The sequence below is a fragment of the Streptomyces sp. NBC_00986 genome, assembly GCF_045162565.1.
Lineage (GTDB): Bacteria > Actinomycetota > Actinomycetes > Streptomycetales > Streptomycetaceae > Streptomyces.
This window is the reverse complement of record NZ_CP108733.1, coordinates 1,603,256-1,659,813: the sequence shown is the minus strand read 5'-3', so window position 1 is coordinate 1,659,813 and position 56,558 is coordinate 1,603,256. Positions and strand designations below refer to the sequence as shown.

The window sequence follows — 56,558 nt, the reverse complement described above, 5'->3', positions numbered from 1 at the left end:
CGCCGCCCGGCACCCGCTTCCAGTTCCATCTCACCGCCGCCGCCTGGCTGATCGCCGAGATCGTCGAACGGCGCACGGGGCTGCCCTTCGCCGACTACCTCCACGAGCGGATCGCCCGGCCGCTGGGCCTCACCTCGATCGAACTCGGTGTCCCGGTCGAGCGCCAACCCGGAACCGTCGCCCCGATGATCGCCACCGACCGCACCGACGACACCCAGGAACCCGACCCCTGGGGACCGTGGTATCTCTCCGACCCCCGCGTTCTGGCGGCCGGCGAACCCAGCCACGCCCTGGTCGCCACCGCCGCCGACGTGGCCCTGTACTTCCAGGCACTGGAGCACTCGGGCCTGTGGAAGCCGGAGGCGGTGGCGGAGGGCACCCGGATCCGGCTGACCCAACTCCCGTACGGGGAGCAGATCTACGGGGGCGGCGGCAGCCGACGTACCAGCATGGGCCTGTTCGTGACCGTGGCGGGCCCCGACGCAGGCAGCCAACTGCCCTCCACCGGCTCGCCGTCACTCTTCGGCAGCGCGGGCGCCGCCTACCAACTCGGCTTCATGGACCCGGAGTCGGGCCTGTCCTTCGCCTGTCTGAGCAACGGTTACCCGCTCTCCGGCTACGACCACTCGCGGCGGGGCACGGCGCTGCTCTCCAACATCGCGAACCTGGCGGCGGACCTGGTCCGATGACCGGGTCCGCCGCCAGGCGGGGGCATTTCGACGCTCAGCGGCTGATCAGCTGCTGAGCGTTGTTGTACATGATGTCGTCCTGGACCGACTCGTCGAGTTCCGCGAGGAGCTTGCGGTAGTCGGCAGGGTTGGCGATGCCCTCCGCGTGCGGGAAGTCCGAGCCCATCACGATCGACTCGTGGTAGCCGAGCCGCTTGACCAGGCTCGGGATGTCGTCCTCCGGATACGGCACCACACGGATGTGCTTGCGGAACACCTGACTGGGGCGCTCCGCCAACTGCCCGCCGATCCAGGGGCCGTTGCGCCCCATGCCGCGGCTCTTGTCCATGTGGCGGACGAAGTGCGGCACCCACTCGGCGCCGAACTCGGAGACCAGGACGTTGATGTCGGGGAAGCGCCCGAAGAGGTTGTCGAAGATCAGCGCGGACAGCGTCTCCTCGATCGGGCGCTGGCCGTAGGTGTTCATCCACTGCCACGCGGACATCCGGAAGTGGATCGGGCTCGCGTCGTGACCCCAGGCCGGGGCGACGTTCGAGTTGTAGTAGAACTCGCTGATGTGGTAACAGACGCTGGCCTTGGCCTCGTTGACCAGTTTCCAGAACGGGTCGAAGTACGGGTCACCCGGTGAGCGGCCGTACTGGGGCCCGGTCGGCAGCATGATGAACCGGGCGCCCTGCTCCAGGACGTATTCCAGCTCCTTGACCGCGCTGTCCAGGTCGCGCAGCGACAGCAGAGCGGGGGCGTAGATGCGGTCCTGGTGGTTGAAGCCCCACACCTCGTTCATGTAGCGGTTGAACGAGTGGTAGTTGGCGTAGAGCGGTTCGACGCCCTGCACGTACTCCTCGGCGACCAGTGCCCAGCCGCCCGGGTAGATGATCGTCTGGTCGAGGCCCTGCTCGTCCATGACGCGCAGCCGGGCCTCGCGGTTCTGGTAGGACTCGTGCATCGGCTCGAACTGGTACGTCTCGTCGGGGTTGCCCGAGGCCATCGCCTTGAGCATCTCCTTGAGCGAGCCGGGCCGGTAGACCTGCCCGAACTCCGGTTCCAGGCAGACCACGATCCGGTCCCCGGCGAGGATGACCTCGCGGCCGTCCGCGAGTGTCACCGGGGCGACCGCCTGGCCGAGGAACTCTTTCGGGAGGTAGCGGGTGAAGGAGTCCCGTTCCTCGTACATGTGCTGGTCGCAGTCGAAGATGCGCTTGCGCTGTTCGGCCATGGCCGTCGCCTCCGGACCCCAGATCTATTCAGTACGCCTCCTATAATTATCTAACTGTTTCGGAGACGCAAGGGGTGGAGTGGGAACGGCTCGGTGATCCTCGGCCCGCCCGGTCAGTCGATGAGTTCGAGCACCGTCTTGGGACCGGCCCCGTTCACCACGTCGTCGGCGCCGCTGATGTGGCGCTGCCACAGCTTCTCGGCCTCGTCCGCCTTGCCGGACTCGATCAGGCCGACCAGCCGCACATGGGCGCGGTGCCCCTTGAGGGCCTGTGCCTTCTGGGTCGCGGCGTCGGTGGCGGCCGCGGTGTACGAGGCGTTGGCCCGGTCGATGATGTTGCGCAGCATGCCGCACAGGAGGATCAGCGTCTGGTTGCCGGTCAGCTCGACCAGCAGGGCGTGGAAGGTGTCCTGGGCCTCGACCAGGCTCAACGGGTCGTCGAGGACCGCCTTCTCGGCCGCCACCGCGTCACGCAGTCGCTTGATGTCGTCAGGCGTGTGCTTGGCGGCCAGTTGACGCACGCACGGCGGCTCGATGACGGCCGCCGCGCGGTAGACGTCGCCCAGGGTGGCGCCGCGGTACTCGAGGATCAGACCGGCGAAGCGGGCCGCGACATCGGAGTCCGGCGCGCTCACCCGGGCACCGCCGTGCGCACCGCGCCGCACTGTGATCAGCGACTCCGACTCCAGGACGCGGAACGCCTCGCGCAGCGTCGGCCGCGAGATGCCGAACTGCTCCATCAGTCCCGACTCGGGCGGCAGGGCGTCACCCGGCTTCAGCTCGCCCCGCACGATCTGGCGGCGCAGCTCCGCGGCGACCAACTCGGCGGTCTTCGGGACGCGCACCTGACGTCCGACGCGGGCACGCGTGGGGACGGGCACGATCGGCGTTTCTGCGCGGGCTGCCTCGGCCACGGCGGGCTCCTCCATATAGCAAAATGAATCGTCTTAGTGCATCGAGGGTACCAGGTCAAGGGTTGAGTGATCTTCTCCTCTCGGGGCCTGATCTGGCGTCCGGGACGCGGTTGGGTATATAGATGATTCGTCTAGCTATAAAGCCAACGTGGGCTCTGGGAGTGACCTCGATGAACGAGCATGCGGCCCCGGTGATCCTCAGCGAGCTGACCGGCGACGGAGTCATGCTGCTCACCCTGAACCGGCCCGAGCGGCACAACGCCTGGACGCTGGAGATGGAGCTGCTCTACAACGAGCTGTTCGACCGCGCCGAGGCGGATCCGGCGGTACGGGCCGTCGTCCTCACCGGCGCGGGACGCAGCTTCTGCCCGGGCATGGACATGAGCGTCCTGGACGACGCGTCCTCCGGGGCGCGCCCGTGGCCGACCGACCGGCTGCCGCCGCGCACCCGGCCCATGTCGTTCCCCAAGCCCCTGGTGGCCGCTGTCAACGGCGCCTGCGCCGGCATCGGCTTCAATCAGGCGCTCATGTGCGACGTGCGGTTCGCCGTGCCGGACGCCAAGTTCGCCGCCGCCTTCAGCGCGCGGGGCCTGGTGGCCGAGGACGGTGTGTCGTGGCTCCTGCCCCGGCTCGTCGGCTACGGCAACGCGAGCGACCTGCTGTTGTCCTCACGCCGGATCACGGGAACGGAGGCGCATGCGATGGGCCTGGTCAACCGTCTCGTCGAGCCGGAGGAGCTGCTCCCTGCGGCGCTCGCGTACGCCACGGAACTGGCCCGCTCGGCCAGCCCGTACGCGATGTCCCTCATCAAACGGCAGCTCGCCGACGACCAGCCGAGAAGCTTCACGGAGAGCCGCGACACCGCCGCCGCGCTGCTGGCCACGGCGAAACGCGCCCCCGACTACCGCGAGGGTGTGCGCAGCTTCATCGAACGCCGACCACCGGAGTTCGCCGGGCTGGGGGAGAACGCGCCGGAGCCGGCGGAGGCCTCGTCGTGAACCGCGCCGAACTCCCGCTGCATCGCCGGAACATCACCGTCACCGCATACGAGGAGCCCGGCGGCGAGGAGATCTCGGTCGAGGCGGAGCTGCGTGACGAGCGGCCGTGGGCCGAGCCGGCGGCGGCCGACATCCACCGGATGGTGCTGGCGGTACGGGTCCGTCTCGCGGACATGACCGTCGTTGCCGCCGACGCGGACATGCTGACGTTTCCGCACGCCGAATGCCCGTTCATCACCCCGGCTTTCGACAGTCTGGTCGGCCTCTGCGTCGCCGCCGGATACAACCGGGCGATCCAGGAGCGGTTCCGCGGTGTCCTGGGCTGCTCCCACCTCTACGAACTGGCTCGGGTGCTCGGCCCCGCCGTGGTGCAGGCGGCGATGTCGGCCAACGCGCGACGCCGTGACGCGGGCGAGCCCGCGAACGGGCCGCGCGCCACGGCCGGGGTGCTGAACAGCTGCCACATCTGGGCGCCGGACGGCGTGGGCCTGCGCAAACTCGACGCGGGCTGGCGTCCGGGGAGCGGGCCGCGTCCGGTCCCCGGACTTGGGACGTTCGAGGCGCGAGAGTGAGTCCGCGGGGCTGAGGGTCGGCTACGCGAAGGCGGGGCCGGGGTGGCTGCGGCCGACCGCGCGGATGTGGAATCGGCTCGGTCGGGCCTACTTGGAGCCCTCCGGCGCGGCGGCAGCCGCTGACTGACCGCGACCTGGGGTGCCGCCGAACCGGCTTCGACCAGCCGCCGCCGAACCTGCTTCAAGCAGCCGTCGCCGGACCGCCCTTCACCAGCCGGCATCGAACCGGCCGGGAGCGGCCCGCCGCCGAACTTGCCACAACCAGCCGTCCCTGAACCGGCCTCGACCACCCGTCGCCGGTCCCGCCTCAACCAGCCGTCGCCCGCGGCTCGCGCGGCAGCCCCAGCACCTTCTCCGCGAGGATGTTCCGCTGCACCTGCGAGGTGCCCGCGTAGATCGTCCCGGAGCGGGCGATCAGATACGTCGTCGACCAGGACGCCGAGGAGTTCGCGGCGCCGGGGTCGTCGGTGCGGTAGGTGCGCAACGGCGGTCGGCCGACCGGCACTTGGCCGTGCAGGCCCATGATGTCCATCGCCAGGTCGGTGACCTTCGTGTGGTACTCGCTCCAGTACAGCTTGGCGATCGACGACTCGGGGCCCGGCTCCGCGCCCTCGAGCCAGCCGGTGAGGATGCGGTAGCCGAGGTAGCGCATGATCTCGACCTTGGACCAGCACCAGGCGATCCGCTGCCGGACGACCGGGTCCTGGTCCCTGCCGTACAGGCGGGCCAGCTGCACCAGACGCTCCACCTCGGCCCGGAACAGGATCGGGTTGGTGGCCGCCTCCTCCCCGCGCTCGACGCCCAACAGGCTCTGGGCGACGGTCCAGCCGTTGTCGACGCCGCCCACGACGAGATCGGCGCGGGTGCGGGCGCCGTCGAAGAAGACCTCGTTGAAGTGGAGTTGGCCGCTCATCATGCGGAACGGCCGCACCTCGACGCCGGGTTGGTCCAGCGGGACGAGGAGGAAGGAGATGCCGCGGTGCTTGGGCGCGTCTCGGTCCGTGCGGGCGAGGACGAAGATCCAGTCGCTGTGGTGAGCGCCGGACGTCCACACCTTCTGGCCGTCGATCACCCACTCCTCGCCCTCGCGGACGGCACGTGTCGTCAACGAGGCCAGGTCCGAGCCCGCGTCGGGCTCCGAGTAGCCCTGGCACCAGGTGTCCTCGCCACTGAGGATGCGCGGCAGGAAGTGGCCGCGCTGCTCGTCCGTGCCCCAGCGCAGCAGCGTGTTCGCCAGCATCTTCACGCCGAAGGTGTCCTGCGGCAGCCCGAACGGCACACCGGCCAGGGCCAGTTCCTCCATCAGGACCACCTGGTGGAGCCTGGACAGGCCCCGGCCGCCGTACTGCTCGGGCCAGGTGAGGGAGAGGTAGCGGCGCTCGGCGAGCAGGCGCCGCCAGTCCCGGGCGAAGGCCCAGGCGGCCTCCTCGTCGAGGGCGCCGATGCCCTTCCAGTCCGGCGGCAGCGCCTCGGCGAGGAACGCCCTGACCTCGGTGCGGAACGTCTCGGTCTCCGCGGGATAGCTGATGTCCACCCGTGTGCTCTCCTCGCCCGGCCCCGCTCGCCCAGCCGATCGCTGTATTGATTGTTTCAGCATAATAGGTTATCTATTTAGAAGGAATAGCGAGGGCGGCGTCGAGCCAAGGGCGGGCTGACATGGGACTGCTGGACGGCCGCAACGCGGTGATCACCGGCGGCGCACAGGGCATCGGCTTCGAGATCGCCGGAGTACTCGGCGCCGCGGGCGCGTCCGTGGTCCTCGGCGACATCAACGAGGACGCCGCGGCGGAAGCCGTTGAACGCCTCGCCAAAAACGGCGTCGCCGCCACCTCGCTGCGCTGCGACGTCACCGACGAGGACGAGGTCGCCTCCCTGGTCGCCCACTGCGCCGACACCTTCGGCCCGGTCGGCGTCATGGTCAACAACGCCGGGATCACCCGCGACGCGACCCTGCGCAAGATGGCCCTGTCCGACTTCCGCGCGGTCGTCGACGTCCACCTGACCGGCGCCTGGAACGGCACCCGGCACGCCGCCGAGGCGATGCGCGCGCACGGACGCGGCGGCAGCATCGTCAACATCTCCTCCATCGCCGGCAAGGTTGGCAACTTCGGCCAGACGAACTACAGCGCCGCCAAGGCCGGACTCGTCGGCCTCACCAAGGCCTCCGCCAAGGAACTCGCCAAGGCCGGCATCCGCGTCAACGCCGTACAGCCCGGACTGATCCGCACCGCGATGACCGAGGCGATGCCGCCGGCCGCCTGGGACGCGAAGCTCGCCGAGATCCCCCTGGGCCGCGCGGGCGAGCCCGCCGAGGTCGCCCAGGTCGTCCTCTTCCTCGCCTCCGACATGGCGAGCTACGTCACCGGAGCCGTGGTCGAGGTGACCGGCGGCCGGTACATGTGACCCCTCATGAAAGGCATGGCCGATGCCCGCCCTCCTGCGTGACGCGGTGATCTGCGAACCCGTGCGTACCCCCGTCGGTGGCTACGGAGGCGTCTTCCGCGACGTGCCGGCGACCGAGCTGGCCGCCGCCGTCGTACGCGCCGTACTGGACCGCACCGGTATCCCGCCCGCCGCCGTCGACGACGTGCTGCTGGGCCAGTGCTACCCCAACGGCGAGGCCCCGGCCATCGGCCGCGTGGCCGCACTGGACGCGGGCCTGCCGGTGGAGGTGCCGGGACTCCAGATCGACCGCCGCTGCGGCTCGGGACTCCAGGCGATCATCACGGCGGCGATGCAGGTGCAGACCGGCGCGAGCGATCTCGTACTGGCCGGCGGCGTCGAGTCGATGAGCCAGGCCGAGTTCTACACCACCGGAGTCCGCTTCGGTGTACGCGGTGCGGGCACCACCCTGCACGACCGGCTGGCCCGCGGCCGGGTCACCTCCGGAGGCGTCAACCACCCCGTTCCCGGCGGCATGTTGGAGACCGCCGAGAACCTGCGACGGGAGTACGCGATCCCCCGAGAGGAGCAGGACCGACTGGCCCTGCGCTCCCACGAGAAGGCGGTGGCAGCCCAGCGCGAGGGCCGGTTCGCCGACGAGATCGTGCCCGTCACCGTACGGACCAGGAAGGGCGACACGCTCGTCGACGCCGACGAACACCCGCGCCCCGACTCGACGTTGGCGAAACTCGCGAGCCTGCGCCCCGTACTGGGACGGCAGGACCCCGAGGCGACCGTCACCGCAGGGAACGCCAGCGGACAGAACGACGGCGCCGCCCTCTGCGTCGTCACCCACCCCGAGCGCGCCGCCGAACTCGGCCTGCGCCCCCTGGCCCGCCTGGTCTCCTGGGCCGTCGTGGGCGTGCCTCCGGAGACGATGGGCATCGGCCCGGTACCCGCCACGGCCAAGGCACTTGAGCGCGCGGGGCTGAAGCTCGCCGACATCGACCTGATCGAACTCAACGAGGCCTTCGCCGCCCAGGTGCTCGCCTGCACCCGCGAATGGGCCCTGACCGAGGCCGACTTCGAGCGGTTCAACGTCAACGGCTCCGGTATCTCGCTGGGTCACCCCGTCGGCGCCACCGGCGGCCGCATCCTCGCCACCCTGCTCCGCGAACTCGACCGCCGCCAGGCCCGGTTCGGCCTGGAGACCATGTGCCTCGGCGGCGGCCAGGGCCTGGCCGCCGTCTTCGAACGGACGCCCGCAACCGACGCCAATGGAGGACGCTGATGGCCGGACTGATCGCATACGGCGCCTACGTGCCGTACCACCGCCTCGCCCGCGCCGACATCGCGGCCACCCTCGGGACGCCCCCGTCCCGGGGCACGCGCGCGGTCGCGGGCTACGACGAGGACACCACCTCGATGGCCGTCGAGGCGGCCCGGTCCGCCCTGGCCAGGGACGGGCTGCGGACCCGCGTCGGCCAGCTCTTCCTCGCCACCGCCGCGCCCGCCTACCTCGACAAGACGAACGCGACCGCCGTCCACGTGGCGCTCGGACTCGACCCGCACGTCCTCGCCGTCGACATGGCGGGCTCCGTCCGCTCCGGCCTCGGCGCCCTGGTCACCGCCGCCCGCTCCCCGGTACCGACGCTCGCGGTCCTGTCCGACCTGCGCACCGGCCTGCCCGGCGGCGCCGAGGAGAGCGCGGGCGGCGACGGCGCGGCGGCCTTCGCCTTCGGCGGCCACCGCAACGGCGCTCCCGTGCTCGCGGAGCTGCTCGCCCACGACACGGTCAGCGACGAGATCCTCGACCGCTGGCGGCTGCCCGGCGCGCCCGCCTCCCGCGTCTGGGAGGAGCGCTTCGCCGAGGAGATCTACGTGTCCCTCGCGGACAAGGCGCTCACCGCCGCCCTCGACCAGGCGGGCCTGGACCGGGGCGCCATCGACCACCTCGTCGTCTCCGGCCTGCACGCGCGCGCGTGCGCGACGGTGCGTCGTACCGCAGGGGTACGTCCCGAGGCGGCGACCGCGGATCTCACCGGGGAGATCGGCAACGCCGGCACCGCCCAGCCCGGCCTGCTCCTCGCCGACGTCCTCGACCGGGCCGAACCCGGCCGGATCATCGCGCTCGTCGTGCTCGGCGACGGTGCCGGAGTCCTGCTGCTGCGCACCACCGACGCCCTCCCCGCACACCGCGCCGCCCGCCCGGTCGCCGCGCAGATCGCCGCGGGCGGCGCCCCCATGCCGTACGCCACCTACCTCTCCTGGCGCGGTCTCCTCGACCGCGAGCCGCCCCGCCGCCCGGACCCGGAGCCGCCCTACGCCCCGCCCGCGCACCGCCGCAACAGCTGGAAGTACGGCTTCGTCGCCTCCCGTTGCGAGAAGTGCGGGACCCGGCATCTGCCGCCGGACCGGGTGTGCGTCTCCTGCCGGAGCGTCGACGCCATGACCGACGAGCCGATGGAACAGGTGCGGGGCACCGTCGCCACGTTCACCGTGGACCGGCTGGCCCACACCCCGAGCCCACCGATGCTCGTCGTGGTCGTCGACTACGACGGAGGCGGCAGGTTCCGCTGCCAGCTCACCGACGCCACCGAGGCCGACGCCGTCATCGGCGCCCGGGTGGAGATGACGTTCCGGCGCACGGTCACCGCCGCCGGCGTCCACAACTACTTCTGGAAGGCCCGGCCGGTACGCACCGGCGAGACCGAGGGGACAGGCGCATGAGCTCGCACGGAATCCGGGACCGGGTCGCGATCGTCGGCATGGGCTGCACGCCCTTCGGTGAACACTGGAACCGCTCGGCGGACGACCTGCTGGTCGACGCGGTGGGCGAGGCGGTCACCTCGGCCGGCATCACGCTCGACGACATCGACGCGTTCTGGCTCGGCACCCAGGCCTCCGGAGTCTCCGGCCTGACCCTGAGCCGCCCGCTGCACCTGCCGTACAAGCCGGTCACCCGCCTGGAGAACATGTGCGCGACCGGCTCCGAGGCGCTGCGCAACGCCTGTTACGCGGTCGCGTCCGGCGCGTACGACGTGGCGATGGCGGTCGGTGTGGAGAAGCTGAAGGACTCCGGCATGTCCGGGCTCTCGGGTACCTCGATGCCCGGCGCGGGCGACGACAGCCGCGGTGAGATCACCGCCCCGGCGAACTTCTCCCTCCTCGCCCCCGCGTATGCCGCCAAGTACGGCCTGGCGGAAGAGGAGTTGAAGGACGTCATCACCCGCATCGCCTGGAAGAACCACGTGAACGGCGCCCGCAACCCCCGCGCCCAGTACCGCAAGGAGGTGCCGCTGGAGCGCATCCGGTCGGCGCCGATCGTCGCGGGCATGCTGGGCGTGTTCGACTGCTCGGGGGTCTCCGACGGTTCGGCGGCGGCGATTGTCGTACGTGCCGAGGACGCCTACAAGTACACGGACAAGCCGATCTTCGTGAAGGCCCTGTCCTTCGTCGCGGGACCGGCGGACGGACTCCTGGACCCCGACTACGACTTCACCACCTTCCCCGAGGTCGTCGTCTCCGCCCAGGAGGCCTACCGGCAGGCGGGCATCACCGACCCGCGCGCCGAACTCGCGCTCGCCGAGGTCCACGACTGCTTCACACCAACGGAGTTGGTGCTCATGGAGGACCTGGGATTCTCGGAGCGCGGGCAGGCCTGGAAGGACGTCACCAGTGGCGCCTTCGACCTCGACGGCTCACTGCCGGTCAACCCGGACGGCGGCCTGAAGGCCTTCGGCCACCCCATCGGCGCCTCCGGGCTGCGCATGATGTTCGAGGCCTGGCTCCAACTGCGCGGCGAGGCACCGCCCGAGCGGACGGTCGGGTCCGTGGCGGAGGGCCGCTCGCTCGCCCTGACCCACAACCTCGGCGGCGGCCCCGGCGAATGCGTCTCCTTCGTCTCCGTCGTCGGCAGCGAACTCACCGACTGAGAAAGGTGGTTGAGTCATGGGACGACTCGACGACAAGATCGCGATCGTGACCGGAGCCGCGTCCGGCATCGGCGCCGCCACCGCCCGCCGCGTGGCGGCCGAGGGCGCCCACACGGTCGTGGCCGATCTGAACCTCGACGGAGCCAAGGCGGTCACGGAGGAGATCCGGGCCGCCGGCGGATCCGCCACGGCCGTTCCGGTCGACCTGGGCGACATCGACTCCGTACGGGCCATGGTAGCCACGGCAGTTGAGACCTACGGCGGCCTCGACGTCCTGCACAACAACGCGGCCGCCACCCATCTGGCGGCCCGGAAGGACCTCGCCGTCCTGGAGGCCGACCCGGCGGTCTGGGACGACACCATGCGGATCAACCTGCGCGGCACCATGGTCGCGATCCAGGCCGCGGTCCCGCACATGGTCGCCCGCGGCGCCGGTTCGATCATCAACACCTCGTCCGGCGCCGGTCTCGCGGGCGACCTGCGCAACCCCGCGTACGGCGCCTCGAAGGCCGCTCTCATCAACCTCACGCAGTACGTCGCCACCCAGTACGGCAAGCAGGGTGTGCGCTGCAACGCCATCGCCCCGGGGTTCATCGTCACACCGGCCAGCGCCGGTTCGGCGCACGGGGCGATCCGGGAGAAGATGCTGCGTCATCACCTCACCCCGCGCCTCGGGCGGCCCGAGGACGTCGCGTCGGCGGTCGTGTTCCTCGCCTCCGACGAGTCCGCCTTCATCACCGGGCACACCCTGCGCGTGGACGGCGGTCTGCTCTCCCACCAGCCGTACGTGGCGGACCTGCGCGACGCCTGAATCCGGCAGTCAGGTCAGGGTCTCCGGCTCCAGGTCGCCCAGGTAGGCCGCCCGGACCGCCGGATCGCGGCGCACCTCGTCCGGGGTGCCGGCGCAGATCCGGCGGCCGAAGTCGAGGACGACGACCTGGTCGCACACGCTCATCACCATGTCGACGTCGTGCTCGACGAGCAGCACCCCCATGCCCCAGTCCTCGGCGAGCCGCCGCACCAGCTGGGCCAACTCCCGTGTCTCGTCGTCGGACAGCCCCGCCGCCGGTTCGTCCAGCAGCAGCACCGACGGCGAGGTCGCCACCGCCCGCGCGATCGCCAGCAACCGCCGCTCGCCGTACGACAGGTCTCCCACCGGTCGGTCCAGGCTGTCCTGCAGCCCGGACTCCCGTACGGCGACGAGCACTTGGGTGGGCAGCGGGCGGCTGCCGGGGCGGACCAGGTCGGTGAGCCAGGTCCAGCGGCCCGGTCGCTCGCAGGCGGCGTAGAGGTTGTCGAGGACCGTCATGTCCTCGAAGAGCTCCAGTGACTGGAAGGACCGGCTCAACCCCGCCCCGGCCCGCCGGTGCACCGGCACCCGGGTCACGTCCCGGTCGCCGAGGCGGACACTGCCGGACGCGGCCCGGGTGAACCCGGTGACGGCGTCGATGGCGGAGGTCTTGCCGGCACCGTTGGGGCCGATGAGACCCACCACCCGGCCCGGTTCGACGTCCAGCGAGAGCCCGTCGACGGCGACGACACCGCCGTAGCGGACGGTGAGGTCGCGTACGTGCAGGGGGAGGGGTGCGGCGCGGGGGACGTCCGGCAGCGGAGCCGTCTCCTCCTCGGGCGTGACGGCGGCGCGCTGCGGGCGCAGCTTTCGCTCAAGTCCCCTCGCCTGCCTGCCGAGTTCCCTCCCGATGCCGTCCTGGTTGCCCACCAGGGTCAGCACCAGGATGATCCCGCCGATCAGCGGCATCCACTCGCTCAAGCCGGGCACCACCAGGTCCCCGAACCGGGCGCCCACCGTACCCGCGGCGAACGTGGCGCCGAACAGCGGGCCGACGAGGAAGCCGACACCGCCGATGACGGCGAGCCCGAGCGCGGTGACGGAGTCGAAGCTCGCGAAGTCGGAGAACACCACCGAGGTCGAGCGGAAGCCGGTGAGCACTCCGGCGAGCGCGGCGATGGCCGAGGACAGACCGAAGGCGTAGAGCTTGGCCGCGCGGACATCGATACCGAGGGCGGCGGCGGCCCGTTCGTTGGCCCGTACCGCGATCAGCCGGCGGCCGGTCCTGCTGCGCCGGACGTTGGCGACCACGAGCGTGGCGGCGACGAACAGGACCAGCACCACGGCGGCGTAGCGCTGGGGATGGTCGACGCCGGAGATGCTGATGCCGAAGAGCGTCTGCTTGCCCACCGCGATGCCGTCGCTGCCGGGTGTCGTCGACAGGTCGGTGTTCTGGAAGACCATCGCCTCCAGGGTGGTGCCGAGCCCGAGCGTGATGATCGCGAGATTGACCCCGCGGGTACGCACGGCCGGCAGAGCGAACAGCAGGCCGATCGGGACGGTGCCCAACACGCCCGCCAGCAGGGCGAGTTCGAAGGGCCAGCCCCAGTCCGCCGCCGCGTGCCCGGCGATGAAGGCACCGGTCCCGGCGAGGGCGTAGGCCGCGAGCGACACCTGTCCCGCGTAACCGGTGACCACGATGATCGACAGAATGATCAGCGAGAGCACCAGGGTGCTGGTGATCGCGTCGGCCCACAGCGGCGTGGACAGGCTCACCAGCACCAGTCCGATCACGACGGCCAGCGCGAGGGGGACGGGACGCACCCTGCCGGTCCCCAGTGCCGGGAGGCGGTCGAGGAACGTGCCGCGCAACGGCAGCGCCCGGCCACGGGCGACCAGCACCAGGGCGATGAAGAGGAACGGCACCGACGACGCGAGGCCGGTGACACCCGAGCCGAAGCGTGTGAGTTCGGACTGTGCGACCCCGATGACCAGACCGCCCGCCAGGGTGATCGGGAACGACGAGAACCTGCCGACCAGGGCGGCGGCCAGCGCGCTCAGCAGCAGCGTGGTCAGCCCGGTCACCGACAGGCCGATCACCGGCACGATCAGGATGGCCGTGAGCCCCGCGAGCGCGGAGCCCAGTGCCCAGTTGCCGGCGGCGATGAGATCGGGGGACCAGCCGAGCGAGGCGGCGATGCTCTCGTTCTCCGCGACCGCTGTGGTGCCCAGCCCGAACAGGGTGCGCTTGTAGAGGAGATGGAGGACCGCGGTGACGGCGATCGCGATGCCGAGCAGCCACACGCGATCCTCGGAGACCGTCGCCCCGGCGATCGTCAGCAGCCGGGTGGGCAGCTTGCCCGGCACCAACTGCAGGCTGTCGCCGTAGCGTTTGACGGCGATCGCGGTGAGCACGATGAACACCGCGAGGGTGCCGACCAGTCGGGCCAGGGTGGACGCCCTGCGCAGCGGACGGATCACCAGCAGGTGGGTGAGCACGCCCAGTGCGGCGGAGGTGAGCACGCCGCACGCGGTGGCGGGCCAGTACGGCACACCGTGGTTGACGGCGAGCTCCCACTGGACGTAGGCGCCGGCCATCCCGATCGCGCCGTGCGCGAAGTTCAGGACGCCGGAGCCCCGGTAGACCAGCACGATGCCGTGCGCGGTGAGCGCGTAGAGGGCGCCGAGCCCCAGGCCGAGCAGGGCGAAACGCAGGACGTCGTCCATCCGAGGAACCTCCCAGACACGGGACGAGACAGTGCATTCATTTAAATAATTGTGCCGAGAGTACTTCACTAACCCAAAAATGCGCCCCATGCTGTTCGGCATCTCGACGTCGCCCACTTTGGGCGCGAGCCCCGGAGGGACCATGAACGACTCACGCCGACGCAGAACAGCCGCAGCGAGCGCTCTCGCGGTGACCGGAGCCCTGCTCGCCGCAGGGTGCGGGGGAGAGGCGGCAAGCAGTTCGGCCGAGACCTCCTCGCTCAAGGGCACCCCGGTCAAGGTGATGGTCTGGGCGCCGGAGAACACCCAGGGCAGCGCCCAGCCGGGTATCCACCTCACCGCCACGGCCTACGAGAAGTGGATCAACGCCAACGGCGGGATCAAGGGAGGGCCCCTGAAGGTCGAGTTCTGCAACGAGAAGGGCGACCCCGACGAGGCCGAGAAGTGCGCCCAGCAGGCCGTCGCCGACAAGGTGGCCGCGGTCGTCGGCTCCTACAGCCTCGCCGGGGACCGCTACATGCCCATCCTCCAGAAGGCCGGCATCCCGTACATCGGCGGCACCGGCGTCTCCGCGGCGGAGTTCTCCAACCCGCTGTCCTTCCCGGTCAACGGCGGCACCCCGGTGGTGTTCGCCGCCCATGGCCGCCAGCTGGTGGAGCAGGGCTGCAAGAAGATCACCGGCGTACGGTACGACGTGGCCGCCGCGGCCGTCGTCTCGCAGTTCCTCACCCTGGGCGTGACCTCCGCCGGAGGGGCGGCGCCCAAGGACCTCAAGGTGCCGCTCACTGCCACCGACCTCGCCCCGCAGGTCGCCGCGACCAAGGGCAGCGACTGCGTGAGCGTCATCCTGGGCACCGCCTCGGACCTGTTCGTGAAGTCGTACGTCCAGTCCGGCGACAAGACCAAGCTCGCCAGCGTCGTCGGCAACCTCACCCCGCAACTGGCCGCGAGCACCGGCGGCAGCGGCAGCCCGCTGGAGGGCGCCGCGATCACCGGCTACTATCCGCCGACCTCCGACGCCGTCTGGAAGGACTTCGTGACGGCGGCCAAGGGCAAGGACATCGACACCACCAACGGAGCCAACGCGACGACCTGGGTGGCCTTCAAGGTCTTCACCGAGGCCGCCAAGAAGCTGCCGACCATCTCCGCCAAGGCGCTGGTGCAGGAGCTGAACACCACCTCCGGCATCGACACCGGAGGCCTGACCCCACCCCTGAACTGGAAGGCGTCGACGGCCCTGCCGATCAAGGGACTCGACCGCATCCACAACACGACCGCCACCGAACTCACCATCCGCGACGGGAAGATCGAGTGGGCCAGGGCCGGGTCGACCTTCGTCGATGTCCGCAAGGTGCTGACGGCCACGTCGCACGGCTGAGCCCGCTTCGGTCCGGCCGGCCGCCGTTTCCGGTCGGCTTCGGTTTCCGGCCGACTCCGGTTGAGGAGAGACCTCGTGCACGACACAGATGTGCCCCTGATAGCGACCCGCGCCCTGTCCGCCGGATACGGCAGCCGACCCGTCGTGAGCGACCTCGACCTGGAGGTCCGGCCGGGCGAGGTCGTCGCCCTGCTCGGCCCCAACGGCGCGGGCAAGACCACCACCCTCAGAGCGCTGTCCGGCGACCTGACCCCGATGAGCGGCGAGATCCGCTGGCTGGGCACCCCCGGCCACGCACCCCTGCACCGCCGCGCCCGCGAGGGCCTCGCCTACGTCGGCGAACGCGCGGTCTTCTCCCGCCTCGACACCACCGACAACCTTCGGGTCGGACGCGTGCCGCCCGACCGGGCCGTCGCGCTCTTCCCCGAACTGGAGAAACGCCTGAAGACCGGCGCGGGCATGCTGTCCGGCGGCGAGCAGCAGATGCTGTCGCTGGCGCGCGCCCTGTGCCGTACGCCCCGGCTCCTCCTGGCCGACGAACTCTCCCTGGGCCTCGCCCCGTTGGTCGTCGACCGACTTCTGCGCGCCGTCCGCGACGCGGCCGACCAGGGCCTGGGCGCACTGCTGGTCGAACAGCACGTGCGCAAGGTGCTCGACATCGCCGACCGCGTCTACGTCCTGCGCCGGGGCCATGTCGTCATGGCCGGCACCCCGAAGGAACTGCGTGGGGACCTCGACGCCATCGAGTCCTCCTATCTCGCCAGGAACCCGTCCTCATGACTGATGGAGGTGGTTGCCGTGCCCAGCGCACGTGAGCAGATCCGGGCCCTCGTCCGGTCCGGTGACACATTCGACCAACCCGCCCGGGAGCTGCGGGAGTTGCAGCTCGACGCGGCGCGCGAGGCCTTCGCCGCGCACCGCGAGCGCATCCCGCTGCTGCGCACCCGTGCGGAGGAGAGCGGCGTCCACGGGATCGAGAGTCCCGACGACCTCGTCCCCCTGCTGTTCTCCCACACCAGCTACAAGTCGTACCCGCTCTCCCTCATCACCGGCGGCCGGTGGGACCGGCTCCTGCGCTGGTACACGACGGTGTCGGTGGTCGAGCCGGGAGACGTCGACGTCGAGGGCGTGACCGACATCGACGAGTGGACCGACCGCGTCACCGCCGCCGGCCACCGCCCGTACATCACCAGCGGCACCTCGGGAAAGGTCTCCTTCCTCAACTGCGACGCCGGCGACCTGAGTTTCCTGCACGACATCCTGGAGAACCTCACCTGCTGGCCCGACCCGCTGCCGCCCGAACAGACCCGCCGCGGCTACCTCCTCGCACCGGCGAGCGGTCCGATGCGCTCCATCGACGGCTACCGCTGGCACGCGGACGTCTTCGCACGCCCCGGCGAGACCCGGCTGCTCACCGAAGACCCCATGCGGGTCTCGGAGTTGATGAGCAGCGCCCTGCTGCGCCGCCGGATGGCGGAGGGCACCGCGACCCCGCAGGAGATCAGCTCCTTCGAGGCCGCGTCCGGTGCCCGCGAGGAGGAACTCGGAGCGGCCGTCGCGCAGATCGTCGACGACATCGCCGGACACCGGACCGAGCCGCTGCTGATCGCCGGGATGAACAACCAGCAGTTCACCTTGATCCAGGCACTGCGGGCCCAGGGCGTACCCGACGGGAGCCTCCATCCGGACACGCTCGTCCTCAGCGGCGGCGGCAACAAGAACGGGGTCCTGCCCGACGACTACCAGCAGCAGTTCGCCGCCTTCTACGACGGCGTACGGCGCGTGCGCAGCTACGGCATGACGGAACTCCAGGGCTCCTGCCTGGCCTGCGAGTCGGGCAACTACCACGTGCCGCCGTGGGTGATCCCGCTGGTCCTGGACGAGCCGGGCGAGAAGCTGCTCAACACCGAACAGGGCGTGGTGGAGGGCCGGTTCGCCTTCCTGGACGTATCGCTGGAGGGCCGCTGGGGCGGGCTGATCAGCGGAGACCGGGTCCTCGTCGACTTCTCGTCCTGCGACTGCGGCCGTACGGGACCGACCGTCCTGCCGGACATCCGGCGCTACGGCGACCTGGGCGGCGAGGACAAGATCACCTGTGCCGCGACACTCGACTCCTATGTGCGGGGGATGATCCACGGATGAGTACCACGACCGACACCGAGGTCGTGCACGTGGTGCGCGGCGAGGTCGACCACGGCTCACCCGTCGCGTACGGCCGCGCCGGTGTCGCCTTCACCGCACCGGCACTCGACCTGGACCGCCTCGTCTGGTCGCGCACCGAACCCGGCCCCGCCTTCCACGTGCCCGTCGCGGAGATCGTCGACCTCCTCGTGGAGACCGGGGAGGCCCTCAAGGCGGACCGCGAGGGCCTGCTCGCCGAGGCCCTCGACCGCATGATCCCGGTCAGCCCGCTGCCCGCGGAGATCCTCGAACGCGCCTACGCCCTTCTGTGGCGCAGCTTCCAACGGCCCGGCCTGTACGCCCAGATCGACCACGAACTCGGCGGAGCGGACGTCCTCGACGGCTGGCGTGAGGTACGCCTGCCCGACAACCGGACCGCGGCCACCCGCGCGTTCCCGCCGCGCCTGGTGCACATCATCGCCGGCAACGCCCCCGGCGTCGCCGCGATGTCCGTCGTGCGCGGCGCCCTCACCAAGGGCGTCAACCTGCTGAAACTGCCCTCGAACGACCTGTTCACCGCGACCGCGATCCTGCGCACGATGGCGGCGGTGGCCCCCGGCCACCCCGTGGTGCGCTCATTCTCCGCGGTGTACTGGCGCGGCGGCGACGAGGCTGTGGAGAGCGTGCTGTTCCGCCCGCAGTTCTTCGACAAACTGGTCGCCTGGGGCGGCGAGTCCACGATCCGCGGCGCACTGCGCTACGTCGGCCCGGGCTTCGAACTGGTCTCCTTCGACCCCAAGACCTCCATCTCGCTGATCGGCCGGGAGGCGTTCGAGTCCCCCGAGTCCCTTGCCCGGGCTGCCGACGCGGGCGCCGCCGACGCCACGTTCTTCAACCAACAGGCCTGCGTGGCCAGCCGCTTCCAGTTCGTCGAGGGCACCTGGGCGGACGCCGACCGCTACGCCGCCTTGCTGTGCGAACGCCTCGGCGTGGCAAGGGAGTTCAGCTCGGCCGACGGCCCGCGGGTCACCGCGGAACTCCGCGAGGAGATCGACGTGCTGCGCTCCATGACGCCCGACTACCGGGTGTGGGGCGGCTACGACGGCCGGGGCCTGGTGATCCGCTCGCCCGAACCGGTCGACTTCCACCCCGACGGAAAGATCGTCGACGTCGTCCCGGTCGCCGAGTTGAGGGAAGCGGTCACGTACGCCGGAGTCGCCACGCAGACGGTCGGCGTATATCCGGACACCCGCAAGGCGGAACTGCGCGATGCCCTCGCCTGCGCCGGCGTACAGCGCGTGGTGTCCCTCGGCAAGGCGGGTGGGATGCCACCGGGCCTGTCCCACGACGGCTTCTATCCGCTGCAACGCCTCATGCGTTGGGTCAACGACGAGTGACAGTGCCTGCGGCGTGAACCGTGGGTTTGGGCTACGACGGCGATCCGCTGCCGGCGCCGGAACTGCCGCCGGTGGGATTGAAGGCGCGGGGGCGCGTGCGCTGACCTACAGGGGAGGCGGACAGCCGGTCCGCCTCAGTGTCTGTCCGATGTGGTGGGCCAGGGCGTGCGGGTCCTGCGCGTGGGCGAGATGGCCCTGGCCCGCCATGGTGACGACGCGGGCGTGGGGCAGGGCCGTCGCGAACTCGGCGAATGCCTCGCCGTAGGGGGCGGTGCCTTCGTTCAGGGCGCCGAGCAGCAGCGTGACCGGCAGGTCGAGGGCGGCGAACGCCCGCAGGTCGGTGACGTGGTCGTCGAGCGCCGTCAGTTCCCGGGCCAGCGGTGCGGCCAGCGGGCGGAGGGTCTGCCAGGCGGGGCTTCGGCGCAGTTGTGCCACGTCTTCCCCGGAGAAGCCGGACACGTCCAGGTTCACGATCTCCACGGCGCGGTCCAGGTCGTCGGCCTCGGCGGCTTCCCGGAGAGCGTCGAGCGCTCCGCGGCCGAAGGGGCGTACGACAGGTTCGTAGAGGGTGAGGGAGCGGACCGTGCCGGTATGCCGCGCCGTCGCCTCCAGTGCGACGAGCCCGCCGAAGCTCCAGCCGAACAGGTCCACCCCCTGCTCGGCGCCCTCGGAGGTGACGATCTCGGTGAGGACGTGGTCCAGGTCGTCGATCTCGGTGTGCATCGAGTAGTCAGCACCGAGCGCACCGCTGGGTGCGCGTCCGCGCCGGTTCAGTACGTAGACCGGTCCGGGAACGTCCAGCGCGGCCACCACCGGCTGCCAGGCGGCGGCGTCCGCCATGACCCCCGGCACGATCAGCAACGGTCTGCCCGAACCGTCGCGCCGGGTGAGAGCGAGCCGGACGCCCTCGCGGTCCACGTTCCTCAGCATGTGTGGGTACCTCTGGCTACGGATAGACGGGTTTGGACTGTGGGTATAGTAGCTGGACGTACAGTCTGACGGGAGGGGTGGGGATGGCGGACGGCAACCCGGCCCCGGACGCCGAACGCGACGCGATCATCGCCGCGTTGGTGCCCGTGGTCGACGGGATCGCGGCGACGTTCGGTCCGGTGTGCGAGGTGGTGCTGCACGACTACCGGCGCCCGGAGCAGTCGGTGGTCGCCGTGACCGGAGCCCTGACCGGGCGGTCGGTGGGCGGGGCGATGAGCGAGATCGGGCTGCGGATGCTGGCGCGCGGCGACGAGGCCGTCGACGAGCTGAACTACCTCACCCGCACCAAGGGCGGCCACCGGCTCAAGTCGTCCACGATGGTTCTACGGGACTCCACGGGCGCGGTGTTCGGCGCGCTCTGCGTCAACGTCGATGTGACCGCCGTACAGCAGGCGCAGGCGTTGCTGGCCGGGATCGGCGGGGGCGGGGCGGCCGAGACGCCGACCACCACCTTCGGCAACGACATCGACTCCGTCGTCGAGGCCATCGTCGACGCCCATCAGCTACGGCGGGGCAGGACCTGGGTCCAGCTCGACCGCGCGCAGCGGCTGGAGCTGTTCCGCAGCCTCGACGAGCACGGGGTGTTCGCCGTGCGCCGGGCCATCGAGCAGCTTGCCGCCCGGCTCGGTATTTCCCGGGCCTCCGCCTACAGCTACCTCTCGCAGGCCCGCGCGGTGACGGGCACACGGCCCGATCCCGCCGCTGATTCCGCTTCCACTGGAGGACACGCGTGACGACCGGCACCCCGCCCATCACCCTCGACGACGTCCTCGGCGCCGCCGCACAGATCAAGGGCGTCGCGCACCGCACCCCGGTGCTGCGTTCGCGCACCCTCGATCAACTCGTCGGCGCCGAGGTGTACTTGAAGTGCGAGAACTTCCAGCGGATCGGCGCCTTCAAGTTCCGCGGCGCCTACAACGCGGCCTCCCGGCTGACGTCCGAGCAACTCGCGTGCGGTATCGCCGCCTACTCGTCCGGCAACCACGCCCAGGCCGTCGCCCTCGCCGCCCGCGAGCTCGGCACCACCGCGGTGATCCTCATGCCCGAGGACGTCCCGGCCTCGAAGCGGGCGGCCACCGAGGGATACGGCGCCGAGGTCGTCACGTACGACCGTTACAGCGGCGACCGGGTCGCCATCGGCGAGGCCCTGGCCGCCGAGCGGGGGCTCTCCCTCATCCCGCCCTACGAGCATCCGCACGTCATGGCGGGGCAGGGCACGGCTGCGCTCGAACTCGTCGAGGAAGTGGGGGAGTTGGATGCCGTGGTGGTGCCCGTGGGCGGCGGCGGGCTGATCGCCGGGACGGCCACCGCCGTCAAGGGGCTGCACCCGCGCACCCGCGTGATCGGCGTCGAACCGGAGGCCGGGGACGACACCAAGCGGTCCCTGGAGGCCGGCCGGCGCGTCTCCATCCCGGTCCCCCGCACCATCGCCGACGGGCAAGCGGCCGATACGCCCGGCGAGTTGACCTTCTCCGTGAACCAACGGCTGGTCGACGAGATCGCGTTGGTCGGCGACGAGGAGATCAAGGACGCGATGCGGTTCGCCTTCGAGCGGCTGAAGATCGTCGTCGAACCCAGCGGTGCCACCCCGCTGGCCGCACTCCTCGCCGGGCGCGAGGGCCAACTGCCGGGCCGGGTGGGGATGATCGTCTCGGGCGGCAACATCGACAGCGAGCGGTTCGCGAGGTTGTGCGCGGGCGGCTCGTCATGACTCCGTCCCGCATCTGAGGGTTCCCCGAATGGCGCTCTCGGGCGGACAGGAAGACGATGGAGTGGTGGGGCGCGGCCCCCGCCGGAGCGCCGGTGCCGTTCAAGGATGCCGGGAGACGGAGACCGGCCCCGGCCGTGCTCTGCGCGGCCGGAATGGAGGCAGCCGTCATGCTGGAAGTGAAGACGGTCGACAAGCCGGACGAGCGGCGTGACTTCCCCCGCGGCCACCTCGAAGCCGTCCACCTCAGCGGACTCGACTTCGCCATCGGTACCTTCGAGCCGGGTTGGCGCTGGTCCGAGTCCGTGGCACCGATCGCGGGAACCGAGAGTTGCCAGATCCACCACAACGGCTACGTGGTCCAGGGACGCATGCACCTCCTCATGGACGACGGCGGCGAGAGCGAAGTGGGTCCCGGCGACGTCTTCGTGTGCTCGCCCGGGCACGACGCATGGGTCGTCGGCGACGAACAGGCGATCGTGCACGACTTCGCGGGTGCCATGGCCACGGACTACGCGAAGGCTCCGTGACCGACCCGTGAGTGCGCGCCCGGCGGCACCGCACCCGCCGGGCTCGTACGTCACGCCTCGTACCGGACGACCTGCCCCTCGGCGTACGCAAGCGCCTCCCCGTGCCCGAACAAGCCGGGCAGCCCGCCCGTGTGGACGAACACGGTCCGCTCGCCCGGCCTGATGTCGCCGTCCCGGACGGCCGCGATCAGGCCGGCCATCGCGCGTCCCGTGTACGTCGGGTCGAGGACGAGCCCGGCGGTGCGGGCGGCGAGGGTGAGGGCCTCGGCGGTGGGGGCGGTGAGCGTCGCGTAGCCGCCGCCGATCTGGTCCCGTCGTACCCGTAGTCCCTCCGGTGAGGGCAGGCCCGCGAACTCGCTTACGGCGGGGGCCGGTTCGGGCAGCGCGCCCACGTCGACCCCGAGGACCGCCTCCGCCCCGAGCGCGACCACGAGCCCCGCCATCGTGCCGCCCGAGCCGAGCGCGACGACGGCGGTACGCAGATCGGGGAGCTGCCGGCGCAACTCCTCGCCGCAGCGCGCATAGCCGCGCGCGCCGAGCGCGCTGGAACCGCCGAACGGGATCAGCGCCGGCCTGGCGCCTGTCGTGCGCAATTGCTCGCAGACCTCGGCCGCCGCCCCGTCCAGTCCCGCCTGGTCCACATCGCCCGCCCAGGCGATCCGGGCGCCGAACAACCCGTCGAGGGCGAGGTTCCCCGAGCGCGACCCACCCGGCGAGCCGCGCAGCACCAGCACCACGTCCAGGCCCAGCCGCGCTCCGGCGGCCGCGGTCAGACGGGCGTGGTTGCTCTGCGGGGCGCCGGTCGTGACCAGGGTGTCCGCGCCCTCGGCGAGCGCGGCGCCCACGGTCCACTCCAGCTTGCGGATCTTGTTGCCGCCGCCTCCGAGGCCGGTCAGGTCGTCGCGCTTGATCCACAGGTCGTCCGGGCCGAGCCCGATCGCGGTGGCGAGTCTCGGCGCCGGTTCGACGGGGGTGGGGAAGGTGGCCAGTTCCACGCGCGGGGCGCTGTGCGGGTCGCTCATGGCGTCCATCATCGCGCGTCTCGGCGGCCGACCCGTTGGTGGGCTTGCCCCTGGAAACCGATCGGTTTACTGTGGTCGACATGAGGAAACCGATCGGTTTCCATCCTGCTTCGTCTCAGCTCAGGAGATCCCCATGACGAACATCGAAGGTTCCGTCGTCCTCGTCACCGGCGGCAGCCGCGGCATCGGCCGGGCACTGGTCGAGGCCCTGTACGAGCGCGGCGCGAAGAAGGTCTACGCCACCGCCCGCGACCCGAAGACCGTCACGCACCCGGACGCGGTACCGCTGGCACTGGAGGTCAGCGACCCCGCCTCCGTCGCGGCGGCGGCAGAGCAGGCGCAGGACGTCACCATCGTGATCAACAACGCCGGCGCGTCCGTGAACGCGAACTTCCTGGACTCGCCCGTCGAGGACGTCCGCCGCGAGTTCGAGACCAACTTCTATGGCCCGCTGCTCGTCACGCGCGCCTTCGTGCCGATCATCGAGCGCAACGGCGGCGGTCACATCCTCAACGTCCACTCGGTGCTGTCGTGGCTCGGCGTCCTGGGCTCCTACAGCGCGTCCAAGGCGGCCCTCTGGTCGCAGACCAACTCCCTGCGCCTGGACCTGAAGCCGCGCGGGATCGACGTCACCGGACTGCATGTCGGCTACGTCGACACGGACATGGCCGCGCATGTCGACGGGCCCAAGTCCACTCCCGAGAGCGTGGCGGCACAGGCCCTCGACGGCATCGAGGCCGGCGCCTTCGAGGTACTCGCCGACGACCTCACCCGCCAGGTCAAGGCCGGGCTCTCCGCCGAAGGAAGCGCGCTGTACCCGCAGTTGGCGGCCTAGCCGGACCGGCGGCCATCACATCGCCGATGCTCAGATCGGCAGCAACCGGCCGACCAACGCGCTCAGTTGCCGCACGTTCCGGCACTCGTGCATCTCGACCAGCTCCGCGTATGCGGGCGCGGCCGAGTCACCGGTGCCCCACTGCGTCCGCTGCTCGGGGTTCAACCAGTAGACACGGCGGGCCCGTTGGGTGATCTGCCGGACGGCCGGGAGATTCGGGTCGCTCATGTTGGTGCGGGCGTCACCGAGCACGAACACGGTCGTACGCGGGCCGACCGCGTCGCCGTACCGCTCCGCGAACTCGCCCAGGGCGACGCCGTAGTCACTGCTCCCGTGCCAGCCGGTGAGGGTGGCCTCGTCGCGGATGCGGGTGCCGAGGCCCTCGGGGTCGGCCGTGCCGTGCACGAGCAGCGGTGTCACCTCGTCGAGCCGGTTGACGAAGGCGAACACGCGCACCTTGCTGAACTGGTCGTGCAGCGCCTGCACCAGCAGCATCGTGAAGTCGGAGAAGCCCGACACCGAGCCCGACACGTCGCACAGCAGCACCAGTTCTGGCCGGACCGGCCGGCGCCGGCGCAGTACCGGCCGCATGGGCACCCCGCCCGTCGAGAGTGAGCCGCGCAGGGTGCGGCGGAGGTCGATCGTGCCCCGGGAGGCGCGGCGCCGGCGCGCGGCGAGGCGGGTGGCCAGCTTGCGGGCCAGGGGCTGAACTGCCCTGCGCAGTTCGGCCAGTTGGGCCCGTCCGGCGAACAGGAAGTCGACGCGGTCGGCAGTCGGCGCGATCGCCCGCCGGGCGATCTCGTCCCGGCCGCGCCGCTCGGCGACCCGCCGCCGCGCCTCCAGGGCGACCTGCCGCCGGAACCCCTCGATACGCTGCCGGATCTCGTCGTCCAGCAGCCGCTCGGTGAACCCGGACCGGCCCCCGCCCTCCGCCCGGATGCTCGTCCGCACGCGGGCCAGCAGCGTCTGCGGACGCAGCCACTCCAGGGTCTGGTGCGACGACCAGCCGTCCGACGTCGGGGAGTTGCCGTATCCGCCGAATCCGTCGACGGCCTCCGCCGCCAACTGCCCCATCAGCGCTCGGTCGTTGGCGGTGAGCGCCGCCGCGAGCCGGTCACGGAGGTCCTCGCGGTTGGTGGGCTCGCCCTGCGGTGCTCCGACACCGCGCGGGAAGTAGAGGTCGAAGACCGGGTCGAACACCGGGCGTTGGCCCGTGCCGTGCAGCAGCGTCGCGGCCAGTCCCTCGCGCAGCAGCTCGCGGTCGGCGAGCCCGAGCGCCTCCATGGCCATCGCCGCGTCCACGGTCTCACCGGTGCCGATGCGCAGACCGTGCGCGCGCAGCGCCCCGACGAGGCCCGTGAGCCGTTCGGTGACACCGGCGGCGGTCACACGGCGTCCAGGTCGAGCTTCGCGGCGGCGCGGAGGATGTCGTCCTGGTGCTTGAGGAGGACGCCGAGGGTGTCCCGTACGACCGTCTCGTCGAGGGTGTCGGCGCCGAGCGCCAGGAGGGTGCGGGCCCAGTCGATGGTCTCGGCCACCGACGGCACCTTCCGCAGCTCCATCTCGCGCAGCGCGCCGACCACCCGGACCACCGACTCGGCCAGCGCCGCACCGAGGCCAGGCACCTTCAGCCGTACGATCCGACGCTCCAACTCCTCGTCGGGGAAGCCGATATGGAGGAACAGGCAGCGGCGGCGCAGGGCCTCGGAGAGTTCGCGGCTCGCGTTCGAGGTGAGGACCACGAAGGGGCGGCGGGTCGCGGTGATCGTGCCCAACTCCGGGACGGTGACCTGGAAGTCGCTGAGGATCTCCAGCAGCAGGCCCTCCACCTCGACGTCGGCCTTGTCGGTCTCGTCGATCAGCAGGACCTTCGGGTCGTCGCCGCGGATCGCCGTGAGCAGCGGGCGGGGGAGCAGGAACTCCTCGCTGAAGATGTCGGTGCGGGTCTCGTCCCAGCTCTCGTCGCGGCCCGCGCTGATGCGCAGCAGCTGCTTGGCGTGGTTCCACTCGTACAGCGCCCGGGACTCGTCGACGCCCTCGTAGCACTGGAGCCGTACCAGCTCGGCGCCGGCGACCTCGGCGACGGCCTTGGCGAGTTCCGTCTTGCCGACACCGGCCGGGCCCTCGACGAGGAGCGGCTTGCCGAGGCGGTCGGCGAGGAAGACGGTCGTGGCGACCGCGGGCGAGGCCAGATAGCCGGTCTCGGCGAGGCGAGCGGCGACTTCGTCGACGGAACGGAACACGGGGCCTCCGGCGGATCGCGGGTGGTGCGGCGGGTGGTGCGTCGGTGTGCGGCAACATATCTAAGCGCTTGTTCACCTTCACTGTCACCCGGGATCAGGTGCCTGCGCAAGCTCGTACACCGATCGGTTTCCTCTTGGGGTGTTGCGCGGTAACCTCGGGGTATGGCCACGACAGACAAGGCGTCCCCTCGAGACCGGCTGCTCGATGCGGCGGCCGAGCTGTTCTACCGCGACGGCGTCTCCATCGGCGTGGAGGCGCTGTGCAAGTCCGCCGGGGTCTCGAAGCGGTCGATGTACCAGCTCTTCGACAGCAAGGACGAGGTCCTCGCCGCGAGCCTGGAGCGGCGCGCGCCCGGGTATGCGGCGCGACTGGCCCCCGGTGCGGACGACGCCGGTACGCCACGCGAGCGCATCCTGTACATCTTCGAGCAGGTGGAGAAGGTGTCGACCGAACCCGGGTTCATGGGGTGCCCCTATCTCGCCGCGCTGGTCGAGCTGAAGGATCCCGAGCATCCGGCGAGTGTGGTGGCCCGGGTGTCCAAGGAGCGGATGCAGGACGCGTTCCGGGTCCAGGCGGAGTTGGGCGGGGCACGTGAACCGGAGCTGCTGGCACGGCAGTTGATGCTGGTCTTCGACGGTGCGAATGCTCGGGCCGGAGCGAAGCTGGAGACGTTGGACGGGTTGACCGTCGAGACCGTGCGGACGTTGCTGGACGCGGCGGGGGTTGCCTGAACGGCGATCACCACCAGCGTGTCCGCGGTGCGCGGCACTACTTGTTCCTCAGTCCGTCGGCCCGCCGACCGGGATGCCGAGCCGGTCGGCGACGGTCGTCAGGGCCGATCCCAGCGGCAGCGCGACCCGGGTGCGGGCGTGCGGGTCGCCCCGGGTGGGGTCCCGGTTGACGATCAGCACCGGCTTGCCCTCCTGCGCCGCCTGACGGACGAACCGCAGCCCGGACATCACCGTCAGCGACGAACCGAGGACCAGCAGCGCGGTCGACTCGCGGACCAGCCGCCGGCAGTCCTCGACGCGCTGCGGCGGAACCGCCTCGCCGAAGAACACCACGTCCGGTTTGAGGACGCCCCCGCAGTCGGCGCACGGCACGACCTGGAAGTCCCCGACCTGCGCGTCGGTGAGGTCGGCGTCACCGTCCGGGTTGATCCCGGCGGCGACCGGGTCGTAGCCCGGGTTCTCGGCCTCCAGGCGCCGGGCGAGTTCGCGGCGCGGGCCGATGGCGCGGCAGGAGAGGCACACGACCCGGTCCAGACTGCCGTGGAGCTCCACGACGCCCTCGCTGCCGGCGGCCTGGTGCAGGCCGTCGACGTTCTGGGTGATCACGCCCGAGACGCGGGCGTCCCGGGCGAAGGCGGCAACCGCCAGGTGTCCCGCGTTGGGGCGGGCCCGCCCGAAGGTGCGCCAGCCGAGGTGACTGCGCGCCCAGTACCGGCGCCGCGCGTGCGCGCTCGCGGTGAAGTCCTGGTAGGTCATCGGGGTGTGCCGGCTCAGGCTCCCGCCCTCGCCCCGGTAGTCGGGGATGCCCGACTCCGTGGAGAGGCCCGCCCCGCTGAGCACCAGGACACCGCCGGCGCTCAGCGCGTCGACGACCGGCTCCAGGTCGGTGGTGCCGGGCAGCAGGTCCGCCGACGCGGGGGTCCAGCTGAGGGTGGGGCGCATGCGCATGCCGCAAGGGTACGGAATCGGCGGTGGCCTTCGGCGGGCGTGGACGCTTGCCGGGGTCCGTCCTCCGTCCGCCGCGGGCAAACCGGCGCCCGGCGCACCGGGCGGGCGCGTGGGCGCACGGGTGCCCGCCGCGGTGAGCGTGAGCGCCGTTGCGGGCCGGCCGGCCGCGGAAAGCATGTCCTCAGCACTGCAGTACTGCGAGCGAGGAGACATGTGATGTCCAGCGAGTTCCAACGGACCAAGCTGCGGGCCATGTTCGAGGCGTTCGACGCGGACGGCAACGGCTATCTGGAGGAGGCGGACTTCGTGGCCCTGGCGGACCGCTGGGGCCGACTGCCGCGAGTCAGGAGAGAGGGATCGGAACTGGCGGCGCGCGTGGACGGTGTGCTGAAGGGCTGGTGGCAGCATCTGTCGGAGACCGTGGACACGGACCGGGACGGCCGGATCGACATGGACGACATCCTCGCCATGGTCGACCACCTGCCGACCATCCCCGAGGCCGTCACCGCGACCGCCGACACCATCTTCGACGCGGTCGACGAGAACGCCGACGGGCGCATCTCGCGCGGCGAGCACCAGCGTCTCGTCGACACCTGGCACGGGCGGCCCGTGGAGACCGGCGGTGTCTTCGACCGGCTCGACCAGGACGCCGACGGCTACCTCAGCCGCCCCGAGTTCGCCGCGCTGTGGACCCAGTTCTGGATCAGCGACGACCCCGCCGAACCCGGCAACCTGATGTGCGGCCCGATCGGCGCCGGGTGAGACACCGGCGGCGGCCGTTCAGAGCCGGCCGCGCCGGGCCGCCCGCCAGGCGAGTCATATACCCCGGACCGCCGCAAGATCACGCCAACTGAAATGACGCCCGAGGGCCCAGCCGGACCGTAGGTCAAGGGGCAGCCGCCGTAGCGGCTGCCCCACTTTCCCGTCCGGCTTGACTCACGCGGCCAGTGCCACCGCCTCCACCGCCGGTGTACGCAGCACACGCCGGGCCGTCAGCAGGCTCGTCCCCAGGGTCACCGTCGCCGCCACCGCGACGACCGTCAGCCAGATCCCCAGCCCCTGGTGAGGGAGCACCGAGTCCGTGCGGACCATGGTGAACGGGATGATTCCCGCCAGCGCGGCCGCCGTGCCTGACAGGACGCCGGTGATGGTGAGGATCGCCGTCTCGGTGCCGACCGTGCGCAGCACCTGCCCCGGAGTCGCGCCCGCCAGGCGCTGCCCGCCGAACTCCCGGGCGCGGTAAGTCGTCGCCGCGTACAGGGAGTTGACCAGCATCACGCAGACGAAGACCACGATGATGCCGACGACCGTGAAGTTGAGGGTCTCCAGGTTCTTCGCGTCCACGGACTTCGTCAGGCCCGAGGCCCTCACCGCGTCGCTCTCCACCGCCTGCATGTACAGCGTCGCCGTGGACACCGCCGTGAACAGGATCAGCGACATCAGGATCCCGGCGAGCCGGTCGGCCCGCTCGCGCAGGTTGCGGACCGCCAACCACCCGCTCGCGCCGGTCAGTTGGAGCCGGTCCAGCAGGCCCTTCAGCAGCCGCGGCGCCAGCAGGGACAGGCCGACCGACAGCAGGATCGCCCCGTACGCCGGCGCCGCCATCAACGCCGCGTCCGTGGCGGAGAAGGCGAAGGTCGCCGTCACCGACACCACACCGGCGACGAGGACGGCGTAGGCGAGGAACGTCCGCGCCCGGCCCCGCCGCCGTTGCCCGCGCGTCGCCCGCCGTACGGCCAGGAACGCGGCGCCCGCGGACGCCAACAGCGTGATGCCCAGGCCCGATTGGAGCGCGAAGGGTCCGAAGGAGTAGTCGACGGAGCGGGCCACCTGACCACTGTCCTTGAACGCCCCGAGCAGAGCCCGGCCGCCGAGCATCGCGGGACCGACGGCGAGGACCGTGCCCAGCAGAGCGACCGCCACCGCCTCACCCACGACCATCCGCTTCAGCTGCGCGGGGGTCGCCCCCGAGCAGCGCAGGGTCTCCAACTCCCTCGACCGCTGACGGACGTTGACGGTCAGCGTCGAAGCGACGGCGAAGAACACCAGCAAGGTGCCGTAACCGCCGACGACACTCGCCGACGTGGACAGCGTGTCGACGCTGACCGAGTCGATGCCGTGCCGATTCGCCGTGTCCTGAAGGGAGTTGAACGTCATGATGATCGCCGCGCCGAGGAACGCGGCCAGCAGGGTGGCCAGGAAGCGGCCCGGCCGTTGCCGGACCGAGCGCATCGCCAGTACGAACATCGGTCACACCCCCGCCGTCATATCGTCGCCCAGGTGCGCGAGCCGCTCGGCGACCGCGTCGACGGTCGGCGCGTGCATCCGGCCGGCGAGCCGACCGTCCGCGAGGAACACCACCGAGTCGGCGTACGAGGCGGCGACCGGGTCGTGGGTCACCATCACCACGGTCCGGCCGTGCACCCGTACCGCCTCCTGCAACAGCAGCAGCACGCCCCGCGCGCTGCGCGTGTCCAGGGCGCCGGTCGGCTCGTCCGCGAAGATCACCCGGGGTTCGGTGACCAGGGCGCGGGCGATGGCGACCCGCTGCCGCTGACCGCCGGACAGCTGGTCGGGACGGTGACCGAGCCGGTCGCCGAGACCGACCGAGGTCAGCACCTCCTGGGCCCGCCGCCGGTCGACGCGCCGCCCCGCGAGCTTCAGCGGAAGGACGGTGTTCTGCGCGACGGTGAGCGTGTCGAGGAGGTTGTACTGCTGGAACACGAACCCGATCCGACTGCGCCGGAACCGCGTCAGCTCGGCCTCGCTCCCGCCCGTCATCTCCGCGCCGTCGACCATCACGATCCCGCTGTCCGGCCGGTCGAGCCCCGCCGCGCACTGCAACAGCGTCGACTTGCCGGACCCCGACGGCCCCATCACCGCCGTGAAAGTGCCGCGCTCCAGGCTCAGCGTGACCCCGTCCAGCGCGGTCACGGCGCTGTCGTCACGGCCGTAGGTCCTGCTCACCTTGACCAGCCGCAGCGCCTCGGCGGCGGGTCCCTTGTCCTGCGTGCGTCGTGCGGTGCGAAACATCGCCATCACCCTCCGTGCGGCACGCCCTGTGCCTCGCCAACGACGCTACGGAGAACGCCGGTTACGCACATTGGGCGCAGAACCCGTATCCCGGGGTGTACTCAGCGACACCCCCCGGCCGGGCCCGGTCCGTCCTACTGCGTCGAGGCATCGCGTCCCTCTCCACCTACGGGAACCCCTGACCGAAACCCCTGACCGACGCCCGTACGGGTCACCAGAACGCGCCGCCCCCGGCCCCGCCCGATGCAATGGACCTGTGACCGCGCCCCCGGACGACTGCCTCGCCCGCAACGAGTGGATCTGCGGCGAGTACCTGAGCACCCGCCGCCACATCCTCGTCGACGCGGTCGTCCAACATCTGCAACTGACCTCGGTCTCCGTGCTCATCGGCCTGGCGATCGCCCTCCCGCTCGCGGTGGTGGCCCGCCGCTGGGGCTGGGCCGCGGGACCGGTGCTCGCGGTGACGACGATCCTCTACACGATCCCGTCCCTGGCGATGTTCTCGCTGCTCCTGCCGGTCTACGGCCTCTCGGCCACCCTCGTCGTCGCCGGACTCGTCCTCTACTCACTCACCCTGCTGGTCCGCAACATCCTCGCGGGCCTGCGCGCCGTACCCGAAGAGACCCGACAGGCCGCACGCGGCATGGGCTACGGCCCGATCCGCCTCCTTCTCACCGTGGAACTGCCCCTCGCGCTCCCCGCCGCGATGGCAGGCCTCCGCATCGCCACCGTCTCGGCGGTCTCGCTGGTCACGGTCGGCGCGATCGTCGGCTTCGGGGGACTCGGCAACCTCATCTACGCGGGCATGAACACCTACTTCAAGGCACAGGTGCTCACCGCGTCCGTGCTGTGCGTGGTGATCGCGATCGTGGCCGACCTGCTCCTCCTGCTCGTGCAACGGCTCATCACCCCCTGGACGAGGGCGGTCCGCGGATGAACACCCTTACCGACGCCTGGCACTGGCTCACCGACTCCGCCCACTGGAGCGGTGACGACGGCATCTGGCACCGGCTCGCGCAGCACCTCGTCCTCACGGTCGTCTGCCTGGTCATCAGTTGCGTGATCGCGCTGCCGATCGCCCTCGTCCTCGGTCACCTCGGCAAGGGCGGCGCACTCGCCGTGAACATCTCCAACATCGGCCGCGCGGTGCCCACCTTCGCCGTCCTGGTCCTGCTGCTCCTGACCCCGATCGGCAAATGGGGCGAGGGACCCACCGTCGTCGCCCTCGTCCTGTTCGCCGTACCGCCCCTGCTCACCAACGCCTACGTCGGCATGCGCGAGGTCGACCGCGATGTGGTGCGGGCCGCGCGCGGAATGGGAATGACGGGCCGTCAGATGCTCTTCCGCGTCGAACTGCCGCTCTCCCTGCCGCTGTTGATGAACGGCGTACGGATCGCGGCCGTCCAACTCGTCGCCACCGCCACGATCGCCGCACTCGCGGGCGGCGGCGGACTCGGCCGCATCATCACCGCCGGCTTCAACCTCGCCAACACCGCGCAGGTGGTGGCCGGGGCGGTGCTCGTCGCCGTGTTCGCGTTGCTCGTCGAGGGCGTCTTCGAGGTCGCCGAACGGCTGGCGCCCCGGTGGGCGGGGAGAGCGCGATGAAGCGACGTGCGGCCGCGGCCGGTCTCCTCCTCCTGGTCACCGGTTGCTCGACCGGGCCGTCCCTGGAGAACAAGGGCGCTGTCACCGCGCCACCCGGCGACAGCCATCACCTGACCATCGGCTCGGCCGGATTCACCGAGAGCGACCTGCTCGCACAGATGTACGCGCTGCTGCTGAAGCAGGCCGGCTACAAGACCTCCCTGCTCACCGTCGCCAACCGCGAACTCTACGAACCGGCCCTGGAATCAGGGCAGATCGACGTCGTACCCGAGTACGCGGCCACCTTCGCCGACTGGCTCAACGCCAAGACCAACGGCCCCGACGCACCGGCCGTCGGCTCACCCGACCTCGCCACCACGATGAAGGCACTCCGCCGACTGGCCACACCCCGCGGCCTCACGGTCCTCGACCCCGGCAAGGCCGTCGACCAGAACGCCTTCGCCGTGGCCCGCTCGTACGCCGAGGAACACCGCCTCAAGACCCTCAGCGACCTTGGCGCCTCGGGGCTGAAGGTGCGGCTCGCGGCGGGTGACGAGTGTGTCCAACGGCCGTACTGCGAACCAGGGTTGAAGAAGGTCTACGGCATCGACATCACCGCCGTCGACCCGAAGGGCGTCGGCACGACCCAGGCGAAGAGCGCGGTGCAGAACGGCCAGGACCAGATGGTGCTGACCACGACGACCGACGCCACCCTCGACCAGTTCGGCCTGGTCCTCCTCACCGACGACAAGCACCTCCAGAACGCCGACTACGTCGTCCCGGTCGTCAACCGCTCCCGGGCGGGGAGCACCGGCGTGACCAAGGCGCTGGGGAAACTCAACGACGTTCTCACCACTGCGGACCTGGCCTCCATGAACCAACAGGTCGACAGCTGGCGGCGGTTGGCGCAGGACGTGGCTCGGACGTATCTCAAGGACAAGGGGCTGTTGAAGTGAGGCCGGGGCATTGTCAGTGCCGGCTTGTACGGTGCGGGCATGGGTGTTTATCTCGTCGATGTCGACGCGCAGGAGTGGTTCAGTGAGGACACGGGGGAAGGGGGCATGGGGGCCATCGCGAAGGGGCTCGACGCGGAGTTGGCGCGGCGCGGGCTGCCGCCGTACACGTCCGTGCCCGAGCGGGACACTGCCCCGGGCTTCGAGGAGAAGCTGAGCGCCTCCATGCGGGGGTTCGACGCGCTGTGCCGCGCCGAACTGACCCCTGCGGAAAGGGCGTTGCTCGGCGACTGGTCGGTGCTGGTACCGGTCTCGCTCGACGAGGAGATACGGCTGCCCATCGGCTCCGCGTACACGGACGAGACGGTGATCGTCGGCGCACCTCAGGTGCTCGCCCTCGCCGAGCGGCTGGCCGCGGTGCTCGAACTGCCCGTCGAGATACCGGAGGTGACGGGAAACCTGGACCTCACCTTCTGGTTCCTGGAGGGAGAGGCAGAGGAGTTGGCGGCCGCCCGTCCCGGTCCCTGGAGCCAGGACCTCGACACGGCCTTCTACGTGGCCCTGTACCTGCGCGCGGCCCAGCACGCGCTACGACGGGGCTGCCCCCTCACCTACTCCTGAGCCGGAGCGCGACCCTCACGCATCCGCCACCGAGTCGAAGTCCACCTGCCCCCGAGGCACCCCGAGCGCGTCCGCGTCCACGGACCGCCGGAGCGCCTCGTGCAGTTTCGCCGGAGTGAGCACTCCCAGGAAGCGCGCCCCGTCCAGCACGGCGACCCACCCGGCATCGTGCTGGAGCATCACGCCGAACGCCTGCTTCAACGGGGCACCTACGGGGACCCACGCGTTCATCCGGTGGGCGAGTTCACCGACCGTGCCGCCCGCGGTGAGTTCATCGGCCTTGACCCACCCCTGCAACTCGCCCTGCTCGTCTAGGACCACTGCCCACCGCGCGCCCTCCACCCGCAGCCGGTCGGCGGCCCGCTGCGCCTGCTCGTCCGCACGGGCGACCGGCGGCTGTTCCAGGTCGTCGGGCTCGATCTCCGTCACCGACAACCGCTTCAGCCCCCGGTCCGCGCCCACGAACTCGGCGACATACGGCGTCGCCGGCGTGCCGAGCACCGCGCCGGGGGTGTCGTACTGCTCGATCCGCCCCTGCCCGTACACGGCGATGCGGTCGCCGAGTCGTACCGCCTCCTCGATGTCGTGCGTGACCAGGAGCACCGTCTTACGCACGGCGGCCTGCATCCGCAGGAACTCGTCCTGCAACTGCTCCCGCACCACCGGGTCGACCGCGCCGAACGGTTCGTCCATCAGCAGCACCGGCGGATCGGCGGCGAGCGCCCGCGCCACCCCGACGCGCTGCCGCTGCCCGCCCGACAACTGCTCCGGGTAGCGCGGGCCGTACGTCTTCGGGTCGAGGCCCACCAGATCGAGCAGCTCCGCGGCCCGCTCCCGTGCCCTGGCCCGCTTCCAGCCGACCAGGGACGGCACGGTCGCCGTGTTGTCGAGGATCGTGCGGTGCGGGAAGAGCCCGACCTGCTGGATGACGTAGCCGATACGGCGGCGCAGGCGCACCGGGTCGACTCCGGCGATGTCCTCGCCGTTCACGAAGATCCGGCCGGAGGTGGGCTCGATGAGGCGGTTGACCATCATCATGGTCGTCGTCTTGCCGCAGCCGGACGGGCCCACCAGCGTGACGAGTTCGCCCTCGTTCACCTCGAAGGACAGCCCGTCCACGGCCGTCGTACCGTCCGGGTACCGCTTGCTGACCTGCTCGAACCGGATCATGTCCTCACGCTAACGGCGCCGGTCCGCCGCCGCCCTTCAACAGCGTCCCACCGGCTGGTGACGTGGGCACGCGGAGCCTGGAATGATCCGTAGCACCTCCATCTCCCGGCAGGCCGAAGGGACAGCGGCATGAACGACGGAGTCGACGGAGTCGACGCATCGGCCCGCTACGGAAGGCTGCGCCGCCGGACGTTGCTCACCACGGCGGCCGCCCTGAGCGTCGTCCCCGCGGCGATGGCGGGAGGCAGCGGCGGCGGAACCCCCTCCGCCGGCACCACGGTGTCGGGCCTGACCGTGGAACACCGCACCGACCCGCTCGGCGTCGACGCGGCACACCCGAGATTCGGCTGGCGCATGGCGTCCACCGCGCGGGGCCGGCACCAGACGGCGTACCGGATCAAGGTCGCCACCTCGCCGCGACACCTGACCCACGGCAGCGCCGACGTCTGGGACAGCGGCCGCGTCGACTCGGCGGACTCGGTCGCCGTCCGCTACTCCGGCCCCGAACTGCGCGCCTCGACCCGCTACCACTGGTCGGTCACGGTGTGGGACGAGCACGGCCGCGCCGTCACCGCAGCGCCCACCGCCCACTTCGAGACCGGCCTGCTCAGCACCGACGGCGTCACCGGCTGGGACGGCGCGCAGTGGATCGCCATGGCGGGCAAACGCCCGAACACCGTCGGCGCACCACTCCTGCGCAGCCAGACAGCACTGACGGGCGGGCAGGTCACCGAGGCCCGGCTGTACGTCTCCGCACTCGGTGTGTACGACGTGTACGTCAACGGCCAACGCGTCTCCGTGCCCCAGGGCGACAGCACCACGTACGAGTTCCTGCCCCCGGGCTGGACCAACTACGACACCACCGTCAACTACTTCACCTACGACGTCACGGACCTGCTCGCGGACCCGGCACAGGTCACCCTCGCCGCCGTGCTCGGCAACGGCTGGTACAACGGCCGCATCGCGGAGAACAGCACCCACTACTCGGCCGACGGCAACCCCCTGGCGCTCAAGGCGAAACTTCTCATCCGGTACGCCGACGGCTCCACCCAGGCGATCGTCACCGCACCCGGCGCCGACTGGCGAGCCACCGACACCGGCCCCTACCGCACCGACGACATCTACGACGGCCAGTTCTACGACGCCCGCAAGGAGCTCCCGGGTTGGACGGCGAACGGCTTCGACACCTCGGCCTGGTCGCCCGTCGAGGCTCAAGACCCTTTCCCCGAGGCCCAGTTGGTCGCCTATCCCGGCGAGAGCGCCCGCCTGATGCCCGAGTGGGACCGTAAGCCGCGCTCCGTCACCGTCTACACGGGAGTCACCGGCGTCACGGGAGCCGCGGGTCAGGAAGGCGGCAGCGCGAACGGCAAGGGCCGTATCGTCGTCGACCCCACCCGCACGGTCACCGACCCCGTGCGGGCGTCCACCGTCTCCGTCACCCTGCACCCCGGCGACACCGCCGTCATCGACCTCGGCCAGAACCTCGTCGGCGTGCCCCGCTACACCCTGCGAGGCCCGGCGGGCGCCCAAGTCGCCTTCAAACCGGGGGAGATGCTCAACGACGACAGCGCGGGCGCCGACGGCCCCGTGGGCTCGGTCTACCGCGCGAACCTCCGCACCGCCGAAGCCACCAGCACCTACATCCTGAAGGGCGACCCGGCGGGCGAGACCCACCAGGACTCGCTGACCTTCTACGGCTTCCGGTACGTCTCCGTCACCACGACCGAGACCGTCACCCTCGTCGAGCTCACGGGCAAGGCAGCCACCTCCGCCCTCCACGACATCGGCACCATCACGACCGACGACACCGACGTCAACCAGCTGATCAGCAACGTCCGTTGGGGCCAGCGCGGCAACTACCTCTGGATACCCACCGACTGCCCGCAACGCGACGAACGCCTCGGCTGGACCGGCGACACCCAGCTCTTCTCCAACACCGGCCTGTACAACACCGACGCGGTCTCCTTCCTCAGCCACTTCCAGGACACGTTGATCGACTCACAGCACAACTACGGTGCGGGCAGAGCCCAGTTCCCGTGGGTCGCCCCCGGCCACCGCTTCAGCCAGCCGCTCCCGGCGAGCGGCTGGGCGGACTGCGGGGTCGTCGTGCCGTGGACCGTGTGGCAGATGTCCGGTGACACCACGATCATCGACCGCAGTTGGGCGTCGATGACCAAGTACCTGGACTGGATCCGGAGTCGCACCGGCGACATCTACGCCGGCCAGGGCGCGATCTTCGGCGACTGGCTCGCCTTCCAGATCACCAGCACCCAGCTCATCAGCGACGTCTACTACGGCTACAGCGCCCACCTCATGGCCGACATGGCCCGCGCCACCGGCCGCACCGCCGAAGCAGCCACCTACCAACGGCTGTTCACCCACATCAAACGGGCCTTCATCACCAAGTACTTCGCCACCGACGCCCTCACCGGACAGCTGACCGTCCGGTCGAGCCTCGGCGACCCACCGCCGCACACCCCCGGCAACAGCGCCGGCAAGACCGAGGACGACACCCAGACCGCCCTGCTCTGGATCCTCAAACTCGGCTTCTACGACACCGAGTCGCAGCACCGCCAACTGGTCACCCTGCTCACCGACAACATAGGCAACAGCCCGGCCTACAAGGCGGCCCACCCCGACAGCACCCGCGTCGACTACCCGGAGAACACCCTCGCCGTGGGCTTCCTCGGCGTGAACGTCATCGCCCCCGTCCTCACCGACGAGGGCCGCGCCGACCTTGCGTACAGCCTCCTCCACCAGAACGCGATGCCGTCCTGGCTGTACTCGGTGGCCAACGGCGCCACCACGGTCTGGGAGCGCTGGAACTCGTACTCGAAGCAGGACGGCTTCGGCCCGGTCGACATGAACTCCTTCAACCACTACTCCTACGGCGCGATCATGGAGTGGATGTACGAGAGCATGGCCGGCATCGCCAAGGACCCCGAACACCCGGGCTTCCAGCACTTCTTCCTCCAGCCGCACATCGACCCGACCGGCCGGATCACGAAGGTGCGCGGCTCACACGTCTCTCCCTACGGCGAGATCGTCAGCGAATGGAGCGTGCGGGACGGCAAGTTGACGTACCGGGCGGTCGTCCCCGCGAACAGCACGGCGACCCTGCGCATCCCCACCGCCGACCCGTCGACCGTCCACGAGGACAGACGGCCCCTGGCCGAGGCGCTGGGCGTGGAGTTCCTCGGCCTCGCGGACGGCACCGCGTCCTACCAACTGCCGTCCGGCAGCTACGAGTTCACCTCCACGCTGGCCTGACCACTCACCAGCACCACCTCCAGGGTGCGCGGACCGTGCACCCCCTCGACCCGGTCCAGCTCGATGTCACTGGTCGCGGAGGGACCGGAGATCCAGGTCAACGGGCGTGTGGGGTCGAGGCGTTCGAGCGCCTGGGGGACCGAGGAGACCACCTGGTCCGGCACCCGTACGACACAGATGTGATGGTCGGGGACGAGCGTGATCCGGCGGCGGCCCTGGTCCGGGCCGCCGTCCAGGACGATGGTGCCGGTCTCGGCGACGGCCACCGCACACGCCGTGACCACACTGTCGACCCGGTCCAGCTCGGCCGGGGTGCTCTCGGCCCGGTCCGCGACCTGTCCGACGTCGGCCGCCGCGAGCCAGGCAGGCTCAAGCCCCGGCGGTACGGCGACGGTCTTCGAGCCCCGCTCGGCGAGCAACCCGGCGATCACGGCGGCCAGTTCGGCCTCCGTGCACCGGTGCACGAGCGCCCGGTAGTCGGCGAGATTCTCGGCGAGCAGCTCCACCGTCTGCTCGACACTCCGGTCCCCGTGCTCGCGCAGATAACCGCGCTCGAAGGCCTGCTCGTAAGGCGTGTCGTCCTGCGGTACGTCCGCGAGCGCGCGCTCCACGCGGCCCAAGATCCGTTCCCTGCTGCTCACTTGGCCTTGTCCTTTCCACCGTTGGTGCGCTGCCACCAGTCGCGGAACGGCTCCGCCGGTACGGCGGGCAGATCCCGGGTCCCGCTCCACGCCTTGCCGGGTCCTGGCAGGGTCCGTGGATGGAAGCGCCGGGTGCGGGACGCGAGCCGCTGGCCGGTGCGCAGGGCGCCCGGGTGGGTGAACGTCCAGCGGGCCGCCCGCATGGCCGCGCGCTCGGCGGCATGGCCCTTGGCGGGTTGCAGGACGACCTTGTTGCCCTCGCGGGTCACCGGCCCGCCCTCCACGATCCGCTCCCGCAGATGCACCAGCACCTCGGGGATGTCGATGGCGACCGGACACACCTCGTAGCAGGCACCGCACAGGGAGGAGGCATACGGCAACGAGGCGTCGATCTCGCTTGCCGTGCCCCGGAGTTGGGGGCTGAGGATCGCGCCGATCGGGCCCGGGTAGACCGAGCCGTAGGCGTGACCGCCGGCCCGCTCGTACACCGGGCAGACGTTCAGACAGGCCGAGCAGCGGATGCAGCGCAGGGCCTGGCGGCCGACCTCGTCGGCGAGGGTGTCGGTGCGGCCGTTGTCGAGCAGGACCAGGTGGAAGCTGCGCGGACCGTCCCCGTCCGTCGTACCCGTCCACGTGCTGGTGTACGGGTTCATGCGCTCGGCGGTCGAGGAGCGGGGGAGGGTCTGCAGGAACACCTCCAGGTCCTGCCAGGTGGGCACGATCTTCTCGATGCCGACGACCGAGATCAGCGTCTCCGGGAGGGTGAGGCACATCCGGCCGTTGCCCTCGGACTCCACGACGACGAGCGTGCCGGTGTCCGCGACCATGAAGTTGGCGCCGGAGACGCCGACTTTGGCCCGCAGGAACTTCTCGCGGAGGTGGAGGCGGGCGGCCTCGGCGAGTTCGGCGGGCGTGTCGGTCAGCCCGTCCGGCGCCGGGCGGCCCCACTCGCTCATCTCGCGGGCGAAGATCTCCCGGATCTCACCGCGGTTGCGGTGGATCGCGGGGACCAGGATGTGCGAGGGGCGGTCCTTGCCCAACTGCACGATCAGCTCGGCGAGATCGGTCTCGTAGGCGCGGATGCCCGCAGCCTCCAGGGCTTCGTTGAGCCCGATCTCCTGCGTGGCCATCGACTTGACCTTGACGACCTCCGACTCGCCCGTCTCCTTGACGAGTCGAGTCACGATCCGGTTGGCCTCGTCGGCGTCGGCGGCCCAGTGGACGGTGCCGCCCGCCGCCGTCACCGACTCCTCCAACTGGACCAGATACCGGTCGAGATGACGGAGGGTGTGGTCCTTGATCTGCTTGCCGGCCTCGCGCAGGGCGGCCCAGTCGGACAGCTCGGCCACGGCCTTGGCCCGTTTGGCACGGATCGTGTGGGTGGCGTGGCGCAGATTTCCGCGCAGGGTCTGGTTGTTGACGGCCTCGTGCGCGGCCACGGGGAAGGCCGGGAACGCGGGCATCCCGACGAACGTCTCGCTCATGCGCCCGCCTTCTCTTCCGTCTCCGTCGCGGCCAGAATCTCGGCGATGTGCACCGGCCGCATGTCGGTGTGCAGCCGGGCCATCGTGCCGCCGATGTGCATGAGGCAGGAGTTGTCCGCAGCGCACAGCACCTCGGCACCCGTCGACTCGGCGTTGCGCACCTTGTCGGCGCCCATCGCCGCCGAGACATCGGCGTTCTTCACGGCGAACGTCCCGCCGAACCCGCAGCACTCGTCCGCACCGGGCAGCTCGACCAACTCCAGCCCCTTGACGGCCTGGAGAAGCTTGAGCGGCCGGTCACCGAGCCCGAGGCTGCGCAACCCGTGGCAGGTGGGGTGGTAGGTCACCTTGTGCGGGTAGCAGGCGCCGACATCCGTCACGCCGAGCACGTCCACGAGGAACTCGGTCAGCTCGTACGTCTTCGGCACCACCGGCGCCAACGTGGCCGCGAGAGTCTCCCCGCGCCCCTCGGCCCGGGCCCGCTCGCCCATGCGCGGATACAGCTCCCGCACCATCGCCCCGCACGACCCGGAGGGCGTGACGATCGCCTCGTACTCCCCGAAGACATCGGAGAAATGCCGGGCGAGCGGCTCGGCCTCATGACGGTAACCGGTGTTGTAGTGCGCCTGCCCGCAGCACGTCTGCGCCATCGGGAAGTCGACCTCGACGCCCAGCCTGGTCAGCAGTTTCACCACGGCGCGCCCGGTGTCCGGATAGAGCGTGTCGTTGACGCAAGTCAGGAACAGGGCGACACGCATCGCGGCTCCTTAGTGGTCGATCATCGGATGGATGCAGCGTAGTCGGAGGTCACCGTCAGGGGGAGTCCCCGGTTCACCGCGCGCCGAGCCGGGCCGCCGAGCCGGAGGGCACCGTCTCATCGAGCCCCGGGCTCACCGGGCGGCGAGCCGGGCCTCCGCCGCCCGCCACCGGGCGGTGCCGCCCTGAGGTTCATAGCGGGTCGACGGCTGGGTACGGGCGAGCAGCCCCCGCATCCCGGCCAGGTCACCCACCAGCCCGTGGGCCCGCGCCTGGACGAGCACATTACCGAGGGCGGCGGCCTCCGTAGGACCCGCCACCACCGGCAACCCGCAGGCGTCGGCGGTCAGTTGGCACAACAGAGCGTTGCGCGTACCCCCACCGACAATGTGCACCACATCGACTCCGCGCCCGGCGAGTTCCTGGGCGTCGCAGACCGCCCGCCGATGAGCGAGCGCGAGGGAGTCGAGGATGCACCGCGTGATCTCCGCCCGGGACTCCGGCACCGGCTGCCCGGAACCGCGACACGCGTCGGCGATCCGCTCCGGCATCCGCCCCGGTGCCAGGAACGCCGAGTCCCCCGCGTCCACGACCGACCGCAGCGCCGGCACCCGAGCAGCCCCGCGCAGCAACTCGCCCAACTCCGGCTCGCCCCAGGCCCGTACGCACTCCTGAAGCAGCCACAGCCCCATGATGTTGCGCAGATAGCGGACCGTACCGTCGAGCCCCAGCTCATTGGTGAAGTTGGCGGCACGACTGGCCTCGCTGAGCACGGGCGCGTCGAGCTCCAGCCCGGCCAGGGACCAGGTACCGGTACAGATATAGGCGAACCGCTCCTCAACTGCCGGAACAGCGGCAACAGCTGACGCCGTGTCATGCGACCCCACCGCAGTCACCGGTACGGGCCCCCGAAGCCCCGTCTCCTCCACCACCTCGTCCCGCAACACCCCGGCAGGATCGCCCGGTTGCCGCAACGACGCGAACAGGCCGAGGTCGATACCGAGCCGCGAGGCGATGTCGTACGCCCAGTCGCGCGTCCGGGGATCGATGAGCTGGGTGGTGGAGGCGTTGGTCAGCTCGGTTCCCTGCTCGCCGGTGAGCCAGTACGACAGCAGATCAGGGACGAGCAACAGCCTCTCCGCGTGCGCCAGTTGGGCAGAGTCGCGAGCGGCGGCCAGCTGATACAGGGTGTTGAACGGCGCGTACTGCAACCCGGTGGACGAGTACAACTCATCCACCGGCACGGTCGCCCACACCTTCTCGGCGACGCCCTCCGTGCGGGCGTCCCGATAGTGCACGGGATTGCCCAACAACGCCCCGTCCGCGTCCAACAGTCCGTAGTCCACGGCCCAGCTGTCGATACCGACCGAGTCGAGCCGCCCGCCGGTGAGTACACCCGCGGCCCGGAGCCCGTCCAGGACACCGGCGTACAGCGAGAGGATGTCCCAGCGCAGCCCTTCAGGCGTACGAACAGGCCGGTTGGGAAAACGATGGGCCTCCGTCAACTCCAGGGAGTGGGCTCCGACGCGGCCGACCATGACCCGCCCACTGGACGCGCCGAGGTCGACCGCGGCGTACGAGTTCACGTCTGCGCTCACCGAAGGAAGGCGGCCGCAACGCCGGCGTCGACCGGGACGTGCAGCCCGGTGGTGTGGGTCAAGTCCCCACCGGTGAGGGCGAAGACGGCGTTGGCGACATGCTCCGGCAGCACCTCACGCTTGAGGATGGTCCGCTGGGCGTAGAACTCGCCGAGCTTCTCCTCCTCGATCCCGTAGGTCGCCGCCCGCTGCGCACCCCAGCCCCCCGCGAAGATGCCCGAGCCCCGCACGACACCGTCCGGGTTGATCCCGTTGACCCGGATACCGTGCTCGCCCAACTCGGCGGCGAGCAGCCGTACCTGATGGGCCTGGTCGGCTTTGGTGGCCGAGTAGGCGATGTTGTTGGGCCCGGCGAACACGGCGTTCTTGGAAGCGATGTACAGAATGTCGCCCCCGAGCCCCTGCGCGATCATCGCCCGCGCGGCCTCTCGCGAAACGAGGAACGACCCACGGGCCATGATGTCGTGCTGCAGATCCCAGTCCCGAGCCGAAGTCTCCAACAGGGGCTTGGAGATGGAGATCCCGGCATTGTTGACGACGAGATCGACCCCACCGAAGGCAAGCAGGGCAGCCTTGAAGGCATCCGCGATCTGCCCTTCGTCCGTCACATCGACAGTGACGGCAACGGCCTTGTCGGGCCCACCCAGTTCCTCCGAAACGGCCTGCGCACTATCGGAGTTGAGATCCGCAACGACAACACAGGCGCCCTCGTCGACCAACCGCCGGGCGATGGCCTTCCCGATCCCGCTCCCCGCACCGGTGACGAGCGCGACCCGAGTGGCAAGCGGCTTCGGCTTGGGCATCCGCTGGAGCTTGGCCTCCTCCAACGCCCAGTACTCGATACGGAACTTCTCCGACTCCTCGATCGGCGCGTACGTGGACACGGCCTCGGCCCCACGCATCACGTTGATGGCGTTGACGTAGAACTCACCGGCCACCCGCGCCGTCTGCTTGTCCTTGCCGAACGAGAACATCCCCACACCGGGGATCAGCACGATCGCGGGGTCGGCACCACGCATCGCGGGGGAGTCGGGCAGAGCGTGCCGCCGGTAGTAGGCGGCGTACTCCTCGCGATAGGCGGAATGCAGCTCCTTCAGCCGAGCGATGGCCTCGTCCAGCGGAGCGGTGGGTGGCAGATCGAGAACGAGCGGCCTGACCTTGGTCCGCAGAAAGTGATCGGGGCAGGAGGTACCGAGCGCGGCAAGCCGGGGATGCTCGGCCCGAGCAAGAAAATCAAGCACGACCTCGGAATCGGTGAAGTGCCCCACCTGCGCCCGGTCTTGAGAGGCGACAGCACGAACATACGGCGCAAGCGCGGCCCCCCGCTCCCGCCGCTCACCCTCGGGCAGCGCACCGTACCCATCCACGACGGGCCCAAAGGGTTCCGCCTTCCCCCGCTCGACGAGAAACGCCTCGGCGGTCCGGATGATGTGCAGCGAGTTCCGCTCACACTCCTCGGAGCTGTCACCCCAAGCGGTGATCCCGTGCCCCCCGAGGACACACCCCACGGCCTGCGGATTGGCCGCCTTCACGGCAGCGATGTCCAGCCCCAACTGAAATCCGGGCCGCCGCCAGGGCACCCACACCACGCTGTCCCCGAAACACTCGGCGGTCAGCTTCTCCCCATCAGCGGCACAGGCAAGCGCGATCCCCGAGTCCGGATGCAGATGATCGACATGCGCCGCGTCCACGAGCCCATGCATGGCGGTGTCGATCGAAGGCGCCGCGCCCCCCTTACCGTGCAGGCAGTAGTCGAACGCGCCCACCATCTCGTCCTCGCGCTCAACCCCCGGATACACGTCGACCAACGCCCGCATCCGATCCAGCCGCAACACAGCGAGCCCACCCTCGGTGAGCGTCCCAAGGTCCCCTCCGGACCCCTTGACCCACATCAACTCGACGTCCCCGCCGGTGACGGGATCGGTGTCGACGCCCCTGGCGGAGGTATTCCCGCCGGCGTAGTTGGTATTACGAGGATCAGAACCAAGCCGATTGGAACGAGCAAGCAGAGCAGCAGCTTCGGGGTGCGGAACCATGAACTTCCAGTCCTTTTCGAGAGAGGTGAGCTTTACCCCTTGGGGGCGCGGGGAACTGCGCGACCAGCCACATACGGTCCGCACCCCGCAAACAACAGATCCAGGCAGCCGCTCACGCCCCCCAACCGGCCTGCTGCCCTCCAACTCGCTCAGCAACAATCCGCTCCTGCCACCTACTGCCCCGATACGCCGCAATGGGGTCAGGGGCGAGCCCCTGTTCCTCCCGCAACTCCCGCAACAACGGCCGCACGTCAGTGTTGTACGCGTCCATCACCACGGCATTCGCCTCCAGCACATCCCCCGCCCCCTGCGCCGCGGCCAACGCCACCCGGTCCACCAGCAACGCCTTCGCCGTCGCTTCCTGCACATTCATCACCGACCGAATGATCGCCGGAATCTTCGCCTCGATGTTGTGACACTGATCCAGCATGAAGGCGACATCCGCAGTGAACCCCCCACCCCGAATGACCTCATACATGATCCGGAACAACTGAAAGGGATCAGCCGCCCCCACCATCAGGTCATCGTCCGCATAGAACCGCGAGTTGAAGTCGAACGCCCCGAGCTTCCCCTCCCGCAACAACGTCGCGACGATGAACTCGATATTGGTGCCAGGCGCATGATGCCCGGTGTCAACCACAACCTGAGCCTTGGGCCCGAGCTTCAGGCAATGCGCGTACGCGGTACCCCAGTCCGGCACATCGGTCGCATAGAACGCCGGCTCGAAGAACTTGTACTCCAGCAACATCCGCTGCCCGTCCCCAAGCCGCTCGTACACCGCCGCGAGCGCCTCACCCAACCGGTCCTGCCGAGCAGAAAGATCATCCTGACCCGGATAATTCGTCCCGTCGGCGAACCACAGCTTCAGATCGGCGGAGCCCGTCGCATCCATGATGTCGACACACTCCAGCAGATGATCCAGCGCCTTGCGCCGCACCGCCGCGTCGGGATGACACACACTCCCGAGCCGGTAGTCGTCGTCCTGGAACGTGTTCGAGTTGATCGCCCCGAGCTTCAGCCCGTGGTCCTCCGCGAACTTCCCCAGCGCCCCGAAGTCGTCGACCCGGTCCCACGGGATGTGCAGGGCGACCGTAGGAGCCACGCCAGTGAACTCGTGGACCTTCGCCGCGTCCTCCAGCTTCTCCTGCGGAGTCCGCGGAACGCCCTCCTGGGCGAAGACCTTGAACCGGGTCCCCGAGTTCCCGTACGCCCACGACGGCGTCTCGACTGCCTGGGTCTGGAGAGCGGCCTTCACCGCGGCGAGATCGGTCACTTGAGGGCTCCTGTGACGTGCGACGGAACGGCGTATGTATGAAACGATTCAGAGAGCGAAGTTATGAGCCTCCCGAAGGGGTGTCAAGCCCTACGGCGAACCCTGTGGCCCGTGACTTCAATGTGACCTTTGGCTATCGAAAGTTTTTCGACGCGGACCCATTGACGTGACAAGGCTGGCGCGCCTAACGTCCCGGCAACCAAGTTGAAACCTTTCACGACGCTGTGAGGGCCTACCCGCCGGCGTCGTCGAGGAGCCCCTCATGACCCACCCGTCAGAAGCGGGTCCGGCCCCGGTGCTCGCGCTCAAGGGCATCTCCAAGTCCTTCGGCGCGGTGCGCGCCCTGCGGGACGTGTCCCTCGAACTGTTCCCCGGTGAGGTGCACGCACTCGCCGGTGAGAACGGCGCGGGCAAGTCCACTCTCATCAAGACCCTCGCCGGTGTGCACCGGCCCGACGCCGGCCAGGTGCTGCTCGACGGCGCGCCCGTCCTCTTCCACGGCCCCGGTGACGCCCGCGACGCGGGTATCGCCGTGATCTACCAGGAACCGACCCTCTTCCCCGACCTGTCGATCGCCGAGAACATCTTCATGGGCCGCCAGCCCCGCCGCGCGCTGGGCCGTATCGACCACAAGGCCACCTATGCGGCGACCGCCGCCCTGATGAAGCGGCTCGGCGTCGAGCTCGACCCCGACCGCCCGGCGCGCGGACTGTCCATCGCCGACCAGCAGATCGTGGAGATCGCCAAGGCGCTCTCCTTCGACGCCCGCGTCCTCATCATGGACGAGCCGACGGCCGCCCTCACCGGCAGCGAGGTCGCCCGCCTCTTCGGCGTCGTCCGCACCCTGCGCGAACAGGGCGCCGCCGTCCTGTTCATCTCGCACCGCCTGGAGGAGATCTTCCAGATCTGCCAACGCGTCACCACCCTGCGCGACGGGGCGCTGATCTCCAGCGAGCCGATCGAGGGGATGACCGAGGACGATCTCGTACGACGCATGGTCGGCCGCGACCTGGACGAGCTGTACCCCAAGCAGGACGTCGAACCCGGTGAAGTCGCCCTGAGCGTCAAGCGGTTGACCCGCGAGGGCGTCTTCACCGATGTCTCCTTCGACGTACGGCGCGGAGAGATCGTCGGCCTCGCCGGGCTTGTCGGCGCCGGCCGCACCGAAGTCGCGCGGGCCGTCTTCGGCATCGACCGGTGGGACGCCGGCGGGGTCGAGGTCGACGGCAGGTCGCTGACGAACGGCGCCCCGTCGACCGCGATGGCCGCGGGCCTCGCCCTGGTCCCCGAGGACCGGCGGGCCCAGGGCCTGGTGATGGACATGTCCATCGAGCGGAACATCGGCCTGACCGGCCTCCGTACGACGGTGAAGGCGGGCCTGGTCGACCGCGGCGCCGAGCGCAGCCGTTCCCTCGACTGGGCGGTGAAACTGCACGTCAAGTACGCGCGGATCGCCGACACCGTCAACACCCTCTCCGGCGGCAACCAGCAGAAGGTCGTCCTCGCCAAGTGGCTGGCCACCGGCCCCAAGGTGCTGATCGTCGACGAGCCGACCCGTGGCATCGATGTCGGCACCAAGGCCGAAGTGCACCGGCTGCTCAGCGAGTTGGCCGCCGAAGGGGTCGCCGTCCTGATGATCTCCTCCGATCTGCCCGAGATCCTCGGTATGGCCGACCGCGTGCTGGTGATGCACGAGGGCCGCCTCACCGCCGAGATCCCCCGCTCCGAAGCCACCGAGGAAACCGTGATGGCCGCAGCCACCGGGAGGGCCGCCGCATGACGGTTACGGCTCCCAATCCCGCGCCCGCCGCCGAAGTGCCCGAGTCGAGCAGTACGCGGCTCGTCGACCGGGTCTTCAAGATGCGTGAACTCGCCATCCTGGTCGTCTTCCTGGTGATGATCGGCATCACCCAGGCGGGCAACAGTCAGTTCCTGTCCGAGCAGGGCATCAAGGACCTGCTCCTCAACGCGACCATCCTGGTGCTGGTCGCCACCGGGCAGTCGCTGGTCGTCATCACCCGCAACGTCGACCTGTCCGTCGGCTCCACGCTCGGCATCACCGCCTTCGCCACCGGTGACTACCTCCAGGGCGGTGGCAACGCTGTCATCGCGATCCTGCTGGCGGTCCTGCTCGGTGTCGGACTCGGCCTGGTCAACGGGCTGTTGGTCAGTCTGGGGCAGGTGCCCGCGCTGGTCGTCACCCTCGGCACGCTCTACATCATCCGGGGCGTCGACTCCATCTGGGTCGGCTCACGGCAGATCACCGCCGCCGATCTCCCGGGCGGGTTCGTGGACTTCGGCTCCGGCGGACTGTCGGCCGTGCCCTGGCTGGCGATGATCGCGCTCGCCGTGCTGGTCGCCACCGCCTACTACCTCAAACACTTCGGCAGCGGACGGGAGTTGTACGCGCTCGGCTCCAACCCCGAGGCCGCCCGGCTCGCCGGCATCCCCGTCCGTAAGCGGACCCTCGCCGCGTACACCTTCTGCGGCGGGCTCGCCGGACTCGCCGGCGCGATGTACCTCGCCCGCTTCGGCAACGTCGACTCCGGCACCGGCACCGGGTACGAACTCACCGTTGTCAGCGCGGTGGTTGTCGGCGGGGTGGTCTTCACCGGCGGCTCCGGCAGCGTCTACGGCGCGGCCCTCGGCGCACTTCTGCTGACCTCGATCAACAGTGTGCTGCCCGCCCTCGGCGTCAGTTCCGTCTGGGTGCTGGCCATCAACGGCATCCTGCTCATCCTCGCCATCGCCGTCGACCGGATCGTCGCCCTGCGTGTGGCCACCGCACTGAAGAAGAGGAACGCCCGCCATGCCTGACTCGTTGACGCGCGCGATCCGCTGGGACACGGTCGTCGGCGCCCTGCTGATCGTCCTGCTGCTGTTCTCCTTCTCCTTCGTGGACGGCTTCGGCAACGCGCTGAACCTGTCGTTCCTGATCGGCAACACCCTTCCCATCGCGCTGATCGCCCTTCCGATGACCCTGCTGGTCGTCGCCGGCGAGATCGACCTGTCGGTCGCCTCCACGGCCGGCCTGTCGGGCGCGGTGATGGGCAAGCTGTGGAACGACGGCATGACCATCGAGACGATCATCCCGATCTGCCTGCTGCTGGGTGTGGTCTGCGGACTGATCAACGGGCTTCTCGTCACCCGGCTGGGGCTGCCGTCCCTCGCCGTCACGATCGGCACGCTCGCCGCGTATCGGGGGATCGCGCAGATCGTGCTCGGGTCCGACGCCGTGACCGATTTCCCCACGCAGTACCTGGACTTCGCGTCCGGGCGGCTCGGGGGCACGTTCCTGCCGCGGGCTTTCCTGCCCTTCCTCGTGTTGCTCGCGATCGCTGTGGTCGTGTTGCATGCGACGCCGTTCGGGCGGTCGTTGTTCGCGATCGGGGCGAACGTGGAAGCGGCGCGGTTCGCCGGTATTCGGGTGCGGCGGCAGAAGCTGATCCTGTTCACGGTGACCGGGTTGATGGCTTCTCTCACCGGGGTGTTCTGGGCGCTGCACTACGCCAGTGCTCGGTATGACAACGCGACCGGGCTCGAACTGTCTGTCGTGGCCGCGGTGTTGCTCGGCGGGATCGACTTCGACGGTGGGAAGGGGACGTTGGGAGGTGCGGTCGCTGGTGTCTTTCTGCTCGGGGCGCTGCAGAACGTGATGAGTCTGGTGAACGTTTCCGCGCAGTCTCAGATCGTTGTCACCGGTGTTCTGCTGGTGGTCTCTGTACTTGGGCCTCGGGTCGCACGCCAGATTGCCATCGCGAGGGCTGCTGCGCGCGCCGTCGGATAGGTCGTTCGAAAGCTGCCGGTCGGCTGTGGCTGGTCGCGCAGTTCCCCGCGCCCCTTCAGGGCGTCTCACTCATCCCTCGTATCTAAGGAACCCCTGCCATGCGCAAAACATCCCTTCGCCGTGCACTTGCGGCCCTCGTCGCCGTCACTTCGCTCACCCTCGTCGCCACCGCTTGCGGTGGCACCACCAAGAAGGACGTGAAGGACGAGAACACCGGGTCGGCCGTCACCGGTGGCAAGGCCGATCCGAATGCCGCGCTCAAGAAGGGGCTCACCGTCGCCTTCCTGCCGAAGGCGGTCAACAACCCGTACTTCACCACCTCCGACAAGGGCGGCGAGAAGGCGCTCACCGAACTGGGCGAGAAGTACAAGGAAGTTGGCACGACCAGCGCCACCGACACCTCTGGTCAGGTCTCCTACGTCAACACGCTCACCCAGCAGCAGGTGAACGCGATCGCCGTGTCCGCGCAGGACCCGGGCGCCCTGTGCACCGCGCTCAAGCAGGCCATGAGCAACAAGATCAAGGTCGTCACCTACGACTCCGACACCAACCCGGAGTGCCGCAACGCCTTCGTCTCACAGGCCAGCGCCGAGGACCTCGGCCGTACCGAGGTGCAGTTGCTCGCCCAGCAGATCGGCTACAAGGGCGAGATCGCGATCCTGTCGGCCGCGCAGACCGCGACGAACCAGAACACCTGGATCGGCTTCATGCGGGAGGAGCTGAAGGACCCGAAGTACAAGAACATCAAGCTGGTCAAGGTCGCCTACGGCAACGACGACGCCCAGCAGTCCTTCCAGCAGACCCAGGGCCTCCTCCAGGAGCACCCGAACCTGAAGGGGATCATCTCCCCGACCACCGTCGGCATCAAGGCCGCCGCCCAGTACCTGTCCGGCTCCAAGTACAAGGGCAAGGTCAAGCTGACCGGCCTCGGCACCCCCAACGACCTGCGCAAGTACGTCAAGAACGGCACCGTCGACGGCTTCGAGCTGTGGGACCCGGCGAAGCTCGGCGCCCTCGCCGCGCAGACGGCAGTGGCGCTGGTGTCGGGGCAGATCACCGGCAAGGAGGGCGAGACCTTCAAGGCCGGCGGGACGTCGTACACCATCGGCAAGGACGGCGTGATCAACCTCGGTAAGCCGACCGTGTTCGACGCGAAGAACATCGACCAGTTCAACTTCTAGTAGATACAGGGGTGTTGATGCAGCGCGTGTGCTTCCTGCTGAAGGTCCGGGCGGACCGCCTCGACGAGTACCGCGAGCGGCACGCCGCCGTGTGGCCCGAGATGCGCGACGCGCTCTCGGCCACCGGCTGGCACAACTACTCGCTCTTCCTGCGTGAAGACGGCCTGCTGGTCGGCTACTTGGAGACCGAGGACTTCGCCGCCGCCCGGGCCGGCATGGAAGCCACCGACATCAACTCCCGCTGGCAGGCGGAGATGGCGCCGTTCTTCGAGTCCCTGGACGGCGCCCGTCCCGACGAGGCGATGAAGCCCCTCACCGAGGTCTTCCACCTCGCGTGATCCCCCACAGGAGCCGCTCATGAGAAGACGCGCCGTGCTCACGACCGCCATACTTGCGGCCGTGGCAACGCCGGGCATCGCACGGGCGGCCGACCCCGGCCCGTCCGTCACCAAGAAGAGCACCACCCAACTCGACGCCCAGGCGGTCTACTTCGTCTCGTACGACGGCCTGGTCAACAACAACTCGTTCCAGAAGAACGGCCTGTTGACCTACAAGGGCTATCAGTACGCGGCCTGGTACACCGCCACCAAGCACGCCGTCGTCGCCCGCCGCGTCCTGGGCGCGACCACCTGGTCCACGGTCACCCTCTCCCACACCCTCAAGAGCGACGACTCGCACAACGTCGTCTCCATGGGCGTCTCCCGTGTCGACGGCCGTCTCCACCTCAACCTGGACTCCCACAGCGACGGCTTCTTCTACGTCAAGTCGGTCGCCGGTCTCCTCGACAACCCGGCGTCCACCGCCTGGACTTCGGCCGTCCTCGGCGCCGTACAGACAACGCTGGACGGCGTGGCACTCACCACCCAGTTCACCTACCCCCAGTTCATCGCCACCCCCGAGGGCAAGCTGCAGCTGAGCTACCGCGTCGGGATCTCCGGCAACGGGCGCAACGCCCTTGCGGAGTACGACGGTTCGAAGTGGACCGCGCTGGGGGAGTGGAGCGCCTCGACCGGCACCTACACCAGCACGCACGGCTCCAGCACCGCCCGCAACATGTACCTGCACGGCATCGACTACGACGTCAACGGCCGCCTGCACTCCTTCTTCACCTGGCGCGAGCAGTCCGCCGCCGTGATGTGCAACAGCGGCGGCATCACCAACCACGACACCGGCTACGTCTACTCGACCGACCGGGGCCGCACTTGGCGCAACGACGCGGGAACTGCCGTAGGAACAACGGGCAGTTCGAACACCGTGGCCGTCACGGACGCAGGACTGGTCGTCGACCCGCTCGACCCCGACCACTCCCTGATGAACCAGGAGAGCCAGTCCACCGACTCCACCGGCCTCCCGCACACGATCATCAGCTACGTCCCCGGCCGCTTCGGCCAGTGCACCACCAACTACGTCACCGACCGCACCGCCAACGGCCGCGCCTTCCACGTCCGCAAGAACGCGTCGGGCAGCTGGCAGAAGACCGAGATCCCCGTCGCCCTCAACTCCAGCCAGCGCACCAAGCTGGTCCTGGACAAGTACGACAACGCCTATGCCGTGCTGCCCTACGGCCGTATCGCGGGCGCCTCGAAGGCCTCGGGCTACACGGACTGGGCGCTGCTGTACGACGGGAGCGGTCTGAACGCGTTCGGCGAGGTCGTCGTCGACGAGCCGCGGGTGCGGGCGGACAACGTGCTGTCTTTCATGTATCAGGAGAAGTCGAGCGGTACGACCCCCTCGGCACTCCACGTCGTCGACTTCGCCCTGCCCGCGTGAGCGGCACCGCCGCAGGAGTCGGCACAGGTCATGGCGGTAATGTGAAGACCTGCCCGCCGTCCCACGTCACCCTGGAGGTCTCCGCCTGATGGCCCAGCCGGTGGGTATCAAGGACGTCGCCCGCGCCGCCGGAGTCTCCGTCGGCACGGTCTCGAACGTCATCAACCGCCCGGACACCGTCGCCACGGAGACCCGGGCCCGGGTGCTGTCCGCGATCGACCGCCTCGGTTACGTCCGCAGCGAGTCCGCGCGCCAGCTGCGCGCCGGGCGCAGCCGGATCATGGGGCTGCTCGTGCTCGACATGGGCAACCCGTTCTTCGTGGACGTGGCCCGCGGCGCCGAGCGGGCCGCGCGCGAGTCGGGGCTCGGTGTGATGGTCTGCAACAGCGCGCAGAGCCCCGTCGAGGAGGCCGACTACCTCTCGCTCTTCGCCGAACAGCGGGTGCGGGGCGTGCTGTTGACCCCGGCCGACGCGACCGGACGCAACATCGAGTCGTTCCGGCGGCACGGCATTCCCTTCGTGCTCGTCGACCGGGTCGCCGAGGGCACCACCGAGTGCTCGGTCTCCGTCGACGACGTCGCCGGCGGCGCGCTCGCGGTGCGGCACCTGGTCGACGCGGGGCACCGCTCCATCGCGTACGTCAGCGGCCCGCCCGGCTTCAACCAGGTACGGGACCGCCGTACGGGCGCGAAGAACGCGCTCGCCGAGGCCGGTCTCGACCCCGACGCGCTGCGCGAGCTGCCCACCGACCGGCTCGACGTGGCCGCAGGACGCGACGCCGGAGCACGGCTGCTCGGCCTCGCCGACCGGCCCACGGCCGTCTTCTGCGCCAACGACCTCCTCGCCCTCGGCGTGCTCCAGGCCATGTACGCGGCCGGGGTCGGTGTCCCCGACGACCTCGCGATCGTCGGCTACGACGACATCGAGTTCGCGGCGGCCGCGGCCGTACCGCTCACGTCGGTCCGCCAACCCGCCGTCACCATGGGCGCGTTGGCCGCCGAGCTGCTCCTGGAGGAGACGGAGGCGGAGACCGCGGCGCGTCCGCACGAGCACCGGCGGGTCGTGCTCCAGCCGGAACTGGTGGTGCGCCGCTCCAGCCTCGCCGCCCGCTGATCGGTCGGTCAGTAGCGATCGACAGGATTTCATGATCCAGGGGGTCGGATATCGGACGCTCATGTGCTGAGATGTGACGCGGCCCGTAAATCGTCCGTCCCAGGAGACCCGTTGTCCGTCAGCTACCGCCAGCCCGGCGTCGTCCTCACCGACCGCCACTTCACCGTGCCCCTCGATCACGAGGAGCCCACGGGCGAGACCATCGAGCTCTACGCCCGTGAGGTCGTCGCGAGCGACAAGGCGCACCGCGAGGACCTGCCGTGGCTGGTCTACCTCCAGGGTGGACCCGGTTTCGGGGCGAATCGTTTCGTCGGTAGACAGGCCTGGCTCGACCGCGCACTCGACGACTACCGCGTGCTCCTCCTGGACCAGCGCGGCACCGGGCACTCCACCCCGCTCACCCGCCAGACGCTCCCGCTGCGCGGCGGCCCCGCCGAGCAGGCCGAGCACCTCACGCACTTCCGCGCCGACTCGATCGTCCGGGACTGCGAGACGATCCGCCCGGCCCTCACCGGCGGCGCCCCCTGGACCGTCCTCGGCCAGAGCTTCGGCGGCTTCTGCGCGGTGAACTACCTGTCCACCGCCCCCGAAGGCCTGCGCGCCGCCGTCCTCACCGGCGGTCTGCCGTCCCTCGACGCGCACGCCGACGACGTCTACCGCGCTGCCTACCCGCGTATCGAACGCAAGGTCGCCGCCCACTACGACCGCTACCCGCAGGACGTGGAACGCGCCCGCCGCATCGCCGAGCACCTGATGCGGCACGAGCCGGTCCTCCCCAACGGCTACCGCCTCACCGCCGAGGCCTTCCAGTCCCTCGGCATCATGCTCGGCGGCAGCGACGGCAGCCACCGCCTCCACTTCCTCCTGGAGAACGCCTTCGTCCGCACCCCGAGCGGCCACGAACTCTCCGACGCGTTCCAGGAAGAGGTCCAGAACTCCCTCTCCTATGCCGGCCACCCCCTCTACGCCCTCGTCCACGAGTCGGTCTACGGCCAGGACAGCCGCCCCACCGCCTGGTCGGCGGAGCGGGTCCGCGCCGAGTTCCCGCAGTTCGACGCGGCGAAGACCCTCGCGGGCGACAGCCCCCTCCTCTTCACCGGTGAGTCCATCCACCCCTGGATGTTCGACTGCGACCCCGCCCTGCGCCCGCTCCGCGAGACCGCCGAACTCCTCGCCGCCCACACCGACTGGCAGCCCCTCTACGACCCCGCACGCCTCGCCGTCAACGAGGTCCCGGTCGCCGCGGCCGTGTACCACGACGACATGTACGTCGACGCGACCCACTCCCTGCAGACCGCCCGCGCGATCCGCGGCCTGCGCACCTGGGTCACCGACGAGTTCGAGCACGACGGGGTGCGGGCGGGCGGGCCACGGGTCCTGGACCGGCTGCTCGCTCTGACGCGGGACGAGGTGTAGGGCAGGGGCTTTGCGGCTGGTCGCGGGCTCCACCGGGTGGCCGTCGAGGACATGCAGTGTCGAAATGTCCGGCATAAGGTTCATTTCGATGAATACCAAGCCACTGAACAGCAAGTCGCTCCGCCGGGCCCGCCCGGCCGCCCTGGTCCTCGCCGTCGTAGCGGCGAGCACGGTCGCGCTGGTGTCGTGCGGCGACGACAACGACAGCGGTAGCGGCAGCTCACAGGCCTCGACCCCGGACACGGCCTCCTTCTCGGGCATGACACCGTCGGCCCTGAAGTCGGCCGCGTCCTCGGCGGTCGCGTCCGCCCGCGCCCGGGCCTCCGCCGCGGCGTCCTCCGCATCGGCCGCCGCGTCCTCCTTCGAGGCCTCCGTGTCCTCCGAGGTGGCCCGCGCGAGCAAGGACGCCCAGAACGAGCTCAAGGACGTCAAGGGCCAGGGCAACGCGATGTCGGACGTCGCCATGACCGGCAAACCGCGCGCCCAGACCAGCGGCCTGCTCGCCGTCGTCGTCACCATCACCAACAAGACCGACAAGAAGGCGTCCTACGCCGTCCAGGTCGACTTCCTCGACTCCTCGGGGAAGGTGGTGGAGACCCGCTACGTCGGCGCCGAGAACCTCGCCCCCGGCGCCAAGGCCCAGCCGGTCGCCATCAGTGCCAAGCCGCCGGAGCCGGTACTGACCCCCAAGTTGGCCAAGGCGCAACGCTATTGAGCGAGCTGTCGGGCAACGGGCTCTTCAGC

The 56,558-nt window shown here is 70.2% G+C and carries 51 protein-coding genes (2 of these 51 running past the window's edge); 32 read left to right on the top strand and 19 right to left on the bottom strand.

Annotated features, from left to right (window positions below; genetic code table 11):
* Window positions 1–689 carry the 3' portion of a serine hydrolase domain-containing protein gene (locus OG504_RS07380; RefSeq protein WP_405989008.1) on the top strand. Its footprint begins 436 nt before the window's first position, so 689 of the gene's 1,125 nt are visible here — the last part of the coding sequence; the start codon falls outside the window, past its left edge; its stop codon occupies window positions 687–689.
* A 34-nt stretch (window positions 690–723) separates the two neighbouring features.
* Here OG504_RS07380 and OG504_RS07375 read toward each other — a convergent pair whose 3' ends face one another.
* Both OG504_RS07375 and OG504_RS07370 read right to left on the bottom strand, forming a co-directional pair.
* Window positions 724–1,905, bottom strand: a complete 1,182-nt coding sequence (locus OG504_RS07375; protein ID WP_403593274.1) for an amidohydrolase family protein — start codon at window positions 1,903–1,905, stop codon at window positions 724–726.
* A 113-nt stretch (window positions 1,906–2,018) separates the two neighbouring features.
* Window positions 2,019–2,819: a FadR/GntR family transcriptional regulator gene (locus OG504_RS07370; protein WP_405989007.1), complete on the bottom strand. Its 801-nt coding sequence runs from the start codon at window positions 2,817–2,819 to the stop codon at window positions 2,019–2,021.
* A gap of 170 nt (window positions 2,820–2,989) precedes the next feature.
* Between OG504_RS07370 and OG504_RS07365 the strand changes: the two genes are divergently transcribed.
* Window positions 2,990–3,817 carry an enoyl-CoA hydratase-related protein gene (locus OG504_RS07365; protein WP_405989006.1) on the top strand — a complete coding sequence of 276 codons (828 nt, stop codon included), beginning with the start codon at window positions 2,990–2,992 and terminating at the stop codon, window positions 3,815–3,817.
* Window positions 3,814–4,389, top strand: a complete 576-nt coding sequence (locus OG504_RS07360) for a DUF2889 domain-containing protein (RefSeq protein ID WP_405989005.1) — start codon at window positions 3,814–3,816, stop codon at window positions 4,387–4,389. The genes OG504_RS07365 and OG504_RS07360 overlap by 4 nt, the downstream gene beginning before the upstream one ends.
* 307 nt (window positions 4,390–4,696) lie before the next feature.
* On the opposite strand, the gene OG504_RS07355 is transcribed toward OG504_RS07360, so the two are convergent.
* Window positions 4,697–5,923, bottom strand: coding sequence for an acyl-CoA dehydrogenase family protein (locus OG504_RS07355; protein ID WP_405989004.1), 1,227 nt, complete (start codon window positions 5,921–5,923; stop codon window positions 4,697–4,699).
* 122 nt (window positions 5,924–6,045) lie between these two features.
* Here OG504_RS07355 and fabG point away from each other — a divergent pair, with 122 nt between their 5' ends.
* Genes fabG through OG504_RS07330 form a run of 5 tightly spaced genes read left to right on the top strand, consistent with a single transcriptional unit; the run spans window position 6,046 to window position 11,517 of the window.
* Window positions 6,046–6,792, top strand: coding sequence for a 3-oxoacyl-ACP reductase FabG (gene fabG / locus OG504_RS07350; RefSeq protein ID WP_405989003.1), 747 nt, complete (start codon window positions 6,046–6,048; stop codon window positions 6,790–6,792).
* 22 nt (window positions 6,793–6,814) lie between these two features.
* A complete protein-coding gene (locus OG504_RS07345) occupies window positions 6,815–8,062 on the top strand; it encodes an acetyl-CoA C-acetyltransferase (protein ID WP_405989002.1) in 1,248 nt (415 codons plus the stop codon).
* Window positions 8,062–9,501: an OB-fold domain-containing protein gene (locus tag OG504_RS07340; protein ID WP_405989001.1), complete on the top strand. Its 1,440-nt coding sequence runs from the start codon at window positions 8,062–8,064 to the stop codon at window positions 9,499–9,501. The genes OG504_RS07345 and OG504_RS07340 overlap by 1 nt, the downstream gene beginning before the upstream one ends.
* Window positions 9,498–10,706, top strand: coding sequence for an acetyl-CoA acetyltransferase (locus tag OG504_RS07335; protein WP_405989000.1), 1,209 nt, complete (start codon window positions 9,498–9,500; stop codon window positions 10,704–10,706). Before OG504_RS07340 ends, OG504_RS07335 begins: the two co-directional genes overlap by 4 nt.
* Window positions 10,707–10,722: 16 nt before the next feature.
* Complete coding sequence (locus tag OG504_RS07330; protein WP_405988999.1) at window positions 10,723–11,517, top strand: SDR family NAD(P)-dependent oxidoreductase; 795 nt, start codon at window positions 10,723–10,725, stop codon at window positions 11,515–11,517.
* Between the two features lie 9 nt (window positions 11,518–11,526).
* Here the strand turns inward: OG504_RS07330 and OG504_RS07325 are convergent, their stop codons facing one another.
* On the bottom strand, window positions 11,527–14,223 hold the full coding sequence (locus tag OG504_RS07325; protein ID WP_405988998.1) for an ABC transporter permease subunit: 2,697 nt from the start codon (window positions 14,221–14,223) through the stop codon (window positions 11,527–11,529).
* A 142-nt stretch (window positions 14,224–14,365) separates the two neighbouring features.
* Between OG504_RS07325 and OG504_RS07320 the strand changes: the two genes are divergently transcribed.
* From OG504_RS07320 to OG504_RS07305, 4 genes are all read left to right on the top strand, one after another.
* Window positions 14,366–15,601 (top strand): ABC transporter substrate-binding protein, encoded by a 1,236-nt coding sequence (locus tag OG504_RS07320; protein ID WP_405988997.1) that lies wholly within the window; start codon window positions 14,366–14,368, stop codon window positions 15,599–15,601.
* Between the two features lie 75 nt (window positions 15,602–15,676).
* Window positions 15,677–16,381, top strand: coding sequence for an ABC transporter ATP-binding protein (locus OG504_RS07315; protein ID WP_405988996.1), 705 nt, complete (start codon window positions 15,677–15,679; stop codon window positions 16,379–16,381).
* 18 nt (window positions 16,382–16,399) lie between these two features.
* Window positions 16,400–17,743 carry a hypothetical protein gene (locus OG504_RS07310; RefSeq protein WP_405988995.1) on the top strand — a complete coding sequence of 448 codons (1,344 nt, stop codon included), beginning with the start codon at window positions 16,400–16,402 and terminating at the stop codon, window positions 17,741–17,743.
* Window positions 17,740–19,119 (top strand): acyl-CoA reductase, encoded by a 1,380-nt coding sequence (locus OG504_RS07305; RefSeq protein ID WP_405988994.1) that lies wholly within the window; start codon window positions 17,740–17,742, stop codon window positions 19,117–19,119. Before OG504_RS07310 ends, OG504_RS07305 begins: the two co-directional genes overlap by 4 nt.
* Before the next feature lie 105 nt (window positions 19,120–19,224).
* Here OG504_RS07305 and OG504_RS07300 read toward each other — a convergent pair whose 3' ends face one another.
* Complete coding sequence (locus OG504_RS07300) at window positions 19,225–20,049, bottom strand: alpha/beta fold hydrolase (RefSeq protein ID WP_405988993.1); 825 nt, start codon at window positions 20,047–20,049, stop codon at window positions 19,225–19,227.
* Between the two features lie 83 nt (window positions 20,050–20,132).
* Here OG504_RS07300 and OG504_RS07295 point away from each other — a divergent pair, with 83 nt between their 5' ends.
* The 3 genes from OG504_RS07295 (at window position 20,133) to OG504_RS07285 (ending at window position 22,347) form a co-directional block, all read left to right on the top strand.
* A complete protein-coding gene (locus tag OG504_RS07295) occupies window positions 20,133–20,843 on the top strand; it encodes a transcriptional regulator (protein WP_405988992.1) in 711 nt (236 codons plus the stop codon).
* Complete coding sequence (locus OG504_RS07290; protein ID WP_405988991.1) at window positions 20,840–21,820, top strand: pyridoxal-phosphate dependent enzyme; 981 nt, start codon at window positions 20,840–20,842, stop codon at window positions 21,818–21,820. Before OG504_RS07295 ends, OG504_RS07290 begins: the two co-directional genes overlap by 4 nt.
* A 167-nt stretch (window positions 21,821–21,987) precedes the next feature.
* Window positions 21,988–22,347, top strand: a complete 360-nt coding sequence (locus OG504_RS07285; protein WP_405988990.1) for a cupin domain-containing protein — start codon at window positions 21,988–21,990, stop codon at window positions 22,345–22,347.
* A 50-nt stretch (window positions 22,348–22,397) separates the two neighbouring features.
* On the opposite strand, the gene OG504_RS07280 is transcribed toward OG504_RS07285, so the two are convergent.
* Window positions 22,398–23,381 carry a D-cysteine desulfhydrase family protein gene (locus OG504_RS07280; RefSeq protein WP_405988989.1) on the bottom strand — a complete coding sequence of 328 codons (984 nt, stop codon included), beginning with the start codon at window positions 23,379–23,381 and terminating at the stop codon, window positions 22,398–22,400.
* A 121-nt stretch (window positions 23,382–23,502) separates the two neighbouring features.
* On the opposite strand from OG504_RS07280, the gene OG504_RS07275 reads away from it, so the two are divergent.
* Window positions 23,503–24,204, top strand: a complete 702-nt coding sequence (locus OG504_RS07275) for an SDR family oxidoreductase (protein ID WP_405988988.1) — start codon at window positions 23,503–23,505, stop codon at window positions 24,202–24,204.
* A 30-nt stretch (window positions 24,205–24,234) separates the two neighbouring features.
* Here OG504_RS07275 and OG504_RS07270 read toward each other — a convergent pair whose 3' ends face one another.
* The gene (locus tag OG504_RS07270) at window positions 24,235–25,593 is read right to left on the bottom strand and encodes a vWA domain-containing protein (RefSeq protein WP_405988987.1); all 1,359 of its coding nucleotides are present in this window, start codon (window positions 25,591–25,593) and stop codon (window positions 24,235–24,237) included.
* Entirely contained in the window at window positions 25,590–26,447 is an 858-nt protein-coding gene (locus tag OG504_RS07265) for an AAA family ATPase (protein ID WP_405988986.1), read from the bottom strand. Before OG504_RS07265 ends, OG504_RS07270 begins: the two co-directional genes overlap by 4 nt.
* A 162-nt stretch (window positions 26,448–26,609) precedes the next feature.
* Between OG504_RS07265 and OG504_RS07260 the strand changes: the two genes are divergently transcribed.
* Window positions 26,610–27,179 (top strand): TetR/AcrR family transcriptional regulator, encoded by a 570-nt coding sequence (locus OG504_RS07260; protein ID WP_405988985.1) that lies wholly within the window; start codon window positions 26,610–26,612, stop codon window positions 27,177–27,179.
* Window positions 27,180–27,227: 48 nt separating this feature from the next.
* Here the strand turns inward: OG504_RS07260 and OG504_RS07255 are convergent, their stop codons facing one another.
* Window positions 27,228–28,127, bottom strand: a complete 900-nt coding sequence (locus OG504_RS07255) for an NAD-dependent protein deacetylase (protein WP_405988984.1) — start codon at window positions 28,125–28,127, stop codon at window positions 27,228–27,230.
* Between the two features lie 216 nt (window positions 28,128–28,343).
* Between OG504_RS07255 and OG504_RS07250 the strand changes: the two genes are divergently transcribed.
* A complete protein-coding gene (locus tag OG504_RS07250; RefSeq protein ID WP_352113514.1) occupies window positions 28,344–28,889 on the top strand; it encodes an EF-hand domain-containing protein in 546 nt (181 codons plus the stop codon).
* A 174-nt stretch (window positions 28,890–29,063) separates the two neighbouring features.
* On the opposite strand, the gene OG504_RS07245 is transcribed toward OG504_RS07250, so the two are convergent.
* Complete coding sequence (locus tag OG504_RS07245) at window positions 29,064–30,374, bottom strand: FtsX-like permease family protein (RefSeq protein ID WP_405988983.1); 1,311 nt, start codon at window positions 30,372–30,374, stop codon at window positions 29,064–29,066.
* 3 nt (window positions 30,375–30,377) lie between these two features.
* Complete coding sequence (locus tag OG504_RS07240) at window positions 30,378–31,160, bottom strand: ABC transporter ATP-binding protein (RefSeq protein ID WP_405988982.1); 783 nt, start codon at window positions 31,158–31,160, stop codon at window positions 30,378–30,380.
* A gap of 256 nt (window positions 31,161–31,416) precedes the next feature.
* Between OG504_RS07240 and OG504_RS07235 the strand changes: the two genes are divergently transcribed.
* Genes OG504_RS07235 through OG504_RS07220 form a run of 4 tightly spaced genes read left to right on the top strand, consistent with a single transcriptional unit; the run spans window position 31,417 to window position 34,318 of the window.
* Window positions 31,417–32,097 (top strand): ABC transporter permease, encoded by a 681-nt coding sequence (locus OG504_RS07235; protein WP_405988981.1) that lies wholly within the window; start codon window positions 31,417–31,419, stop codon window positions 32,095–32,097.
* On the top strand, window positions 32,094–32,765 hold the full coding sequence (locus tag OG504_RS07230; RefSeq protein ID WP_405988980.1) for an ABC transporter permease: 672 nt from the start codon (window positions 32,094–32,096) through the stop codon (window positions 32,763–32,765). Before OG504_RS07235 ends, OG504_RS07230 begins: the two co-directional genes overlap by 4 nt.
* Window positions 32,762–33,700, top strand: coding sequence for an ABC transporter substrate-binding protein (locus OG504_RS07225; protein ID WP_405988979.1), 939 nt, complete (start codon window positions 32,762–32,764; stop codon window positions 33,698–33,700). Before OG504_RS07230 ends, OG504_RS07225 begins: the two co-directional genes overlap by 4 nt.
* 39 nt (window positions 33,701–33,739) lie before the next feature.
* Window positions 33,740–34,318, top strand: a complete 579-nt coding sequence (locus tag OG504_RS07220; RefSeq protein WP_405988978.1) for a hypothetical protein — start codon at window positions 33,740–33,742, stop codon at window positions 34,316–34,318.
* A gap of 15 nt (window positions 34,319–34,333) precedes the next feature.
* Here the strand turns inward: OG504_RS07220 and OG504_RS07215 are convergent, their stop codons facing one another.
* Window positions 34,334–35,488 (bottom strand): betaine/proline/choline family ABC transporter ATP-binding protein, encoded by a 1,155-nt coding sequence (locus OG504_RS07215; protein ID WP_405988977.1) that lies wholly within the window; start codon window positions 35,486–35,488, stop codon window positions 34,334–34,336.
* A gap of 129 nt (window positions 35,489–35,617) precedes the next feature.
* On the opposite strand from OG504_RS07215, the gene OG504_RS07210 reads away from it, so the two are divergent.
* Entirely contained in the window at window positions 35,618–38,758 is a 3,141-nt protein-coding gene (locus OG504_RS07210; RefSeq protein WP_405988976.1) for a family 78 glycoside hydrolase catalytic domain, read from the top strand.
* On the opposite strand, the gene OG504_RS07205 is transcribed toward OG504_RS07210, so the two are convergent.
* From OG504_RS07205 to rhaI, 6 genes are all read right to left on the bottom strand, one after another.
* A complete protein-coding gene (locus OG504_RS07205; RefSeq protein ID WP_405988975.1) occupies window positions 38,731–39,399 on the bottom strand; it encodes a lactate utilization protein C in 669 nt (222 codons plus the stop codon). The genes OG504_RS07210 and OG504_RS07205 overlap by 28 nt on opposite strands.
* Complete coding sequence (locus OG504_RS07200; protein WP_405988974.1) at window positions 39,396–40,883, bottom strand: LutB/LldF family L-lactate oxidation iron-sulfur protein; 1,488 nt, start codon at window positions 40,881–40,883, stop codon at window positions 39,396–39,398. Before OG504_RS07200 ends, OG504_RS07205 begins: the two co-directional genes overlap by 4 nt.
* Window positions 40,880–41,641, bottom strand: a complete 762-nt coding sequence (locus OG504_RS07195; RefSeq protein WP_405988973.1) for a (Fe-S)-binding protein — start codon at window positions 41,639–41,641, stop codon at window positions 40,880–40,882. Before OG504_RS07195 ends, OG504_RS07200 begins: the two co-directional genes overlap by 4 nt.
* A gap of 132 nt (window positions 41,642–41,773) precedes the next feature.
* Window positions 41,774–43,225 (bottom strand): rhamnulokinase family protein, encoded by a 1,452-nt coding sequence (locus OG504_RS07190; protein ID WP_405996271.1) that lies wholly within the window; start codon window positions 43,223–43,225, stop codon window positions 41,774–41,776.
* An 8-nt stretch (window positions 43,226–43,233) separates the two neighbouring features.
* Complete coding sequence (locus tag OG504_RS07185) at window positions 43,234–45,273, bottom strand: bifunctional aldolase/short-chain dehydrogenase (protein WP_405988972.1); 2,040 nt, start codon at window positions 45,271–45,273, stop codon at window positions 43,234–43,236.
* Between the two features lie 112 nt (window positions 45,274–45,385).
* Window positions 45,386–46,546 carry an L-rhamnose isomerase gene (gene rhaI / locus OG504_RS07180; protein WP_405988971.1) on the bottom strand — a complete coding sequence of 387 codons (1,161 nt, stop codon included), beginning with the start codon at window positions 46,544–46,546 and terminating at the stop codon, window positions 45,386–45,388.
* Between the two features lie 262 nt (window positions 46,547–46,808).
* Here rhaI and OG504_RS07175 point away from each other — a divergent pair, with 262 nt between their 5' ends.
* The 9 genes from OG504_RS07175 to OG504_RS07135 all read left to right on the top strand — a co-directional run bounded on the left by OG504_RS07175 (window position 46,809) and on the right by OG504_RS07135 (window position 56,529).
* A complete protein-coding gene (locus OG504_RS07175; protein WP_405988970.1) occupies window positions 46,809–48,326 on the top strand; it encodes a sugar ABC transporter ATP-binding protein in 1,518 nt (505 codons plus the stop codon).
* Window positions 48,323–49,363, top strand: coding sequence for an ABC transporter permease (locus OG504_RS07170; protein WP_033278947.1), 1,041 nt, complete (start codon window positions 48,323–48,325; stop codon window positions 49,361–49,363). Before OG504_RS07175 ends, OG504_RS07170 begins: the two co-directional genes overlap by 4 nt.
* A complete protein-coding gene (locus OG504_RS07165; RefSeq protein ID WP_405988969.1) occupies window positions 49,356–50,333 on the top strand; it encodes an ABC transporter permease in 978 nt (325 codons plus the stop codon). Before OG504_RS07170 ends, OG504_RS07165 begins: the two co-directional genes overlap by 8 nt.
* A gap of 98 nt (window positions 50,334–50,431) precedes the next feature.
* Window positions 50,432–51,514 carry a rhamnose ABC transporter substrate-binding protein gene (gene rhaS, locus OG504_RS07160; RefSeq protein WP_033278945.1) on the top strand — a complete coding sequence of 361 codons (1,083 nt, stop codon included), beginning with the start codon at window positions 50,432–50,434 and terminating at the stop codon, window positions 51,512–51,514.
* A gap of 17 nt (window positions 51,515–51,531) precedes the next feature.
* Window positions 51,532–51,852 carry an L-rhamnose mutarotase gene (locus OG504_RS07155; protein ID WP_405988968.1) on the top strand — a complete coding sequence of 107 codons (321 nt, stop codon included), beginning with the start codon at window positions 51,532–51,534 and terminating at the stop codon, window positions 51,850–51,852.
* 19 nt (window positions 51,853–51,871) lie between these two features.
* Window positions 51,872–53,284: a BNR repeat-containing protein gene (locus tag OG504_RS07150; protein ID WP_405988967.1), complete on the top strand. Its 1,413-nt coding sequence runs from the start codon at window positions 51,872–51,874 to the stop codon at window positions 53,282–53,284.
* Window positions 53,285–53,372: 88 nt separating this feature from the next.
* Entirely contained in the window at window positions 53,373–54,398 is a 1,026-nt protein-coding gene (locus OG504_RS07145) for a LacI family DNA-binding transcriptional regulator (protein ID WP_033278942.1), read from the top strand.
* Between the two features lie 111 nt (window positions 54,399–54,509).
* Window positions 54,510–55,814 carry an alpha/beta fold hydrolase gene (locus tag OG504_RS07140; RefSeq protein WP_405988966.1) on the top strand — a complete coding sequence of 435 codons (1,305 nt, stop codon included), beginning with the start codon at window positions 54,510–54,512 and terminating at the stop codon, window positions 55,812–55,814.
* A gap of 88 nt (window positions 55,815–55,902) precedes the next feature.
* Window positions 55,903–56,529: an FxLYD domain-containing protein gene (locus tag OG504_RS07135; RefSeq protein ID WP_405988965.1), complete on the top strand. Its 627-nt coding sequence runs from the start codon at window positions 55,903–55,905 to the stop codon at window positions 56,527–56,529.
* Window positions 56,530–56,553: 24 nt separating this feature from the next.
* Here the strand turns inward: OG504_RS07135 and OG504_RS07130 are convergent, their stop codons facing one another.
* Window positions 56,554–56,558, bottom strand: partial view of a PI-PLC domain-containing protein gene (locus tag OG504_RS07130; protein ID WP_405988964.1) — the 3' portion only. Its footprint extends 2,161 nt past the window's final position; 5 of the gene's 2,166 nt are visible here — the last part of the coding sequence; the start codon falls outside the window, past its right edge; it ends in the stop codon at window positions 56,554–56,556.

Excerpts from the sequence above, each read along its gene's own strand:
- OG504_RS07375 (WP_403593274.1), bottom strand. The coding sequence starts at position 1,905 with ATGGCCGAACAGCGCAAGCGCATCTTCGACTGCGACCAGCACATGTAC.
- OG504_RS07365 (WP_405989006.1), top strand. The coding sequence starts at position 2,990 with ATGAACGAGCATGCGGCCCCGGTGATCCTCAGCGAGCTGACCGGCGAC.
- fabG (WP_405989003.1), top strand. The coding sequence starts at position 6,046 with ATGGGACTGCTGGACGGCCGCAACGCGGTGATCACCGGCGGCGCACAG.
- OG504_RS07345 (WP_405989002.1), top strand. The coding sequence starts at position 6,815 with ATGCCCGCCCTCCTGCGTGACGCGGTGATCTGCGAACCCGTGCGTACC.
- OG504_RS07340 (WP_405989001.1), top strand. The coding sequence starts at position 8,062 with ATGGCCGGACTGATCGCATACGGCGCCTACGTGCCGTACCACCGCCTC.
- OG504_RS07335 (WP_405989000.1), top strand. The coding sequence starts at position 9,498 with ATGAGCTCGCACGGAATCCGGGACCGGGTCGCGATCGTCGGCATGGGC.
- OG504_RS07330 (WP_405988999.1), top strand. The coding sequence starts at position 10,723 with ATGGGACGACTCGACGACAAGATCGCGATCGTGACCGGAGCCGCGTCC.
- OG504_RS07325 (WP_405988998.1), bottom strand. The coding sequence starts at position 14,223 with ATGGACGACGTCCTGCGTTTCGCCCTGCTCGGCCTGGGGCTCGGCGCC.
- OG504_RS07320 (WP_405988997.1), top strand. The coding sequence starts at position 14,366 with ATGAACGACTCACGCCGACGCAGAACAGCCGCAGCGAGCGCTCTCGCG.
- OG504_RS07305 (WP_405988994.1), top strand. The coding sequence starts at position 17,740 with ATGAGTACCACGACCGACACCGAGGTCGTGCACGTGGTGCGCGGCGAG.
- OG504_RS07300 (WP_405988993.1), bottom strand. The coding sequence starts at position 20,049 with ATGCTGAGGAACGTGGACCGCGAGGGCGTCCGGCTCGCTCTCACCCGG.
- OG504_RS07295 (WP_405988992.1), top strand. The coding sequence starts at position 20,133 with ATGGCGGACGGCAACCCGGCCCCGGACGCCGAACGCGACGCGATCATC.
- OG504_RS07285 (WP_405988990.1), top strand. The coding sequence starts at position 21,988 with ATGCTGGAAGTGAAGACGGTCGACAAGCCGGACGAGCGGCGTGACTTC.
- OG504_RS07280 (WP_405988989.1), bottom strand. The coding sequence starts at position 23,381 with ATGATGGACGCCATGAGCGACCCGCACAGCGCCCCGCGCGTGGAACTG.
- OG504_RS07275 (WP_405988988.1), top strand. The coding sequence starts at position 23,503 with ATGACGAACATCGAAGGTTCCGTCGTCCTCGTCACCGGCGGCAGCCGC.
- OG504_RS07260 (WP_405988985.1), top strand. The coding sequence starts at position 26,610 with ATGGCCACGACAGACAAGGCGTCCCCTCGAGACCGGCTGCTCGATGCG.
- OG504_RS07255 (WP_405988984.1), bottom strand. The coding sequence starts at position 28,127 with ATGCGCATGCGCCCCACCCTCAGCTGGACCCCCGCGTCGGCGGACCTG.
- OG504_RS07250 (WP_352113514.1), top strand. The coding sequence starts at position 28,344 with ATGTCCAGCGAGTTCCAACGGACCAAGCTGCGGGCCATGTTCGAGGCG.
- OG504_RS07245 (WP_405988983.1), bottom strand. The coding sequence starts at position 30,374 with ATGTTCGTACTGGCGATGCGCTCGGTCCGGCAACGGCCGGGCCGCTTC.
- OG504_RS07240 (WP_405988982.1), bottom strand. The coding sequence starts at position 31,160 with ATGTTTCGCACCGCACGACGCACGCAGGACAAGGGACCCGCCGCCGAG.
- OG504_RS07230 (WP_405988980.1), top strand. The coding sequence starts at position 32,094 with ATGAACACCCTTACCGACGCCTGGCACTGGCTCACCGACTCCGCCCAC.
- OG504_RS07225 (WP_405988979.1), top strand. The coding sequence starts at position 32,762 with ATGAAGCGACGTGCGGCCGCGGCCGGTCTCCTCCTCCTGGTCACCGGT.
- OG504_RS07220 (WP_405988978.1), top strand. The coding sequence starts at position 33,740 with ATGGGTGTTTATCTCGTCGATGTCGACGCGCAGGAGTGGTTCAGTGAG.
- OG504_RS07215 (WP_405988977.1), bottom strand. The coding sequence starts at position 35,488 with ATGATCCGGTTCGAGCAGGTCAGCAAGCGGTACCCGGACGGTACGACG.
- OG504_RS07210 (WP_405988976.1), top strand. The coding sequence starts at position 35,618 with ATGAACGACGGAGTCGACGGAGTCGACGCATCGGCCCGCTACGGAAGG.
- OG504_RS07200 (WP_405988974.1), bottom strand. The coding sequence starts at position 40,883 with ATGAGCGAGACGTTCGTCGGGATGCCCGCGTTCCCGGCCTTCCCCGTG.
- OG504_RS07195 (WP_405988973.1), bottom strand. The coding sequence starts at position 41,641 with ATGCGTGTCGCCCTGTTCCTGACTTGCGTCAACGACACGCTCTATCCG.
- OG504_RS07185 (WP_405988972.1), bottom strand. The coding sequence starts at position 45,273 with ATGGTTCCGCACCCCGAAGCTGCTGCTCTGCTTGCTCGTTCCAATCGG.
- OG504_RS07175 (WP_405988970.1), top strand. The coding sequence starts at position 46,809 with ATGACCCACCCGTCAGAAGCGGGTCCGGCCCCGGTGCTCGCGCTCAAG.
- OG504_RS07170 (WP_033278947.1), top strand. The coding sequence starts at position 48,323 with ATGACGGTTACGGCTCCCAATCCCGCGCCCGCCGCCGAAGTGCCCGAG.
- OG504_RS07165 (WP_405988969.1), top strand. The coding sequence starts at position 49,356 with ATGCCTGACTCGTTGACGCGCGCGATCCGCTGGGACACGGTCGTCGGC.
- rhaS (WP_033278945.1), top strand. The coding sequence starts at position 50,432 with ATGCGCAAAACATCCCTTCGCCGTGCACTTGCGGCCCTCGTCGCCGTC.
- OG504_RS07155 (WP_405988968.1), top strand. The coding sequence starts at position 51,532 with ATGCAGCGCGTGTGCTTCCTGCTGAAGGTCCGGGCGGACCGCCTCGAC.
- OG504_RS07150 (WP_405988967.1), top strand. The coding sequence starts at position 51,872 with ATGAGAAGACGCGCCGTGCTCACGACCGCCATACTTGCGGCCGTGGCA.
- OG504_RS07145 (WP_033278942.1), top strand. The coding sequence starts at position 53,373 with ATGGCCCAGCCGGTGGGTATCAAGGACGTCGCCCGCGCCGCCGGAGTC.
- OG504_RS07135 (WP_405988965.1), top strand. The coding sequence starts at position 55,903 with ATGAATACCAAGCCACTGAACAGCAAGTCGCTCCGCCGGGCCCGCCCG.